This window comes from Kitasatospora sp. NPDC002965, assembly GCF_040611255.1.
In the GTDB taxonomy this organism is placed as follows: domain Bacteria; phylum Actinomycetota; class Actinomycetes; order Streptomycetales; family Streptomycetaceae; genus Kitasatospora.
On sequence record NZ_JBEXNT010000062.1, the window covers coordinates 1 to 52,342 of the forward strand.

The window sequence follows — 52,342 nt, forward strand, 5'->3', positions numbered from 1 at the left end:
CGAGCGCGGCCGCTAGCTCAATCCGGTAGAGCACAAGCCTCTTACCTCCGCCGTCGTCGGCCGCCGGGCCGGCACGATCTCGGGCACCCCCTGTTTCACGTGAAACAGGACCGGGCCCCGGCCGTTCGTCGCTCTCGGGCCTCAGCCGCGCCGGTGCCGTCCGCCGCCGGCCTGGACGGCCTCGTCGTCCTCGGCCGCGGCGCCGCCGGCCTTCTTCTTCCGGCGCTCGCGCACGATCTCGATGAGGATCGGCGAGACGGAGAGCAGCACGATCAGCAGCACCGCCGGGATCAGGTACTTGTCGATCACCGGGGCGAGCGCGTCGCCGAAGAAGTAGCCGATCAGCAGCATCGACTCGGTCCAGAGCACGCCGCCGATGACGTTCCAGAGGAAGAAGGTCTTCGCCGGCATCTCCAGGGTGCCCGCGACGGGGTTCAGGAAGGTCCGGACGATCGGCATGAAGCGGGCGAGCACGACGGCCTTGCCCGGCCCGAACTTGTTGAAGTACTCCTCGGCCTTCAGCACGTACTCGCGGCGGAAGATCTTCGACTCGGGCTTGTCGAACATCTTCGGCCCGACCTTCACCCCGATCTGGTGCCCGAGCTGGGCGCCGACGATGGCGGCGATCGGGGCCCCGATCAGGAGAGTCGCGATCGGCAGCCGGGTGCCTTCGCCGAGGACCGACGAAGCGGCGTCCGAGGCGGCGACACCCGCGATGATGAGCAGCGAGTCACCCGGGAAGAAGAACCCGACCAGGAGGCCGGTCTCCGCGAAGATGATCGCGATCAGCCCGATGGCACCGAGGGACGAGATCAGTGATTTGGCGTCGAGCAGATTGACGGCCAGCTGGTTGTAGTCCACGGGCGCAGAATAGCGGGCTTGTCTTTACCAAAGCTTCGCGCCCGGGGCTGAGCGGGCCCTCATCCCTTCGTCGCATGCCGCTCCGCGCCCGCCGCACACCCCTGCGGGACACCCCGGCGGGGGTGTCCCGCAGCTCCCCGGGGCCTCCCCGGGGAGCGCCCGGGGAAGCCCGCCGTCCCGACTGGCGGGCCACATGGTGGAGCCGGTGGGCGTTCTGGGAAGATGGCACGGGCGCCCGGTCCGCGGTGGCACCACCCTCATGGCCGACCCGCGGCGGTTGCCTCGAACCTTGGTACCGGCAGGCCGCACCGCAGAGCCGCGCATCGGCCCTGGTACCCCGGAGTCGTCACCAGGCGTACACAGCGTCGGACAGCACCGTCCGTACGCCGCAAAACCCGACAGGAGCGGATTCGCATGCCCATCGCAACTCCCGAGGTCTACAACGAGATGCTGGACCGGGCCAAGGCGGGAAAGTTCGCCTACCCGGCGATCAACGTGACCTCGTCGCAGACCCTGCACGCCGCGCTGCGCGGCTTCGCCGAGGCCGAGAGTGACGGCATCATCCAGATCTCGACCGGTGGTGCGGAGTTCCTGGGCGGCCAGCACAACAAGGACATGGTGACCGGCGCCGTCGCGCTCGCCGAGTTCGCGCACATCGTCGCCGCCAAGTACGACATCACCGTCGCGCTGCACACCGACCACTGCCCGAAGGACAAGCTGGACGGCTACGTCCGGCCGCTGCTGGCGGTCTCCGCCGAGCGCGTGGCCCAGGGCCGGAACCCGCTCTTCCAGTCGCACATGTGGGACGGCTCGGCCGAGACCCTGGCCGACAACCTGGCGATCGCCCAGGAGCTGCTCGCCCAGGCCGCCGCCGCCAAGATCATCCTTGAGGTCGAGATCACCCCGACCGGCGGCGAGGAGGACGGCGTCACCCACGAGATCAACGACGAGCTGTACACCACCGTCAACGACGCCGTCCGCACCGCCGAGGCGCTGGGCCTGGGCGAGAAGGGCCGCTACCTGCTGGCGGCCTCGTTCGGCAACGTGCACGGCGTCTACAAGCCGGGCAACGTGGTGCTGAAGCCGGAGCTGCTGCGCGAGCTGCAGGACGCGATCGGCAAGCAGTACGGCAAGAACGACCCGTTCGACTTCGTCTTCCACGGCGGCTCCGGCTCGACCACCGAGGAGATCGCCACCGCGCTGGAGAACGGTGTCGTGAAGATGAACCTGGACACCGACACCCAGTACGCCTTCACCCGCCCGGTCGTGGACCACGTGTTCCGCAACTACGACGGTGTCCTGAAGGTCGACGGCGAGGTCGGCAAGAAGAACACCTACGACCCCCGCACCTGGGGCAAGCTCGCCGAGGCGGGCATGGCCGCCCGCGTGCTGGAGGCCGCCAAGCAGCTGCGCTCGGCCGGCAACCGCCTGAAGTAGGGTCCCGCCCGACGGCAGGGTCTGCGGTCATGCCCCCCAGTGGTTCACTGGGGGGCATGACCATTCACAAGGACCTCCTCGGGGGTCCGCCTCCGACCCACCTGCCCGCCGAGCCCGCTCCGCTGGAGCTGCTGGCCGGCGGCGCCTCCCCGGCCGAGGTCGCGGCGAAGTACCCGACCTCCTCCCTCGCCTGGGCCCAGCTCGCCGACGACGCCTACGCCGCCGGCCGCACCGTCGAGTCCTACGCGTACGCCCGTACCGGCTACCACCGCGGGCTGGACGCGCTGCGCCGGGCCGGCTGGAAGGGCCACGGCCCGGTGCCGTGGGAGCACGAGCCGAACCGCGGCTTCCTGCGGGCGCTGCACGCGCTCGGGCGGGCCGCCGGCGCGATCGAGGAGAAGGAGGAGGCGGAGCGCTGCCTGCAGTTCCTCCGGGACAGCTCGCCGACCGCCGCCGCCACGCTCGGCTGACGACACCTGACGCGCCGGACGACCGCCCCTGCTGCCCGGACGGGCAGCAGGGGCGGTTTCGTCCGCTCCGCCCACCCGGAACGTGGACACCCGTCGGTCCACCGTGTCAGGGTGGGCGGGCGAGGGGGCGCATCGGTTCGAGGTTCAGCGGCCCCACGGGTCGACAGGAAGCTCCACCGTGCCAGCAGCCAGCCCCGCCCCCCGCGGCGACCGCCCCCGTGGTTCCGGCACGAACGGTGCCCGTCGGGCCCGCGCCCGTACCTCCGGGCCCGGCACCGCACGGCGTGGCACGGCTCCCCGCCCCCGGTCCTCCTCGCGCCGCCGCAGCAGGCCCCGCCGCCGGCTCGGGCCCGGCATGGTCGCGGCCCTGGTGGCCGCGGTGGCGATACTCGGCGGCACGCTGTTCGTCCTGAAGCGCCCCGACGCCCTGCCCGGCGCCGACCGGACCGCCCAGGGCCGGGTGGCCCCGGCCGACGGCAACGCCCCCGCCCCGACCCCTCCGGCGGCCCCGGCAGCCGCCCCCGTCGCGCCCACCCCGACGCCGACGCCCACCCCGACGCCGACCGCCGCACCCACACCCACACCGGAACCGACCACCCCGGACCCCGGCTTCAAGGGCACGGGCACGTTCACCGTCGCCCAGGGCTCCGCCGCCCCGGTCGGCAAGGGCACCGTCCGCCGCTACCGGGTCGAGGTCGAGGACGGCATCGGCATCGATCCGCCGGCCGCCGCCGCACAGGTCCAGGCGATCCTCGCCGACAAGCGCGGCTGGACCAACGACCGCAGGAACGGCTTCCAACTGGTGTCCGGCGGCGCCTACGACTTCACCGTGAAGATCGCCTCACCCGCCACCGTCGACAGGATCTGCGGCGCCGCCGGACTGGACACCCGCGGCGAGGTGAACTGCAACGTCGGCAACCAGGTGCTGGTCAACGTCAAGCGCTGGACGATCGGGTCCCCCCAGTTCAGCGGCCCGATCGACGAGTACCGGGCACTGATCGTCAACCACGAGGTCGGCCACCGGATCGGCCACGGCCACGAGACCTGCCCGGGCCAGGGAAAGCCCGCGCCGGCCATGATGCAGCAGATCTACGGCCTCAAGGGCTGCGTGCCCAACGCCTGGCCGTACAGCCCCGAGGGCACCTACCTGGGCGGTCCCGCAGTCTCCTGAACCTGCCTGGAACGGGACGGAGTTGAGACACGTTCGGCGTACGGCCGGAACGGCTCCGGCCGTAGGCTGGCGCCATGATCAGCGCAACCGCCCCGACCGACGACCGCCTCGCGACCGCCCGTTCCGCGGCTGCGCGCCCCGCCCCCTCCCGCCACCGGCTGCTCGCCCTCGCGGGCACCGCCGGACTCCTGCTCGGCACGGCCGCCTGCGGCTCCGACGGCGGCGGCACCGGCGCGGCCGGCGCGGGCCGGCTCTCCTACGACCAGGCCCGGTCGACCGCCCAGGACCTGTCGGAGTCCGGCCCCTGCCCGTTCGGCCTGGACCTCGCGGCGGCCCTCAAGGGGGCCGGGGTGGACCTCCCGGTCACCGCCGGGGCCAAGGGGCACCCGACGGCCGAGACCGAGGTCGAGGCGGAGGTCCCGGCCCAGCCCTGGCCCTCCGGGGCCACCCCGCCCGCGGGGATACCCTCGATCCCGGCCACGCCCGCAAGGGCATGGGTGACCTGCCACTTCACGGCCGGCGCCACTCCGGTCCGGGTCGACCTGCTGGCCCTCGCGGAGCACGGCCCGGCGATCAGCCTGATGCTCCCGCACATCCAGCGGTTCGGGAACCTCGGTGTGGACCAGCTCCAGGACTTCGCCGACCGGCAGCCCACCACCGGCCAGACCGAGGTCACCCCGGGCGGGGGTCTGGTGGGTGTCTCCCGACCGGCCGTCCGCGGCAAGGGGGACCTCGCGCTGACCCTCACCCAGACCACCGGCGAGGCCCCGACCGAGCCCGCCCTGACCGGCGAACCGCTGCGCAGGGTCACCGAACGGCTCGCCGCGCAACTGCGTCCCTGACCGACCGTCGACCGGCTCCGCCCACCACCCGGCCGCCGCCGCCCGACCGCAGGCCGGCTACCGCGGGCCGGCGACCGCGGGCCGGCGGGCTCAGCCCAGGACCGGCAGGTGACCGCGCAGGTCGCTGCGCTCGCCGCCGGCCGACACCGCGGCGGCCTCCACCGCGTCCGCCCAGCCGGTCCGGCCGGTGGCCAGCCGGATCCAGGTGAGCGGATCGGTCTCGACCACGTTCGGCGGGGTGCCCCGGGTGTGCCGCGGCCCCTCGACGGCCTGCACCACCGCGTACGGCGGGATCCGCAGCTCGACGGCACCGCCGGGTGCCTGGTCGGCGAAGGCGTCGGCCAGCAGCCGGGTGACGGCGGCGACCGCCTGCCGGGCGTGCGGGAAGTCCGCCCGGCCGAGCGCGTCGGCCAGGTCGTCGGCGTGCACGACCGTCTCGACCAGCCGGGTCACCAGCATGTCGGTGAGCGTCATCGAGCCGAGCCGGATCTCGAACCGCCGGCCCGGGATCCGGGTGTCCTCCCCGTCCAGTGCGTCGACGAGCCCGTCCGCGGCCCGCGCGAAGGCCTCCGCCACCGAGGCCGGCTCACCGCCGAACTCGCCCGCGGCCTTCTCCCGCGCCTGCCCGTCGAGCAGCGGCGCGACCGTGCCGACCCGGGCGACCCACGCCAGCAGGTCCAGCGGCGGCCGGCCCTCCAGCGGGTCGCCGAGGTGCGCGGGTACCCAGTCGATCTGGACGGCGAGGTGCGCGACCAGCTCGCGCACCCGCCACTCCCCCAGCCGGGTGGGCCGGGCGAGCAGCTCCGCCGCGTCCGGGCGGGCGCAGAACTCCCGGACGGCGTCGCGCAGCGCGACGGTCTGCTCGGCCAGCGCGGCGCTGACCTTGGAGTGCTGGTACGTACGGGACTTGGCAGGCATGCGCCCCAACATACGCCGAGGGGCGGACGGTTCCGCAGAACCGTCCGCCCCTCAGCACAGCCCGGTCAGGCGAGCAGAGCCTCGATGACGCCGGTGTGGACGTCCTTCAGCTCGGCCAGCGAGACGGTGAACAGGCCCTGCACGTCCAGCACGTCGCCGTCGACCACGCCGACCCGGGTGGCCGGCAGACCGCGCGCGGTGCACATGTCGTTGAACCGGAGCTCCTCGCTGCGCGGCACCGCGACGACCGCACGGCCGGCCGACTCGGAGAACAGGAACACGAACGGGTCCTGGCCCTCGGGCACGATGATCCGCGCGCCGTGGCCGCCCTTGAGGCAGCTCTCCACCAGGGCCTGGCCGAGGCCGCCGTCGGAGAGGTCGTGCGCGGCGTCGATCATGCCGTCGCGCGAGGCGGCGATCAGGATGTCGCCGAGCAGGCGCTCGCGCTCCAGGTCGACCTTGGGCGGCAGACCGCCCAGGTGGTCGTGGACCGCCTGCGACCAGGCCGAGCCGCCCAGCTCGTCCTCGGTGTCGCCGAGCAGGTAGAGCAGCTGCCCCTCCTCGGCGAAGGCCACCGGGGTGCGGCGGGTGACGTCGTCGATGACACCGAGCACCGCGACCACGGGGGTCGGGTGGATGGCGACCTCGCCGGTCTGGTTGTAGAGCGAGACGTTGCCGCCGGTGACCGGGGTGCCGAGCGTCAGGCAGGCGTCGGCCAGGCCGCGGGTGGCCTCGGCGAACTGCCACATCACGTCCGGGTCCTCGGGGGAGCCGAAGTTGAGGCAGTCGGAGACCGCGAGCGGCTTGGCGCCGCCGGCCGCGACGTTGCGGTACGCCTCGGCGAGGGCCAGCTGGGCACCGGTGTACGGGTCCAGCTTGGTGTAGCGGCCGTTGCCGTCGGTGGCGACCGAGACGCCGAGGTTGGTCTCCTCGTCGATCCGGATCATGCCCGAGTCCTCGCCGACCGAGAGCACGGTGTTGCCGAGCACGTAGCGGTCGTACTGGTCGGTGATCCAGGACTTGGAGGCCTGGTTCGGGTGACCGGCGAGCTTGAGCAGGTCGGCCTTGAGGCCCTCGCCGGTGGTCGGGCGGGCCAGCCGCTCGGCGGTCGGGGCGTCGGCCTGCAGCGCGTCCTGCCAGCTCGGGCGGGCGTAGGGGCGCTCGTAGGTCGGGCCCTCGTGGGCGACGGTGCGCGGCGGCACGTCGACGACCAGGTCACCGTGCCAGAAGATCTCCAGGCGCTCGCCCTCGGTCACCTCACCGATGACGGTGGCGATGACGTCCCACTTCTCGCAGATCTCCAGGAAGCGGTCGACCTTGTCGGGCTCGACGATGGCGCACATGCGCTCCTGCGACTCGCTCATGAGGATCTCCTCGGGCGAGAGCGTGTGGTCGCGCAGCGGCACGGTGTCGAGCTCGATCCGCATGCCGCCGGAGCCGGCCGAGGCCAACTCGCTGGTGGCGCAGGACAGGCCGGCGCCGCCGAGGTCCTGGATGCCCTTGACGAGCTTCTCCCGGAAGATCTCCAGGGTGCACTCGATGAGGAGCTTCTCCTGGAACGGGTCGCCGACCTGGACGGCCGGGCGCTTGGCCGGGCCGGTGGCGTCGAAGGTCTCGGAGGCGAGCACCGAGACACCGCCGATGCCGTCGCCGCCGGTCCGGGCCCCGTACAGGATGACCTTGTTGCCGGCGCCGGTGGCCTGCGCGAGGTGGATGTCCTCGTGCTTCATGACGCCCACGCACAGGGCGTTGACCAGCGGGTTGCCCTGGTAGCAGGAGTCGAAGACGACCTCGCCGCCGATGTTCGGCAGGCCCAGGCAGTTGCCGTAGCCGCCGATGCCCGCGACGATCCCCGGCAGCACGCGCCGGGTGTCCGGGTGGTCGGCCGCGCCGAACCGCAGCGGGTCCATCACGGCGACCGGGCGGGCGCCCATCGCCAGGATGTCGCGGACGATGCCGCCGATGCCGGTGGCCGCGCCCTGGTAGGGCTCGATGTACGACGGGTGGTTGTGCGACTCGACCTTGAAGGTGACCGCGTAACCCTGGCCGACGTCGACCACACCGGCGTTCTCGCCGATGCCGACGAGCATCGCGTCGGTCTCCGGCTTCTTCTCGCCGAACTGCTTCAGGTGGACCTTGGAGCTCTTGTACGAACAGTGCTCGGACCACATGACCGAGTACATGGCGAGTTCCGCGCCGGTCGGACGGCGGCCGAGAATCTCCCGGATCCGCGCGTACTCGTCCTTCTTGAGGCCGAGTTCGGCCCAGGGCTGGCCGGCGTCCGGGGTCTGCTCGGCGTTCTTGACGGTGTCGAGGCTCATCAGGCGTTCACCAGCTGCTTCAGGACGGAAGTGAAGAAGCCCAGGCCCTCGGTGGTGGGACCGGTGAGCGGCTCCACGGCGTGCTCGGGGTGCGGCATCAGGCCGACGACATTGCCGGCGGCGTTGGTGATGCCCGCGATGTCGCGGTACGAACCGTTGGGGTTGACGTCCAGGTAACGGGCGACCACACGGCCCTCCGCCTCCAGTTCGTCGAGGACGCGCTCGTCGGCGACGAAGCGGCCCTCACCGTTCTTCAGCGGCACGACGATTTCCTGGCCGACCGCGTAATCCCGGGTCCAGGCAGTGCCGTTGTTCTCGATCCGCAGCTTCTGGTCGCGGCAGATGAAGTGCAGCGAGTCGTTGCGGGTGAGGGCGCCCGGCAGCAGGTGCGATTCACAGAGCACCTGGAAGCCGTTGCAGATACCGAGAACCGGCATTCCCAGCTTCGCCTGCTCGATGACGGTGTCCATCACCGGCGAGAAGCGGGAGATGGCGCCGCAGCGCAGATAGTCGCCGTAACTGAATCCGCCCGGCAGGACGACCGCGTCGACCTGGTGGAGATCCTTGTCACGGTGCCAGAGGGCGACCGGCTCGGCGCCGGCCAGGCGGACCGCACGACGGGCGTCGCGATCGTCGAGCGAGCCGGGGAAAGTGACGACGCCGACGCGGGTGGTCACTTCGCCTCCTCCTCGACGCGGACGGTGAAGTCCTCGATCACGGTGTTGGCGAGAAAGGTCTCGGCGGCTTCGCGGATACGGGCGAGCACGGCGTCGTCGACCGGGCCCTCCAGCTCCAGCTCGAAGCGCTTGCCCTGGCGGACGTCGGCGATCCCGGTGAATCCGAGACGGGGCAGCGCACGCTGCACCGCCTGTCCCTGGGGGTCGAGGATCTCCGGCTTGAGCATGACGTCGACTACGACGCGTGCCACTGGCACTCCCGGTGGTGTCTTCGTGAGGCGGGGGAACTCCAGACTACCGGGGGTTTCGGGCGGGATTGCTGGCCGGGCGGCGCGACGCGCGTAGACCCGAGACCCTTACGTCACAAGGGCTCCGGACGCCGGGCGCCCCCCGCACACCGTCCCATTTCGCCGGATTCCCGGACCCCAGCGAGAACACCCGAAGAGCACCCGAATACCGCCACTCCGGGACAGATCCCCCAACCGCGTGCCCGGGTATCCGACGCGGCGGCGAAGACACGTGAATATCCGGAAAAGAAAGCCGGACTCTTCGATTTCTCCCCGCTTCGGGTGCAGAATAGGGCCACCTGCCGCGGCAAGTGCTGCGTATCCGGCATGCCATCGGGCCTGCCCGTATGCGCTTGCGCGAGGGGTGCACATCAGGCCCCGGAGCGCACCCGCGCCCGGTCGGCCGAATTGCCCGAGAGGATTGACACCCATGGCTCAGCGTGTAGTTGTCACGCTCTCCGACGACCTGGACGGCGGCGCAGCCGCGGAAACCGTCCACTTCGGCGTCGACGGGAAGTCGTACGAGATCGATTTGTCCGTGGACAACGCGGAAAAGCTGCGGGAGGCCCTCGCTCCGTTCGTCGCGGCCGGCCGCCGCCAGAGCCGCACCGGGAAGTCCTTCCGGCGCACCGCGCTCACCCCGGACCCCGCCGCCGTGCGCGCCTGGGCCCAGTCCCGCGGCATGGAGCTGCCCGCCCGTGGCCGCATCCCCAAGCACGTCTACGAGGCGTTCGCCGAGGCGAACTGACCACCGCGGTACCCGGTCGTCCCGCCCAAACCCAAAGGGTGGGGCGACCACCCCGACGGATGCTGTAGAGTATTCCTCGTCGCCGCAACGGAGAGATCCGAAGAGGCGGAAGGTGCCCCACCAGGTACCGTGCGGACGTGGCTCAGTTGGTAGAGCATCACCTTGCCAAGGTGAGGGTCGCGAGTTCGAATCTCGTCGTCCGCTCGCAGTGCGCGAGCACAGCACAACTTCATATCTTTATCCTGCGGACGTGGCTCAGTTGGTAGAGCATCACCTTGCCAAGGTGAGGGTCGCGAGTTCGAATCTCGTCGTCCGCTCCATGACGAAGGGTCCTCTCGGTCGAGAGGGCCCTTCGGCGTTTTCCGGCATTCGCCGGCGCCCGCCCGCAGTACCCGGGCCCACCGACCGGTGACATATGTCATGGCCGACCCGTGGATCCGCACCCCGTTCCCGTGAAGCCGCGCACTGTCCGCGGTGCCCCGGCGACGGGAGGCTTGGGACATGGAAACCAGCCAGCCCCTCCACGGCGACCACGTGATCGAGGTCACCGACCTGCACCGTCACTACGGCACCGGCACCACCCGCTACCACGCGGTCCGCGGCGTCGACCTGACCGTCGGCCGCGGCGAGCTGTTCGCCCTGCTGGGCACCAACGGGGCCGGCAAGACCTCCACCATGGAGCTGATCGAGGGCCTCACCGCCCCGAGCGAGGGACGGGTCCGCGTCCTCGGCCACGACCCGTACGGCGAGCGCAGCGCCGTCCGGCCGCGCATCGGCATCATGCTCCAGGAGGGCGGTTTCCCCGGCGAGCTCACCGTCGCCGAGACCGGCCGTGCGTGGGCCGGGATGACCAGCAACGCCCGTCCGCTCGACGAGGCACTGGGCCTGGTCGACCTCACCCACCGCCGCAACGTCCGGGTCAAGCAGCTCTCCGGCGGCGAGCGCCGCCGGCTCGACCTGGCGATGGCCCTGCTCGGCCGGCCCGAGGTGCTCTTCCTGGACGAGCCGAGCACCGGCCTCGACCCGGAGGCCCGCGTCGCCGTCTGGCGGCTGGTCCGCGAGCTGCGCGCCCAGGGCACCACGGTGCTGCTCACCACGCACTACCTGGAGGAGGCCGAGGAGCTCGCCGACCGGCTGGCCATCATGCACGGCGGCCAGGTCGTCACCACCGGCACGGTGGCCGAGGTGATCGCCGGTCGGCCGTCCCGGATCTCCTTCGAGCTCCCCGAGTTCACCGGCACCTCGCTGCCGCCGCTGGCCGGCGCCACGGTGACCGCCGACGGCCGGAAGATCACCGTCCAGACCCCGCGGCTCCAGGCCACCCTCACCGACCTGCTCGGCTGGGCCGCCCACCACGGCGTCGAACTCGGCGCGCTCGACGCCCGCAGCGCCTCCCTGGAGGAGGCCTTCCTGGCCATCGCCTCCGAGGCCGCCGACCGGCCCCCGGCCGAGACCCCCGCCGCTCCCACCGCCCGCCGCCGCCTGATCGGACTCGCCCGATGACCACCGCCACCGCCTCCGCCACCACCGCCGGTCCCCGGAGCACCACCGCCCGTCGGCTGCTGGCCCTCGGCCGGGCCGAGGGCATCCTGCTGCTGCGCAACCGGACCGCCCTGTTCACCGCCCTGCTGCTGCCGCTGCTGCTCATCGGCGGGCTGAAGAGCGTGCTCGACCAGCAGGCCGAGACCACCCCCGGCCTCGACGTCGACTCCCTGCTGGTCAACGGCGCCGTCGGGATGGTGCTGGCCTTCGTCGTCTACTACAACCTGACCGCCGCCTACGTGGCCCGCCGCGGCGAGCTGGTGCTCAAGCGGCTGCGCACCGGCGAGGCCCGGGACATCGAGATCCTGGCCGGCACCGCCGTCCCCTCCGTGGCCCTGGCCCTGCTGATGTGCGCCGTGATCGGCATCGCGGGGGCCTCGGTCCTGAACCTGACCGCGCCGGTCAACCCGCTGCTGCTGATCGTCGGCCTGGTCATGGCCGTCGGCACCCTGATGGCCCTGGCCGCCGTCTCCAGCGCCTTCACCAGGACCGTCGAGAGCGCCGGCATCACCACCATGCCGGTCCTGCTGATCTCCCAGTTCGGCTCCGGCCTGTTCTACCCGCTGGAGGTCATGCCGGACCGGCTCGCCGACTTCTGCCGCCTGCTGCCCACCACCCCGGCGTTCCAGCTGATCCGGGTCGGCTGGTTCGGCACCGACGGCTCGGCCGACGCCACCGGCTTCGCCGGCACCTGGTCCACCGCCGCGCCGCACCTGGTCACCGGCGCCGTCTGGCTGGCCCTCGCGGCCTGGGGCGCCGTCCGGTACTTCCGCTGGGAGCCGCGCCGCTGAACGGCCCGGACCGGGAACCGGTGGCCCGCACCCCGCTGCACCTCTGATAGGAAGGCAGCAGCACGATCATGGCCGGACGGGGAGCGGAGCAGATGGGTGTCGTGAATCCGGTGCGCAGGTGGCGAGGCTTCAGCAAGCCCCAGCGCTCCGAGCTCTACCTCCGCTGGTCGCTCTACCTGATGGCGCTCGCCCCGCTGCCGGCCGCCCTGCTGAGCAGCACCTCCGCCCCGGAGACCCGGCACTACCCGGCCTCCGTCCGGGTCAGCCTGGTCGTGGGCCTCGCCCTGGTCCTGGTCACCCTGCGCGCCTACCGCACCTCGCTGGACCACTACCTGAAGCGGCCCGCGGACCACCCCCGCTGGCTCCTGATCACCGGAGCCGTCGCGGTGGCCGGCTCCTGGGCGGTCATGCTGATCGGCCCCCGGACCGGCGACGGCCCGGACGGCGCGCCGTTCACCGCCTCGATCGTGATCGCCATGCTCTTCTCCTCCTTCGGTCCGGCCGCCGTGGGGCTGGCACCGCGCACGGCGGCCCTCGCCGGACTCGGGGCGCTGCTGGCCGTCGCCCCCGCGATCGTGCTGGCCGGCGTGGACCTCGCGACCACCTGCGGGATGCTGGTGTTCACCGCGTCCGCCATGACCTTCATGGGCTGCAGCTGCCGCAGCTTCGCCTGGCTCCAGTCGGTGGTCTGGGAGCTGGACTCGGCCCGCGAGGCCCAGGCGCAGCTGGCCGTCGCCGAGGAGCGCCTGCGGTTCTCCCGCGACCTGCACGACGTGATGGGCCGCAACCTCACCACCATCGCGCTCAAGAGCGAGCTGGCCTTCCAACTGGCCCGGCGCGGCCGGCCGGAGGCCGCCGACCAGATGGCCGAGGTGCAGCGGATCGCCCAGGAGTCCCAGCGCGAGGTCCGGGACGTGATCCGCGGCTACCGCACGGCGGACCTGCACGCGGAGGCGATCGGCGCCCGCGCGGTGCTCCGCTCGGCCGACGTGGCCTGCGAGATCGACCTCGGCGAGCACGCCCACGAGCTGCCGGCCCCGGTCCAGTCGGTGCTCGGCTGGGTGATCCGCGAGGCCACCACCAACGTGCTGCGGCACAGCGAGGCGGCCCGCTGCTCGATCCGGCTCCGCCGGGAGGACGACCGGGCGTTGCTGGAGCTGGAGAATGACGGGGTGCCGGCCGTCCCGCTGCCCTCCCAGGGCGGCGGAACCGGGCTGGGCGGCCTGCGCGAGCGGCTCGCCGTCCACGACGGCGAGCTGACCCTGCCGGTCGCCGCGCCGGGCAGCTTCCGGCTGCTCGCCAGCGTCCCGATCTGAACCGCTCCACCGGAAGGCACCCCGATGACCGACTCCGCGCCCGTCCGCGTCCTGCTCGCCGACGACGAGCACCTGATCCGGGGCGCGCTGGCCGCGCTGCTCGCGCTGGAGGAGGACATCGTGGTGGTCGCCCAGGCCGCCTCGGGCCCGGAGGCCCTGGCGATGGCCGAGGCGCACCGGCCGGACGTCGCGGTGCTGGACCTGCAGATGCCCGGGCTGGACGGCATCGAGGTGGCGACCCGGCTGCGCGCACTGCTGCCGGACTGCCGCTGCATGATCGTCACCGGCCACGGCCGGCCGGGCTACCTGAAGCGCGCGCTGGAGGTCGGGATCCGGGGCTTCCTGCCGAAGACCGTCTCGGCGGCCGACCTGGCCGGGATCATCCGCACCGTGCGGGCCGGCGGCCGGTACGTGGACCCGGAGCTGGCGGCGGACGCGATCGCCGCCGGGGAGACCCCGCTGACGCCGCGCGAGACGGACGTCCTGGAGCTGGCCGCCGACGGCACCTCGATCGCGGAGATCGCCGCGCGCGCGTCGCTCTCCCAGGGCACCGTCCGCAACTACCTCTCCTCGGCGGCCGCCAAGCTGGGCGCGGAGAACCGCCACGCGGCGGTGCGGATCGCCCGCGAGCACGGCTGGATCTGAGCCGGAACCGGCCCGCCCCGCCCTGCCCGCCCCGCCCTGCCCTGCCCGCGGACGCCGCCGGGTCCGCCCGGGCGGGCGGACCCGGACGGACCCGGACGGTGTCCTCAGACCCAGCTGAGGCCGGTCAGCCGCTCGTAGGCCTCGACGTACTTGGCGCTGACCCGCTCGACGACCTCGGCGGGCAGCTGCGGCGGCGGCTGCTCGCCCTTCCGGTCCCAGCCGGAGGCCGGGGAGGTCAGCCAGTCGCGGACGATCTGCTTGTCGAAGGAGGGCTGGGCGTGGCCCGGCTCCCACTGGTCGACCGGCCAGAACCGCGAGGAGTCCGGGGTGAGGACCTCGTCGCCGATCACCAGCTCGCCGTCCAGCAGGCCGAACTCGAACTTGGTGTCGGCCAGGATGATGCCGCGGTCGCGCGCGATGTCCCGGGCCCGGGAGTAGACGGCCAGGGTGGTCTGCCGCAGCTGCACCGCCAGGTCCGCGCCGATCCGGCGGGCGGTCTCCTCGTACGGGACGTTCTCGTCGTGCTCGCCGACCTCGGCCTTGAGCGCCGGGGTGTAGATCGGGGCGGGCAGCTCGGAGCCGTCCTCCAGGCCCTCGGGCAGGGCGATGCCGCAGACGGTGCGGGAGTCGCGGTACTCCTCCAGGCCGGAGCCGGCCAGGTAGCCGCGGGCGACGCACTCGACCGGGATCATGTCGAGGCTGCGGCAGACCAGCGTGCGGCCCTTCCAGTCGGCGGGGGCGCCGGCCGGGACCTCGGTGGAGATCACGTGGTTGGGCACCAGGTCGGCGATCCGGTCGAACCACCACAGCGAGAGCTGGGTCAGGATGCGGCCCTTGTCCGGGATCTCGTTGGGCAGCACCCAGTCGTAGGCCGAGGTGCGGTCGCTGGCGACCATCACCAGCTCGCCGGACTCGGTCCGGTAGAGGTCGCGCACCTTGCCGGTGTGCAGGTGGACCAGGCCGGGCACCTGGACCGGCTCGGGCTTGGTGACAAATCCGCTCAAGGTCGTCTCAGTCCTCAGGGGTCGTTCGCGGGCGTGGGGCGCGAAAGGGGAGGTCACTGGGGTCGAGTCTGTCATGGCTCCCACCCGGACCCCGGAGGGGTCGGCCGCTCAGCCGTTCTTGCAGAGGTGGTCGAGCAGGTTGGCGGTGGCCCGCTGGATCCGCTCGTCGGTGAGGCCCGGGCGGTCCAGCGCGGGCGACCAGGCGAAGGTCCCGGAGGCGAAGACGTACGCGCCGCTGGGCGCCCGGTAGAGCGAGGTCTCCTGGTAGCGGGTGCGGCCGGCCAGGTCCCGGTACGGGGAGTGCGAGAGCAGCACCCGGTCGGTGTGGGCGGGCAGCGCGACCTTCGGGTAGTACCGGTCGGCCTCGCCGGCCACCAGACCGGGCAGCTCGTCGCCCTCCTGGACGCCGGTGCCCTCCCAGAGCCAGTGGCCGGTGTGCCGGGCGACCATCGGGACGGGCGCGGCGACCCGGCCGGAGTACTGCAGGCCGAGCAGGTGCTGCTCGGGTTCGCCGGCGTCGCGCCAGAGCGCGCTGGCGGCGCCGGGGGCACCGGTGGCGGGGCTGCCCGGCTGGACCTTCTGGCGCTTGCGGCAGTTGAGCAGCCGGTTGGGCTCGCCGGAGGGCGCGGCGCTCAGCTCGACCCGCCAGTACATGGTGTTGGCGGACAGGAAGACCAGCGAGGTGCCGCCGTCCCGGGCCCGTTCGGCGGCCCGGCGCATCGGCTCGGACCAGTACTCGTCGTGGCCGGGGAAGACCAGCGCCTTGTGCCGGGCGGGGTCGACCAGCCCCGCGTGCAGGTCGGTGGCGGTGGCGTAGGAGAGGTCGTAGCCGTACCGCTCGGCCCAGCGGATGAAGTCGTAGGCGTGGCCGACGTGCAGCGGCAGTCCGGCGGTTGCGTGCGGGCGGTCGAAGGAGACGGTGACGGCCGCCTCGGGCTCGCCGACCAGCCGGCCGCCGCCGTCCCAGGCGTGGTAGAGGCTGGCACCGCTGCGGCCGTCCTCGGGAAAGAGGTTGTACGCCTGCCAGGTCACGTCGGGGACCACCAGCAGCAGCTCGGCGGCGCGCGCCTGGTCCTCGAAGTCCCGGACGGTGAAGGGGATGTGGCTGCGGTGCAGCATGTCGGCGGTGGTCAGCACGGCGACGTAGGCACCGGGCCTCCAGTGGGCCGGGATCTGCAGCCGCCAGGTGTGCCACCAGTGGTGGCAGGAGACGGTCCTCCCGGCGACCAGCGGGGCGGGCTGGACCATGCCGGCGATCAGCGGGCTGGACGTCATGTGGTGGGCGCCGTCGCCGGCGTAGTGGCCGATCCGGTAGACGTCGACGGTGAACTCGCGCGGCGGGTTGACGGTGACCCGGAAGTCCACGGAGCCGCCGGGGCGGACCACGCCGGCCGAGGCGAAGCCCTTGATCTGCTGCTCCTCGTCGTTGGAGCTGAGCGGGGTGCCGACCGGCGGCTTGCCCCGGAGGCCGGCGGATAGCCGCCGCTGTCCGGGGGCGTCCACCGAGACGTACCAGGGGACGGCGCCCTCGGCGCCCGCGAGGTACTGGTCCGGGCTGCGCAGCCAGGGCAACGGGCCCTGGCCGAAGGGATCGGAGACGCTGTGCGCGTGCGTCCCGGACTCCCAGCGGCGGTTGAGTTCGGTCCCCACGCGCGCCCCTCCCAGGTGCACCTACGCGGTTGGCATGTGCCTCCCGGATGTGCGTGCGGTCTAATACACCACACAGTGCTGGCGCTGCGTCACCCTACGGTAGCAACTAGTGGTGACGAATCTCCCGGCCCGGGCCCCGGAGGGCCTCCGGCCTGCGAAGACCCGGGGCGGCCGGCCGTTCCGGGGGCGCACATTCCGGGAGCACGCGCCCCCGGGTGCCGGTCGTCAGAGCCGGACGGGCTTCTCCAGCCGGACGCCGGCGGCGTCCAGCCAGGCTCGCAGCGGGCCGTCCTGGCCCTGCTCGACGGCCTGCGCGACCGGCTCGGCGAGGTCGGTGCGGCGGACCCCGCCGAGCTGCAGGACCGGGCCGTCCAGCCAGTCCAGGCCGGGAACGGCCCCGGCGGTGTCCACGGAGGCGCAGCAGACCATCGCCGTGACGTGGTCGACCAGCACGTCCCGCCCGGAGCGGACCGGTTCGAGCAGCGGCGCGGGTGCGGTGGTACGGGCCAGCTGGGCGGTGAGCGCGGCGGCCAGCCGCTCGCCGTCGCCCTCCGCGAGCCGGACCAGCAGGCGGGTCAGCGTCGGGGCGCCGGGGCGGGCCTGCGGGGCGAGCCGGTCCAGCGCGGACTGCAGCTCCGCGGCCCGGGCGCGCCAGCCGGCGTCCACCACCTCGACCGGGTAGTCGGCCCACTCCAGCTCGCGCCAGGCGCCGGAGGCGGGCCGGCCGAAGAACAGCTCGGCGGCGAGCCGGGAGACCGCCGCGTCCACCACGCCGGGCTCCTCCAGGAGGTCGCAGGCGGGGCGGTCGCCGAGCCGGCTGCTGTAGCCGTCGGCCAGCCGGTCGCGCCGGGACAGCTCGGTCAGTGCGGCGACCACACCCGCGTTCAGGTGCGCGGGGTGGCGGCCCAGCCGCCAGGCGGGCAGCGCGACCCGGGTGAGCAGCCGGTCCCAGCCCGCGTAGGCGAGGCCGACCTGCTCCTGGGCGGCGATCCGCAGGCCGTAGTCGACTTCGCGGGCCTGCTCGGACGCCCAGCCGGCGACGGCGCGCTCCAGTTCGGCGGCGTGCCCGCGACAGGCGCCGAGCAGCCGTCGGGTGATCCGGTCGGTGAGCCCGGCCGGGCCCCGGCGGGCGGGCCGCGGGCCTTCGGGCGGGGCGCAGACCAGACCGGAGGCCGGGGCGGCGTCCAGGCTGGCGTCCAGGGCGCGCAGGAAGCGGCGTGCCGCGGCGATCTCCGGGTCGGCGGCGGCCGCGGTGCCGGCCACCACCGGGGCGAGGAGGGCGCGCAGCTCGCCGGCCCGCATCCACCAGAGGAACGGCGAACCGATCACCAGGACCGGCGCGGGCTGCTCGTGGTCGGCCCGGCGGGACCGGCGGGCCGGGCGGGGCGGCGGGACGTCCTCCAGCCAGCTGTCGCAGTCCGGGGTGAGCGCGATGGCGGAGGGCGCGGGGACCTCCAGGCGGTCGGCCAGCTCGTCGATCAGCCGGTACAGCTCGGGGGCCTGTCCCCGGGCGATCGGGACGGCCGGGGTCTGCGGCGGCACGGCCCGGCGGTACGTCCGGGCGGCCAGCCCGGCCACCAGCAGGGTGAGCGCGGCGACCGCGCAGAGCACCCAGCGGGCGGCGTCCCAGCCGGCGGCGTCCGGGGAACCGGGGGCGCCGAGCCGGCCGGTGAACCGGCCTGCGAGCAGCACCGCCGCAGCGGCGGCGGGCAGCGCGGCGGCGGCCAGGGCGAGACCCCGGATCCGCAGGACCGCCTGGGCATGAGCGCGCGCGGTGTCGACAACGGCCATACGGTGCGGCACCCCCTTCGGAGCCCTCGGGCACCCGGTGACGGGGGTCCGAGCCGACTCGAACGATCAGTTCCGACCGGGGGACGGTGACGTCCGGTCCCCGGTAGTGCATGCTGCGTGGCGCTTCTGACATTCTCGACGCCCGTGTCCGGGTGGGTGTTCCGGATCGCCCCGGTTTCCACTCGTCCCGGTGACGCCGTCCGAATTCCGGACGACCGCACCCGGGCGCCGTACGAAGCGGCCCGGGCGTCCGACCCGGCCGGACGCCGTCCAGCATCCCCCCGCAGGACCGCCGCTACCCGGCGGCGGCCGGGAACGGCGCGGCCCGGGGCGCTGCGATCCAGCGCACCATAAGGCCGGGCGCCCGGCTGCGTCAGCCGGATGCGGCCGCTGTCACTCGATGGGCTGGATTCCGGCCGCCGAACGGTGCGGCGGCCCCGGATCCGCTCCGGCCCCTCCCGCCCCCGAAACGCCGGTCCGCGCTGCGGCCATGGGGGTTGTCCCGCCGCCCCGCCGGCCCAGCCGTCCCGCTCCGCCGGCCGACGGGCCGGGGACGTCGGGCCCGGGTCGGCGGGCGGGGCGGCCGGCCGGGAACGGCCCGGGCCCCCGGCGATCGCTCGCCGGGGGCCCGGGGGTGCCTGAGGGGGGAGCCGTCAGCCCGCCGCCTTCAGCGCGATGTCGGTCCGGTGCTGGCCGCCCTTGAGGGAGATCCGGTCGAGCGCCCGGTACGCCCGGTCCCGCGCCTCGGCGAGGCCGGTCCCGGTGGCGGTGACCGACAGGACCCGGCCGCCGGCGCTGAGCACCCGGCCGTCCTCGTCCAGCTTCGTCCCCGCGTGCAGCACGTACGCGGTGCCGTCGGCGGCCTCCGCCTCGGCCAGACCCTCGATCGGGTCACCGGTGCGCGGCGCCGCCGGGTAGCCCTCGGAGGCGATCACCACGGTGACCGCGGCGCCCTCGTCCCAGCGCAGCGGCTCCAGCTGGTCGAGCGTGCCGGTGGCCGAGGCGTGCAGGACGCCCGCCAGCGGGGTCCGCAGCCGGGCCAGCACGACCTGGGTCTCCGGGTCGCCGAAGCGGGCGTTGAACTCGATCACCCGGGTGCCGCGCGAGGTCAGCGCCAGGCCGGCGTAGAGCAGGCCGGAGAACGGGGTGCCCCGGCGGTGCAGCTCGTCCACGGTCGGCTGCAGGACGGTCTCCAAGACCTCCTCCACCAGGCCCTCGGGGGCCCACGGCAGCGGCGAGTAGGCGCCCATGCCGCCGGTGTTCGGGCCCTCGTCGCCGTCCAGCGCGCGCTTGAAGTCCTGGGCCGGCTGGAGCGGGAGCACGGTGGTGCCGTCGGTGATCGCGAAGAGCGAGACCTCGGGGCCGTCCAGGTACTCCTCGATGACCACCCGATCGCAGGCGGTGGCGTGGGCCAGCGCCGCCTCGCGGTCGGCGGTGACCACGACGCCCTTGCCGGCGGCCAGGCCGTCGTCCTTGACCACGTAGGGCGGGCCGAAGGCGTCCAGCGCCTCGGCCGCCTCCTCGGCGGTGGTGCAGACGTAGGAGCGGGCGGTGGGCACGCCGGCGCCGGCCATCACGTCCTTGGCGAAGGCCTTGGACCCCTCCAGCAGGGCGGCCTCCCCGGACGGGCCGAAGACGGGGATGCCGGCCGCGCGCACGGCGTCGGAGACGCCCGCGACCAGCGGGGCCTCCGGGCCGACCACGACCAGGTCGGAGCCGAGCTGCCGGGCGAGCGCCGCGACCTGCGCGCCGTCCAGCTGGTCGACCGGGTGGACCGTCGCCACCTGCGCGATCCCGGCGTTGCCCGGGGCACAGTGCAGCTCGGTCACGGCGGGATCTTGGGACAGAGAGCGGCACAGGGCGTGTTCGCGGGCGCCGCCGCCGATGACGAGGACCTTCACGCTGCGCAAGGGTAGCCGGTGGCCGGTTCGGGCCGCTCTCCGGTCCCGTCGGAAGCCACGAACGGAGGGCTCCGGTACACGCACGGCCCCGGAGGATCGTCCGATCCCGGCGCCGGACGGTAGGCGCGCAGTGCCCGGGTCAGGACAGCGGGTCACCGGGGCCTCGCTCGGACGGGTGAAATCTCGCCGACCGCCGCAACCCTCCCACCTCGGGATCCGGTGGTCGAATCCGATAACGATCATTGGCGAAGCGGCCACACGGTCAGCCATTTGGCGGTAAGAAGTGCTGTTGGACCACTACCGGCCGCAGCCGGTACCGCCGCCCCGGGGCATCCGCGTCCGCCCCGGACCCGGCACGTGTCCGACGGTTCGACCGGTGTTTCACGGGCCGTCAGGCCGATGTCACGTCAGTCGGCGCACAGTCAGACCCAGCAGTCCGCCCGCCACAGGGAGCCCCACAGGTGAGCCAGCCGGAAATGCAGCCCGAGGAGAGTGCCTGGGGCAAGGAGATCGGCGAGGAGGACCCGCCGGCCGCGACCGTCGCGCGCCCTGCCTCCACCCGCCGCCGGTCCGATCTGAGCACCCGCCAGTTCCCCCTCGGGGACTGGGGCGAGCCCGCCGAGCGGCTGGAGGAGCTCTACCGCTGGTCGGAGGAGCGCGCCGTCGAGGCGATCGAGTGGTACCGGCGGGACCGGGTCTGGAAGCGCCGCTGGGCCCGGCTTCTGCGGTTCGGCACGGCCGGCTTCGCGATCGGCGGGGTGACCGCCCCGCTGGTCGACCTGACCGGGGCGGTGGCGAACGGCACCAGCTGGGGCTACGTCGGGCTGGCCCTCGCCGCCGCCTGCCACGGCGTGGACCGGGTGTTCGGCCTCACCTCCGGCTGGATGCGGGACGTCTCCACCGGGCAGGCGCTGCAACGCCGTCTGGAGGCCTTCCAGTTCGACTGGGCGTCGGAGTGCGTGCGGGAGGTGCTCGGTCCCACGGAGGGCACCGCGGGCGAGGCCGCCGAGCGGTGCCTCGGGGTGCTGCGGCGGTTCTGCGAGGACATCTCGGACATGGTCCGCACCGAGACCTCGGAGTGGATGCTGGAGTTCCGCGCCGGGATGACCCAGCTGCCCACCCAGGCCCCCGGGAGCTGGGGCGGTCGCACCGAGCCGGGCATCGGCGCCCAGGTGCGGGTGCTGCCGCCGCCGGGCACCCGGCCGACCATGCCGCGCCAGCGGCCGCCGGAGGGGCCGCTGCGCTAGCGGAGGCCGTACGGGCGGTTCCCGGGCGCCGCGCCGTGCGGCGCGTGAGCCCTGGGCGGCGTGAGGCGTGGGCAGCGCGGGCGGCGGGTGCCGAGCCGCCCCGTCAGGCGAAGACGATCATCGAGCCCTGGTGCAGGCTGCGGGTCGCCGCCGCGTACAGGCCCGCCCAGGCGTGCCGCTCCCGGGCGAACGGGTGCAGGTCGTCCAGCGGCGGGCCGAACGGCTGCTCCAGCCCGGTCGGGCCGAGCGGCCGGGTCGGGGCCGGCGGGTCGAACGGGTCGATGCCCAGCGCCGGGGCGACGGCCTGCAGCTCGCGCAGCAGCCCGTGGCTGGAGCCGAGCGGGCCGCCCGAGGCGAGCAGGGCCTCGTCCACCAGCGGAACGGCGAACTCGATCGGCACGTACGCGCCGGCGTGGTCGAAGTGCCAGACCAGGTGCGACTGCTCGGCGCTGCTCTCGAACATCTCCAGCAACTGCTCGTAGTCGCCGCCGAGCTCGTCGACCGGCGTGATGTCCAGACCGGTCAGTCCCAGCAGGTAGGCCCGGCGCAGGAAGTGCAGCGAGTCGTAGTCGAAGGCGGCTATCGGCTCGACCGCCCCGCTGAGACCCGGTACGTAGTGGTACACCGGCACCTCGGGCAGGCCGTACGAGGCCAGCACCTGGTTGTAGAGCGCGAGGTCGTCCCGGAAGGGATTGTCGGGGCTGTGGCTCAGCACGTCCACCAGCGGGACGAGCCAGAGGTCGCAGGCCATGGGACGGCTCTTCCTCTCCGGGCATCGGGGGCCGGCCGCGCGGGGCGGCGGACGGCGAACGGGCGGGTCGGCGCCCGGGGCAGTCGGTCCGAGGACCGGCCGGGGCGGACGACCGCCCACCCTACCGGCCCGGCGCGCGATGCGGATCGGGCCGCCCCTCCGGCAGTTGGCCGGGCTGCGGTTCGGGCAGCCGGCGGCCGAACCGCCCGTACGGGACGGAGCGGGGCTGCGGCACCAGACCGAGGCCCAGGCCCAGTTCACGGCCCAGTTCACGGCCCAGCTCGTGCTCCCGGCCGCGGGCGCCGGCCGGCCGGACCGGCCCGGGGTCCCGGCCCGCCCCGCCCGGTCCGAGTTCGGCGTCGGCGCGCGCCGCCCCGCCCGGGACGGCCCCGCCCGGGACCGCCGCGCCGTCGGACGGGCCCTCCACCGGCGCGGCGATCCCCGGAGCGTCCGGCACACCCGCTCCGGCACCGCCCGGCGGGGCGTCCCCGGCGGCCGTCGGGCCCGGGCCGGTGCCCGGCCGGGCGGTACCGCCCGGCGGGACGGCCGCCCGCTCCGGCACCGGCCGACCGGCCAGCAGCGCCAGCACCCCCACCGACTCCACCGACTGCCCGGACAGCTCGGCCAGCAGCCGGACGGTGAAGAGGTTGTACTCGCAGACGATCCGGTGGACGCCCGCGAGGTCCCGGGCCTCGATCGCGTCCACCAGCTCGACGTGGCTGTCCCAGCAGACCCCGGACAGCTCGGGCATCGCCCGCAGGTGCGGCGCGGCGAACATCCAGGACTGCACCCGCAGCCAGTCCAGGTAGTCGGCGATCCGGCGGTTGCCGAGCAGCCCGGCGACCTCCTGCCAGAACCGGCGGTCGCACCCCACCATCACGTCGAGGTTCCCGGCGCGGGCCGCCCGCACCGCCGCGTCCGCACGGCGGCGCAACGAGGGCAGCCGGCTCTCGTCCGTCGGTCCGGGACGCGCGGCCAGCTGCCGGAAGTAGCTGTCGGTGATCAGCACCCGGGACTCGAAGATCTCCAGGAAGTCCTCCCAGCCGAACTCGGGCACCGTGAAGCCCCGGTGGTGCTCGGCCCGGAGCAGCCCCTGCGCGGACAGGTCGACCAGCGCCTCCCTGGCCGGGGTCGCCGAGACCCCGTACAGCTCGGCGATCTCCTTGACGGTGAAGTTGCGACCGGCCGCCAGGCGGCCGGCCATCATCTCCTCGCGCAGCGCGCCGGCGATCTGTTCGCGCAGGCTGTTCCGGTGGATCACGGGGCGGGTGTCGCCTGGGCCGGTGCCGAACATGCGCGCGACCTCCTCGGCGGGCTGGACGGCCTGACGGGGACAGACCGGCGGTAGAACGGCTGGTAACACGACGAAGGCTCATCTTCTCAATAAGGACACCGACGTGTACAAGCCCCCCATACGCCCCGGGCGCGCCCCGCGCGCTCCTCCGCCGCCGCTACCTCTGCACGGGCGCCGGAATGCCCAGCAGACGGTCCCGGTGCACCGGGAACTCGGCCCGCGCCCTGGCCACCTCCGCCGGATCGAACTCCACGGTCAGCACCTCCTCCCCGGACCCCGCCTCGGCCAGCACCCGGCCCCACGGGTCCACCACGATGCTGTGGCCCGCCTGCTCCACCCCGCCGTGCGTGCCCGCCGTGTTGCAGGCCAGGACGTACGCCTGCTCCTCCACCGCGCGGGCCCGGTTCAGCAGCGTCCAGTGCTCCCGCCGCCGCTCCGGCCACGCCGCCGGAATCACCAGCAGCTGCGCACCCGCGTCCAGCAGGGCCCGGAACAGCTCCGGGAACCGCAGGTCGTAGCAGGTCGCCAGGCCCAGCGTGCCGACATCCGTCGTGGCCGTGACGATCTCCTGGCCGGCGCCCATCGCCACCGCCTCCCCGCTGTCGAAACCGAAGCGGTGGATCTTGCGGTAGGTGTGCACCAGCTCGCCGTCCGGGGCGAAGAGCAGCGAGGTGTTGTAGATCGGCCCGTCCGGATCGCGCTCGACGATCGAACCGGCGTGCAGCCAGACACCGGCCGCCTTCGCGGCCGCCGCCATCGCGTCCGAGGTCGGCCCGTCCAGGGCCTCCGCGCCGTCCGACCAGAGGTCGTGGGCGAAACCGCCGAGCGGCCACAGCTCCGGCAGGACGACCAGATCGGCCCCCTGTTGCGCCCGGACCAGCGCGGCCGCGCGGGCCCGCCGCTCGGCGGGCGGCTCGGCGTCGGATACCCCGAGTTGGATCAATGAAGCGCGCACAGTACCACCGTCCACGGCAAGAGTCCTACGATCGTCACCCGAAAGCGCTGCCCTGCTATCACCCGGCAGCGTAACGTGCGGTTAGCGTGTGTGCCCGGAAGCCGGACCTTTCCCGGCCGACCCCGAACCCGGGGCACGCGTGGCAAGGCAGCTGACGGAGGGCCGGAGATTCCCGTGACGGACAACCAGACCGTGCAGGCTTACACCGAGGCGTGGACGCAGGCCATCGAGGCGATATCCGAGCTGGTGACGCCACTGCCGGAGAACTCCTGGAACCGGGCCACCGAATGCCCCGGCTGGTCCGTCCGGGACGTCGTCTCGCACGTCATCGCCGTCGAGTCCGAACTGCTCGGTGACCCCCGCCCGATCCACTCGCTGCCCCGCGACCTCCGCCACGTCGCCAGCGACTACGCCCGCTACATCGAGCTGCCGGTCGACAAGCGCCGCTGCCACACCGCGCTGGAGATGACCAGCGAGCTGGAGTACACGATCATCCGCCGCTCCCGCGCGCTGCGGAACGCCAAGCAGACCCCCACCGAACCGGTCCGCCGGCCGGGCGGCCCGCACGGCCGCGACGTGCCGTACCACGAGCTGCTGCGCCTGCGGGCCTTCGACGTGTGGGTGCACCAGCAGGACCTCCGCCGCGCCCTCGGGCTGCCCGGCGACCTCGACTCCCCGGCCGCGCTGATCGCCCGCGACGTCCTGCTGGAGGCGCTGCCGAAGGCGGTCGCCCACCAGGCCGGCGCCCCGGCCGGCACCGCCCTGGTCGTCGACGTCACCGGACGCGTCGAGTTCCTGCGCACCGTCCGGGTCGACTCCGCCGGCCGCGGCACCGTCGACGAGTCCATCAGCCTCGCGCCCGACGTGCAGCTCACCCTCGACTGGGAGACCTACGTCCGCCTCGCCTGCGGCCGGGGCCGCCCCGGCCCGGTCGCCGTCGAGGGCGACAAGGAGCTCGCCGACCGCGTCCTCACCAACTTCGCCGTCACCCCGTAGCCCTCCGTGCGGCCCGGTAGGCGTCAGAAATTCTGAGGGCTACGAGGTTTCCGCAGGTGAGAGACCCTACGGCGTCGCCGGTGCCAGCTTCCGGCGGAGCCGGAGGATCATCAGCGTGCCCACCGCGAGGGGGACGTACTGCCAGCAGAACGCCCAGCGGAAGGCGGTCGCGGAGTAGGTGTCGGCGCCGGCGGGGCTGAGGGTGTCGAGCAGGACGCCGATGCCGAGGAGCGTGATCATCGTGCCGATGAAGCCGCCCATGTTGACGATGCCGGAGGCCGTCCCGAGGCGTTCGACGGGGTTGCGGGCGCGGGCGTAGTCGAGGCCGACCAGGGAGGCCGGGCCGTTGCTGCCCATCACCAGGATGACCGCGACCAGCAGCCAGAGCGGCGGGTGGCCGCCGGGCCAGGCCAGGACGGCGGCCCAGAGCGCGGCGGTGGCGCCGATGGCGGTGAACACGATCGGCATCCGGGCGCGGGCGGTGCGGGAGAGCAGCCGGCCGAAGAGGAAGCCGAAGCTCATGTTGGCGAGCACCAGCAGGGTGAGCAGCCCGCCGGCCTCGGTGCGGGACATGCCCTGCGCCTCGACCAGGTAGGGCAGGCCCCAGAGCAGGCCGAAGGCGTTGCCGGGGAACTGGGTGGTGAAGTGCACCCAGAGCCCGAGCCGGGTGCCCGGCTCCCGCCAGGCCTCCCGCACCTGCCCCCCGACGCCGGGCCGGGACCCGGACAGCCCGCCGGGCCCGGCGGGCCCGACAGCTACGGTGCCCGGCGCCTCCCGGAGGAACAGCGCGACCAGGGCGAACACCCCGATGCCGAGCAGGGCGATGGCGGTGAAGGTGGGCGTCCAGCCCTCGCTGTGCAGGGCCTGGGCGAGGACCACGGTGGTGACGAGGTTGCCGCCCATCCCGGCGAGGCCGGTCAGCTGCGCGACGAACGGGTTCCTGGCCGCCGGGAACCAGCGGGCGGCGATCCGCAGCACGCTGATGAAGGTCATGGCGTCGCCGCAGCCCAGCACCGCCCGGGAGGCGAGCGCGGGGGCGAACGCGTCGGAGAAGGCGAAGGCGAGCTGCCCGGTGCTGAGCAGCAGGATGCCGAGCAGCAGGACCCGGCGCGGTCCGAACCGGTCGACCAGCAGCCCGACGGGTATCTGCATGGCCGCGTAGACCAGGACCTGGAGGATCGAGAACGTGGAGAGCGCGGAGGCGCCGATGCCGAAGCGGTCGGCGGCGTCGAGTCCGGCCACGCCGAGGCTGGTGCGGTGGATGACGGCGAGGACGTAGACGCTGACGCCGATGGACCAGGCCAGCCAGGCGGCCCGCCCGCCCGGCGGGTGGGCCACGACCGGGGGCGCGGACACCGCGGCGGTGGCACCGGGAGCGACGGCCGGCAGGGGGCGGGCTGGACGGGCTGGCTCCACGGTCATAGTGCGCCCAGCGTAGTCATCCCATCATTGGACGCCCAGACCGGGGTGACCGAGGACGGACACCGGCCGTCCCGATCCGGCCACTCCCGGTCCTGCCCGCCCTGCCCCTGCCCCTCGCCCCCTTTCCGCCCGTCCCGCGCCCCCTACCCCACCACCGTCCAGGAGACCGACCGCGTCATGTACCGGTCCCGGAAGGCCTCGTCGCGGACCCAGTCGGTGGTGTCCCGGACCGTGGCGGTGACGGTGGCGCTGTGCCCGGGCGCGAGCCCCAGCAGCGCGGTGTCGAGCCAGCTGCGGTCCGCCGCCTGCGGCTCCACCGGGACGCCGTCCACCGTCCAGTCGACCCGCAGCTGCCGGGCGCCGGCCAGCGGCAGCGGCCGGGCCTCCAGCCGGGGCCGGCCGGTGACCTCACCGGGGGGCGGGACCGGGGTGTCGGTCGGCCGGACCCGCCGGTAGATCTCCTCGATGATCGCCTCCCGCGACGGCAGGTTGTACGCGCCGCCGAGGGTTCGCATCACCGAGTCCGGGGTGGGCCGGTAGACGCCGTTGGCGCTGCGGTACGCCCCGATCGTCCCGGCGCCGTCCGGGGACTCCGCGCCGAGCCAGCGCCACCACTTGACCTGCTTGCGGCGCATCTCGTCGGCGTTCTCGACGGCGAGGTTGGGGTAGTCGGCGTCGTCCGGCGCGCTGTCGTACTCGTCGCCGAGGTCGCCGACGGTGTGCCCTATCTCGTGCTGGATGATCCGGCCCGCGTCCGGGCTGCCGCCGGCCAGGGTGGTCACCCCGGTCCCGCCGGCACCGCCGTACTCCCCGGAGTTGGCGAGGGCGATCAGGTACTGCGGGCCGTCGCCCCGGCCGGCGAAGCGGGCCGTCTCGTCCTCGTCGGCGCAGAGCAGCCGGGCGGTGCCCTCGCACCAGAAGTGCATGCCGAGCGGGGTGGCCGCCTGGCGTCCGCGACTCTCGGTCTCGGCGATGCCCGAGACCGGGGACACCACCTCGACACGCCTTATGTTGAAGAACCCCTGGTAGCTGCGGAACGGCTCGATCTCCATCAGGGCGTGCCAGGCCCGGTCCGCCTGCTCGCGGAACAGCTCCTGCTCGGCCTCGGTGTACCCGTCGCCGAGCAGGACGAGGGTGATCCGGTTGGCCGGGTCGCCGGTCCGCCGTATGTCGACGGTCGGCGCGGTGCCGGCGACGCGCACGTCGGCCCGGAGCGCGGCGTGCGGCGGCACCGCCCGGTCGGCGGGGGCGCCGGGACCGATCACCCCGAACGGTGACGGGCCGGCCAGTTCGAGCGCGGCCGGGAGTACGGCGGTGGACACCAGCACGAGCGCGGCCAGACTCCGGACGAGCCGGCCAGGGTTGCCAGGCGGCATACGGGTGCGTCCTCGACGTTCCGGTCACCCGGTGTCGCCCGGGTGGTGGACGCGAAGACGTACCCGGCCCGGTGTGTCGGCCTCACCGGTCGGCGGAAATGTCACCGACCTGGCCGAACGACAGGCACCTCACCAGTCATACCTATGAGTCCTGTCAGGTGGATGATCACCCTGGGCCGTGACCTCAGCGGCCCCGGTCCCGCCGGGCCTCCAGCACCAGGTGGGTGACGAGGCCGAACAGCAGGCCCCAGAAGGCCGCGCCGATGCCGAACAGGCTCATCCCGGAGGCGGTCGCCAGGAAGGTCACCACCGCCGCGTCCCGGCCGCGCTCCTCGGCGACCGCCGCGGCCAGGCTGCCCTGCAGCGAGGCCAGCAGCGCCACCCCGGCGATCACCGCGATCAGTTCCTTCGGCAGTCCGGTGAACAGGCTCACCAGGACCCCTCCGAAACTGCCCACCACCAGGTAGAGCAGGCCCGCCGACATCCCGGCCACATAACGACGGCGCGGGTCGGGGTGGCTCTCCGGGCCGGCGCAGATGGCGGCGGTGATCGCGGCCAGGTTGACGCCGGGCGAGCCGAACGGCGCCAGCAGGACGGAGACCCCGCCCGTCGCTCCGATCAGCAGCCGGTCGTCCGGCCGGTAGCCGAAGGCCCGCATCACGCCGAGGCCGGGCGCGTTCTGCGAGGCCAGCGCGACGATCGTGAGGGGCAGCGCCAGACCCACCATGGCCGGCCCGGTGAACGCGGGCACGGTGAACACCGGCCGGGTCGGCCCGCCGGATCCGAGGTCCAGCGGCAGACCGACGGTGACGGCCGCCAGCACCCCGCCGACCAGCAACGCGGCCGGCACGGCGTACCGGGGGGCCGTCCGCCTGGCGAGCAGGAAGGCCGCGAAGCTGCCGAGCACCAGGACGGGCGCCCCCTTCACCGCGCCGAAGATCCCGGCGCCGAAGGAGAAGAGGATGCCCGCCAGCATCGCGTTGACGATCCCGGCCGGGACGGCGGCGATCAGCCGGCCGAACAGCCCGGTGACCCCGAACAGCGCCACCACCACCCCGCTCACCAGGAAGGCGCCGATCGCCTCCCGGTAGGGGTAGTCGCCGAGGCTGGTCACCAGCAGGGCGGCGCCGGGGGTGGACCAGGCGGTGATCACCGGCGTCCTGGTCCACCAGCTGAGCAGCAGGCAGGTCAGCCCGCTGCCGACCGCGACCGCCCAGATCCAGGAGGCGGTCTGCGCCTGGTCCAGCCGCCCGGCGGCGGCCGCCGCGAGCACCACGACCAGCGGACCGGAGAACGACACCACGATGCACACCAGTCCGGCCAGCAGCGCCGGGACGGAGGCGTCCCGCCGCAGCGAGCGGCGTTCCTCGGGGTGGTCGGTAGGACCCTCGGCCGCACGGGTTATCAGCTCCTCTGCCATCCCGGCAGTATCGCGGAGCAGCCCCCTCCGCGGGCGGTTCGAGGATTCCCGGAAAAACTTCCGAACCCACCTGCAACCCCCGGCGGGGACGGACGTCTATACGGATGAAGGCACGGAGAGCGAGACCGGCGAGGGCCGGGGGGCGCTACCGCTCGCGAGCAGCGGACGCCGGTCACCTTCACCTCACACACCCGCACCACCATGACCCTGGGGAGACACGTCATGAGCAAGTCCGTTATGCCCGCATTCGCGAAGAACATCCGCCCGCTCTCCGGCCGCCGCCTCGCCACCGTCGCCGCCACCGCCGTCCTCGTCGGCTCCGTCCAGCTCATGACCGCCGACACCTCCTGGGCCTGCGGGGACGACCGGATCGGCGGCCCGCACCCGGCCACCGGCACCGAGCACCACGCCCCCGGAACCCTGGTCTCCCCGGACGCCGCCCTCACCTCCGCCAAGTCCTCGGTCGTCGCGGACGGCGGCTGGAACGAGGTCTCCCTGAAGGTCACCAACAGGACCGGCACCGAGGCCCACGGGATGGAGCCCCAGTTCGCCATCTACACGCCGGGTGAGCGCGCGGCGGTGCGTTCGAAGGATGTCCGGATCCAGTTCCTGGACTACACCGGCGCGTGGAAGAACGTCCCGGCGACCGAAGGCTGCTACCGCATCATCGACGCCGGCGACGCCCAGCGCCAGAGGATGTCCGACAACACGTCGGTCACCTTCAAGTTCCGCTTCTCCCTCGCCCCGACCACCCCCGAGGACGTCACCACGATCAACCTGCTGGCCTCGGTCGGCCGCGCCGGCGCGGGCGCCCCGGGTGCGACCGACCTGAAGGCGGTCAAGGTGACGCGGCCCCAGGGCACGGGCGCCGCCCAGCCCACCGCGAAGCCCTCCGCCACGACCAAGCCCGCCGCCCCGAAGCCCGCCGCCAAGCCGACCGGCACCGCCAAGCCCGCTCCCGCCGAGCCGGTCGCCGCGCAGACTCCGGCCGCCTCCCCCGGCACCGCGGCCACCGAGGCCCCCGCGGCCACGCCCACCGCCGCACCGGCCACCACCGCGCCCGCCGGTACCCCGGAGCTCGCCCAGACCGGCGCCGGCACCCCGAACGGCCTCCTCGCCGCCCTCGCCGGCACCCTCGCCACCGCCGGCGCAGCCGTCCTGGTCGCCGTGCGCCGCCTGCGCGGCGCCCGCCACTGAACCAGGGCGGTAGCGGCCGACGCACGGGGTAGACGAAGGGCCCTGCCTCCGCACGGCGGTGCGGAGGCAGGGCCCTTTCGGCAGCCGGGGCTCAGCCCCAGGTGATCAGACGCTTCGGGTACTCCAGGATGCCCGCCACGTCGGCCAGCACCCGCGAGCCCAGCTCCCCGTCCACCAGGCGGTGGTCGAAGGAGAGCGCCAGTGTGGTCACCTGTCGCGGGACCACCTTGCCCTTGTGCACCCACGGCAGGTCCCGGACCGCGCCGAAGGCCAGGATCGCGGCCTCGCCCGGGTTGAGGATCGGGGTGCCGGTGTCGACGCCGAAGACGCCGACGTTGGTGATGGTGACCGTGCCGCCCTGCATGTCGTTCGGCGAGGTCTTGCCCTGGCGGGCGGTGTCGATCAGCTCCCCGAGCGACACCGCCAGGCCCCCGAGGGTCTTGCCGCCCGCGTCCTTGATGTTGGGGACGATCAGGCCGCGCGGGGTGGCCGCGGCGATGCCGAGGTTCACCTGACCCTTGATGACGATCTCCTGGGCCGCCTCGTCCCACTGGGCGTTGATCTCCGGGTGGCGCTTGATCGCGGTGAGCAGCGCCTTGGCGACCAGCAGCAGCGGGCTGACCCGGACGTCCCGGCCCAGCTCGCCGCTCTCCTTGAGCCGGCGGACGAACTTCATCGTGCGGGTGACGTCGACCTGGACGAACTCGGTGACGTGCGGGGCGGTGAAGGCCGAGGCCACCATCGCCTGCGCGATCGCCTTGCGGACGCCCTTGATCGGCACCCGGACGTCGCCCGCGGCCGGAACGGCCACCTGGGCGGCGACCGCCGGCTCGGCGGCCGGGGCCGGGGCCTCGACCGCGGCGGGCACCGGAGCGGTGGACGCTGCCGCGTGGGCGTGCAGGTCCTCGCGGGTGACGACGCCGTCGGGGCCGGTCGGGGTGACGGCCCGCAGGTCGATCCCGAGGTCCTTGGCGAGCTTGCGCACCGGCGGCTTGGCCAGCGGGCGGTCACCGGTGACGGCGGCGGGCGCCACCGCCGGTGCGGGCACCGCCGCGGGAGCGGGAGCCACGACGGGGGCCGGGGCCACGACCGGGGCCGGAACCGGAGCCACGACCGGGGCCGGGGCCACCGGGGCCGAGGTGGAGGCGGTCGCCACCACGGTCGTGCGGCGGGCCCGGCGCTGGGCGACACCGGTCCGCGGGCCGTAGCCGACCAGCACCTCGCGCCGCTCGGGCTCGACCTCGGCGGCCGGGGCCGGGGCCGGCGGAGCCGCCGGGGCCGCGACGGCGGGGGCGGGAGCCCCTGCCTCGCCGGCCACCGCGACCGAGATGATCACGGCGCCGACGTCGACCGTCGCGCCCTCCGGGAAGAACAGCTGCTCGACGACCCCGTTGAACGGGATCGGCAGCTCCACGGCGGCCTTGGCGGTCTCCACCTCGCAGACGATCTGGCCGTCCGTCACGGTGTCACCGGGCTTGACGTGCCAGCTGAGGATCTCGGCCTCGGTGAGGCCCTCGCCCACGTCGGGCATCTTGAACTCGCGGAGCGAGCGAACTTCGGTGGTCATCTTCGCTCCCCGCTCAGTAGGCGAACGCGCGGTCGACGGCGTCGAGCACGCGGTCCAGGTCGGGCAGGAACGCCTCCTCGACCCGGGACGGCGGATAGGGCGCGTGGTAGCCGCCGACCCGCAGGATCGGCGCCTCCAGGTGGTAGAAGCAGCGCTCGGTGAGGCGGGCGGCCAGCTCGGCGCCCATGCCCAGAAAGACCGGCGCCTCGTGCACCACGATGCCGCGGCCGGTGCGCTTGACCGACTCCTCCAGGGCGGCGAAGTCCACCGGGGAGAGCGAACGCAGGTCGACGACCTCCAGCCGGCGGCCGTCCTCCTCGGCGGCCGCGGCGGCCTCCAGGCAGACCTTGACCATCGGGCCGTAGGCGATCAGCGTGGCGTCGGTGCCGGGGCGGACGATCCGGGCGTCGTGCAGCCCCAGGTCGGCGGCGTCGCCGATCTCGCCCTTGTCCCAGTAGCGGCGCTTGGGCTCCAGGAAGATCACCGGGTCGTCCGACTCGATGGCCTGGCGCAGCATCCAGTGCGCGTCGTGCGCGTTGGAGGGGGCGACCACGCGCAGACCGGCGGTGTGCGCGAAGTAGGCCTCGTGCGACTCGCTGTGGTGCTCGACCGCGCCGATGCCGCCCGCGAACGGGATGCGGACGGTGACCGGCATCTTCACGTGACCGAGCGCGCGGGCGTGCATCTTCGCCAGCTGGGAGACGATCTGGTCGAAGGCCGGGTAGACGAAGCCGTCGAACTGGATCTCCACCACCGGGCGGTAGCCGCGCAGGGCCAGGCCGATCGCGGTGCCGACGATGCCGGACTCGGCGAGCGGCGTGTCGATCACCCGGTCCTCGCCGAAGTCCTTCTGCAGGCCGTCGGTGATCCGGAAGACGCCACCGAGCTTGCCGATGTCCTCGCCCATCAGGACGGTCTTCGGGTCGTTCTCCAGCGACTTCCGCAGCGCGTCGTTGAGCGCCTTGGCGATGCTGAGCTGACCGGCCATCAGAGGTTCTCCCCCGCCTCGAAGGAGGCCGCGTACTCGACGTACCCGGCCCGTTCCTCATCGACCAGCGTGTGCGGCTCGGCGTAGACGTGGTCGAAGATCAGGGTCGGGTCCGGGTCCGGCATGCCGCGCACGCCCTCGCGCACCCGCAGCCCCAGCTGCTCGCTCTCGGCGTCGATCGAGGCGAAGAACTCCTCGTCGGCCAGGCCCTCCTTCTCCAGGAGGACCTTGAGCCGGCTGATCGGGTCCTTGGCCTTCCAGGCCTCGGTCTCCTCGGCGAGCCGGTAGCGGGTGGGGTCGTCGGAGGTGGTGTGCGCACCCATCCGGTAGGTGAAGGCCTCGATCAGGACGGGGCCGTTGCCGCTGCGCGCGTGCTCCAGCGCCCAGCGGGTGACGGCCAGGCACGCCAGCACGTCGTTGCCGTCGACCCGGACGCCCGGGAAGCCGAAGCCGGAGGCGCGGCGGTACAGCGGGATCTTGGTCTGGGTGGTGGTGGGCTCGGAGATCGCCCACTGGTTGTTCTGGCAGAAGAACACCACGGGCGCGTTGTAGACCGAGGCGAAGGTGAAGGCCTCGTTGACGTCGCCCTGGCTGGAGGCACCGTCGCCGAAGTACGCGATGACCGCGTCGTCGGAGCCGTCCTTGGTGATGCCCATCGCGTAGCCGGTGGCGTGCAGGGTCTGCGCGCCGATCACGATGGTGTAGAGGTGGAAGTTCTTCTCGTTCGGGTCCCAGCCGCCGTGGTTCACGCCGCGGAACATGCCGAGCAGGTTCAGCGGGTCCACGTCACGGCACCAGGCGACACCGTGCTCGCGGTAGGTCGGGAAGGCGTAGTCGCCGGGGCGCAGCGCGCGCCCGGAGCCGACCTGGGCGGCCTCCTGGCCGAGCAGCGAGGCCCAGAGGCCCAGCTCCCCCTGTCGCTGCAGGGAGGTCGCCTCGGCGTCGAACCGGCGCACCAGCACCAGGTCACGGTAGAGGGCGCGAAGCTCGTCGGGCTCCACCGTGAGCGGGTAGTCCGGGTGCTCGACCCGCTCGCCTTCCGGGGTGAGCAGTTGCACGAGCTCCGGCTGGGCGTCCGTACCCGTGGCGCGGAGGGTGTCAGGGACGCCGGGGGCCGCCTTCTTGCGGGCCCTCGCCGTGCTTTTGACGGTCACGTTCACTCCTCGGTCTGTCCGGCCGCCCGGGGTCGCCGGTGACCGGTCCGGTCACCGCCTCGCGGGGCGCGCGTGGGTGTGCGCACCTACTGCGGGGCAGGTGGTGATCCTCTTCCGACGTCGCCCTCACGAGAACGTTACCCAGCGTCCGCCCCGGGCGCGTCTGCGCTAGGACGTCCTAGTTGTTGGATGCCGACAACTACGGGTGTGGCGCAGCTCTCAATTCGGTCGCCATCAGGACACCTGCGCACGTTATCCGGGCGGGAGCTCCCGCGTAAGGGGGTTACCGGCATCGCTTTCTCCCGCTCTGGCCGGATCGCGCCCCCGCCCTGGTGCGGGCGATAGGTCTTTCGTAGGGTGATATGGGAGGCTTTGCGCGTGACTGATATTGGACAAATCAGGGTATTCCTGCTCGACGACCACGAAGTGGTCCGGCGGGGAGTCCACGAACTCCTCTCGGTCGAGGACGACATCGAGGTGGTCGGCGAGGCCGGCACCGCCGCCGAGGCGCTCACCAGGATCCCGGCCGTCCACCCCGACGTCGCGGTGCTCGACGTCCGCCTGCCGGACGGCAACGGCGTCGAGGTCTGCCGGGAGATCCGCTCCCGGCTGCCGGAGATCAAGTGCCTGATGCTGACCTCCTTCTCCGACGACGAGGCGCTGTTCGACTCGATCATGGCGGGTGCCTCCGGTTACGTGCTGAAGGCGATCCGCGGCACCGACCTGATCACCGCCGTGCGGGACGTCGCCGCCGGGAAGTCGCTGCTCGACCCGGTGGCCACCAGCCGGGTGCTCGCCCGGCTGCGCGACGGCGGCGAGAAGGAGGACGAACGACTGTCCCAGCTCACCAAGCAGGAGCGCCGCATCCTCGACCTGATCGGCGAAGGGATGACCAATCGTCAGATCGGGAACGAGTTGCACCTCGCCGAAAAGACGGTGAAGAACTACGTCTCCAGTCTGCTCGCCAAGATGGGGATGGAGCGACGGACCCAGGCGGCCGCCTTCGTGGCACGGCACCAGGCGGACCACCAGCACTGACTCGCGAGCTGCACACATCTGACGCCCTGTCAAGGGCCCCCGCCGGGGGGCCCTAACCTCTGGCTGTGACTTTCAGCCAGACCCTTGCCTGTGCACCAGCCCGTCCCGACCTCACGGCCCCCCCGATAGGAACGCTCAGCCCGCCCGTCCCGCACGCCGCCCTCGCCGAGATCCTCCGCCGCTACCGGGTGGGCCGCCTGCTCACCGCCGAACCCGTCGCCGAAGGCCTGCTGAACCGGGGCTACCGCGTCACCACCGAAGCCGGCACCTACTTCCTGAAGTGCTACGTCGACGCCGCGACCGCCGGGCGCGAGGCCGTCGCCGGCCACCACCGCGCGATGGCCGCGCTCTCCGCCCTGGGGCTGCCCGTCGCTCCCCCGCTCGCCCTCGCCGAACGGACCGGCACCGTCGCCGCCTTCGGCGGCCGGCTGTTCGCCCTCTTCCCCTGGGTGGACGGCCGGCACCGGCACGGTACGGACCTCTCCCTGCCGCAGTGCGACGACCTCGGCACGCTGCTCGGCCGACTGCACGGCGCCCTCGACGACGTCTGCGCCCCCGTCGCCCAGCCCTCCGGCTACCGGAGCGCCGACGCGCGCGACAGCTCCGTACTCGCCCGTGAACTGCGCTCGCACGCCCGCGAGCACCGCCCGTTCGACGACCTGGACGCCCTGGTCGAACGGCGTCTCTCCGAGCGGCTGGAGCTGCTCGCCGACCACGCGCACCGGCGTCCCGCCCCGCAGACCGCCCCGCCCACCGGCTGGACCCACGGCGACTTCCACGGGCTCAACCTGCTGCACGACGGCAGCCGGATCTCGGCAGTCCTGGACTGGGACAAGCTCGGGCCCCAGCCGCGCGCCGAGGAGGCCGTGCGCGCGGCCACCCTGGTCTTCAACGACCGGGCCACGGGGGTGCTGGACCTCGTCCGCGTCCGGCACTACTCGCAGTCGTACCGGGCCACCGGGGCCGCCACCGCCGAACACCTGGCCGCCGCCGTGCACCGGGTCTGGTGGGAGCGGCTGAACGACTTCTGGATGCTCCAGTGGCGCTACCAGCGGGCCGACCACCGGGCCGACCCGCTCTACCCCGCCTCGGCGGGCCAGTTGGCGTGGTGGTGCCAGGAGTACGAGCAGGTCCTGGACGCCTTCGCCAACTGACCCCTCGGGTCAGCCCGCGGTCGCCGGCGGGGAGACCGGCGGCTTCGGCGAGGTGTTGCCCCCGGGCGGTGCCGTCGTCGCCGGCGGCGGCTGGGTCGCCGTCGACGTCGCCGGCGGCGCGGTCGTCGCACCGCCGCCCGCGGTGGTCGGGGCGGTGGTGGGCGGCGCGGTCGGCGTCCCGGTCGCCGGCGGAGCCGTCGTCGCGGGCTTGCTGCCGGTCGTGCTCGGGGTCGACGACATGGTGTGCTTGCCGCCCGAGGTGGCAGGCGGCTGGCTCTGGTTGCCGCCGTTGCCGCCGTTCCCGTTGCCGGTGTCGGTCGGCTGCTGCGGGCGCCGGGTGTTCTGGGTGGTCGGGGCCGTGGTCACGGCACCGCCCGTGGTGGGCGTGGTGGCCTCCGGCGCCGTCGACACCACACCGGGCGGCGGGGTGGTCGGCTGGATCTTCCCGCCGGAGCCTTCGTCGTTGCCACTGAGCGCCAGGGCGATCCCGGCGCCGGACGCGACGATCACCGCCACGATGCCGGCCACCCAGCGCCACGGCCCGCGGCCCCCCCGGTCGCGTCCGTGGCCGCCGCCGCCGGAGCCGTCGCCGCCGTCACCGCCGCCGTACGGTCCGCCGGCCGCCGGGTAGGGCGAGGACGGGGTGTGCGGGCCGCCCGGCACCTGGTACGGCAGCATCGCCGTCGGGTCCCCCGGGACGCCGGCCCCGAGCACCGCGGTCTCGTCCGCGCCGGGCATCGGCATGCCGCCGTAGCCCTGACCGGCCGCGGCCAGGCCGGAGGCCGCGGAACCGGCCGCCCAGGCACCCGTGCCGCCCTGCAGTTCGCGCAACGCGTGTTCGAGGTGGGCGCGGAACTCGTCGGCGTCCTGGAAGCGGTCGTCCGGGTTCTTCGCGAGCGAGCGCAGCACCAGCGGGTCGAGCGCCGCCGGTACGCGCGGGTTGGCCTGCGAGGGCGGCACCGGCATGTCCTGGACGTGCTGGTAGACCACCGAGAGCGGCGTGTCGCCGGTGAACGGCGGGCGCAGGGTCAGCAGCTCGTAGAGCATGCAGCCGGCCGCGTACAGGTCGGAGCGGTGGTCGACCGGCTTGCCGAGCGCCTGCTCGGGCGAGAGGTACTGCGGGGTGCCCATGACCATGCCGGTCTGGGTCATGGTGGAGGCGGTCCCGGTCAGCGCGCGGGCGATGCCGAAGTCCATCACCTTGACCGCGCCGGTGGTCGTGATGATGACGTTGGCCGGCTTGATGTCCCGGTGCACGATGCCGTGCCGGTGGCTGTAGGCGAGCGCCTCCAGCACCCCGGCGATGATCAGCAGCGCCTGGTCGACCGGCGGCTCCGACTCGTCCACCAGCAGCTCGCGGACGGTCCGGCCCTCGACCAGCTCCATCACGATGTACGGCGTCGACTCCTCGCCGACGTACTCCTCGCCGGTGTCGTACACCGCGACGATCGCGTGGTGGTTGAGCGCCGCGACGGCGTGCGCCTCCCGGGTGAAGCGGAGCCGGGCGATCTCGTCCTGGGCCAGCTCGCCGCGGAGCAGCTTGACCGCGACGGTCCGGCCGAGCCGGACGTCCTGGGCGGCGAGCACCTCGGCCATGCCGCCCCGGCCGAGCCGGTGGGTCAGCCGGTAACGGCCGTCGCCGACCGTGCCCAGCGGGGCGGCGGTGCCACGGCCCGGCGTCTGCGGGCCGCCGAACGGCGGGAGCGCGGTGGTTGCGGCGTCGCTACCGGTTCCGGGCGTCCTCGGGGCACCACCGGCCGAACCGGTCGCCCAGGCGCCCTCGTCGTCGTCCGGCTGCTGCGTCTGTGCCATCGCTCCTCGCCCCGGGCCTTCGCTCGGATCGCGGTGCCCTGTCGCCTCGTTTGCCCGAACGCTACCGCCTCCGGCCTGCCCCCGTGGCACGCCCGATCCGGACGGAATGCGTCAGAGCAGGCCATTCCGGTCGGCCGGACCGTCCAGGTGGAGCACGGTGGCCGTCCGCTCCGAGACCCGCGAGGTCGACCCGCCGGCGGTCTCGTTCTTGGCTCGGTTGACCACGATCGCAATGATGATGACGGCCAGCACGATCACGCCGACGATGATGCCGACGATCACCAGGGCCGTGGAGCAGCCACCGCTGTTCGACGCGGGGGCCGGCTGGAACGGCGCCGGCATCGGCTGCGGCGGCGGGGTGTGCGCCTGCGGGAAGTGCGGCGGCGGCGTCTGGAACGCCGGCGGCGGGGTCTGGTAGGCCTGCGGCTGCGGCGGCGGGGTGTGCGCCTGCTGCGGGAAGTGCGGCGGCGGGGTCTGGAACGCCGGCGGCGGGGTCTGGTAGGCCGGCGGCCGGTGGAACGGCTGCGGCGTCTGCGGCGTCTGCGGGGCCTGCGGGACGGACGGGACCGGCGGGGCGGCGTGCACCGAACGCGGACCGTCGGTGATCACCAGCGGGGAGCTGGCCGCCAGGGGGCTGCCGCCGCCCTTGGCCACCGCGATCAGCCGCTCGGCCTCGTCCCGCATCGCCGCCGCGCTCGCGAACCGGTGCGCCGGGTCCTTCCGCAGCGCCGTGGCGACGAACTCGTCGACCGCCGGGTCGAGCGCCCGGTTGAGCGTGGACGGCGCCGGCGGCTCCTCCTGGACGTGCTTGTAGGCGATCGAGAAGGCCGAGTCGCCGTCGAAGACCAGCTGGCCGGTGATCATCTCGAAGAGCATCACGCCGACCGAGTACAGGTCGGAGCGCGCGTCCACCGGCTTGCCCAGCGCCTGCTCGGGCGAGAGGTACTGCGGCGTGCCGACCACCATGCCGGTCTGGGTCATCGAGGTGACCCCGCTCTCCAGCGCGCGGGCGATGCCGAAGTCCATGACCTTGACGACGCCCTTGCGGTCGAACATGACGTTGCCGGGCTTGATGTCACGGTGCACCAGGCCCTGGTCGTGCGAGGCCTCCAGCGCGTTCAGCACGCCGACGGTGACCCGCAGCGCCTCCTCGACGGGCATCGCGCCGTGCTGGGCGACCGCCTCGTTGATCGCGTCCCGCAGGCCCTTGCCGTCGACCAGCTGCATCACGATGTACGGCGTGGTGGAGCCGTCGGGGGCCACGTCCTCGCCGGTGTCGTAGACCCGGACGATGTTCTCGTGCTCCAGACGGGCCACGGCCTGCGCCTCACGGCGGAACCGCTCCTTGAACGACGCGTCCCGGCCGAGCTCGGCGTGCATGCTCTTCAGCGCCACCGGCCGCTTCAGGACGTTGTCGTACGCGAGGTGCACGGAGGCCATGCCGCCCTCGCCCAGCACCCGCTGCAGCACGTACCGGCCGTTGCCCAGGGAGTAGCCCTCGACCTCCGCGTTGCCGTGCTCGCTCATGGTCCTCTGCTCCCCCTCGTCGCGGCAGTGCCGCCGCGACCGTGACGTTCGGTCTCGTCCGTGCGTGTCCGGGCCCGGCCCGACGGCCTGCCCGACCCCTGTCGCGGCGCTCGCCCGGCCTGCGACAGGGGCCCAGGGTATCGGCTCGCGGCGCCGGTGATCGGCTCAGGGCCGACACTGTGTCCGGTCCGCGACCCGGTACCGGTCGGTAGTGCGTTCGACACCGGGTCGTCGTGGTACGCCCGATGCCGTGACGGCCGCCGCGGTGCGGCGGCGCGCCGTCCTGCGGTGTCCCGCCGGGCCTACAGGTACGGGCCGGAACGGATGCCGCGGCCCTCGCCCGGGTCGTCGCCCTCCGGCTCGCCGCCGTGCAGACCGGGCGGCAGTGCCCGCCGCATCTGCTCCAGCTGCGCCCGCGCCGCCATCTGCTGCGCGAACAGGGCGGTCTGGATGCCGTGGAACAGGCCCTCCAGCCACCCCACCAGCTGCGCCTGCGCGATCCGCAGCTCGGCCTCGGTCGGGATCGAGTCCTCGGTGAACGGCAGCGAGAGCCGCTCCAGCTCCGCGACCAGCTCGGGCGCCAGGCCGAGCTCCAGCTCCTTGATCGAACTGGCGTGGATGTCCTTCAGCCGGGCCCGGCTGGCCTCGTCGAGGGGAGCCGCCCGGACCTCCTCCAGCAGCTGCTTGATCATGCTGCCGATCCGCATCACCTTGGCCGGCTGCTCGACCATCTCGGTCACCGGCAGTTCACGCGGGCCGTCACCGTCGTCGTTCCCCGGCGAACCGGGGAACCCGTGGCCCACCGGCAGGCCGTCCGGTCCGACGATCAGCACCTTCTGGCCGTCCTGCGACTGCCCGCCCATGCCCTGGTAGAGCTCCTGCGACGAGCGCTCGTTCATCGGATTCGTCATGAATCACATTCTCCCTCACTGGGGTTGGTCGGGTGGAGGCCCCCGACCGCACCGCCCCGGACCGGCATCGGCCGCCGCACGCGTACCGCCGCCTGCCCGGACACGACGCTACGCCCCCCGGGCGGGCCGCCGGTATCCGTACGGATACTCAGTTCACCCGGGGCCGGGGCACGCCCGCCACCGCGGGTGCCGGCCGACCTCCCCGGCCCGGCCGCCGCGCTGTCGCCGCCCGGCCGCCGGTCCCGTCCGACGGCCGCCGCTCAGCTCCTGCGCAGCCGGAGGCCGATCAGCCCCAGGCCGCAGCCGATCAGGCCGAGGCCGGCGCCGAGCGGCAGCTGGAGGGTGGAGGCGTCGTGCCAGCGGGCGGGCAGCACGACCGGGGCCGCCACGGCCTGCGCGTCGGGCCGGCCGAGCGCCACCACCGCGCTCCCCGTGGTGTCGGCGGAGTCGGTCTGCCCCCCGGCACCGGCGGGGTCCGCCCCGGGGGCGGCGGTCGCGGAAGGCTGCTCCGGCGGCTGCTCGACGGAGTGCTCCCGGCCGCGCTCCGGCGCGGACCGCACACGTTCGGGCGCCGAGCCCGGGCGGTGCCGGAACCACTTCTGGTCCCGATCGGCCCGGAGCCCGCCGGCGCCGGGCCGGGGGTGAGCGCTCTGGACCCGCGGCGGCGTGACGGCGGTCGGGGTCGCCGCGGTGGCGACGGCGGTCGCCGAGACGGCCGGGACGGGAGACGTGACCGGCGGCGTGTCCGGCGCGGCCGGCGCGGCCGAGGGCTCCGGGGCGGGAACGGGCCCCGGCGCGGCCGGCCCCGTGGCGGCGGGTCGCGGGGTGGCCGGCTCCGAGGTCGCCGGCCCGGTGGCGGCGGGCCCGGAGACCGGGGACGGCGAGGCGGCGGGCCCGGTGGCGGCTCCACCGGACGGCCCGGACGGCCCGGACGGCCCCGCCGGGGCCGGGGAGGGCGAACCGGAACGCACCGCCCCGCCCGAGGGCAGCGCCGCGCCCGGCTCCGCCGACACGCCCGCCGCGGCAGGTTCGTCCGCCGCGGCAGGTTCGTCCGCCGCGGCAGGTTCGTCCGCCGCGGGGGGTTCGTCCGCCCCGGCGGTCCCGGACAGCGTGCCGGACCCGGTCGAGGGGGGCGGGGCGAGGGAGGCGGGCCGGACGGCGGCGCCGGGCCCGACCGGGGCGGCGACCGCCACCGGGACCGTCAGCGGCACCGCGAGACCGAGCACCGCCACCACCAGCAGGCGCCGCGAGCACCGCTCGGCGCGCCGGGCGAGGACACGCCCGGCGCGGCGGGAACGGCGGTGCGACAACGCTGCGGGCAGCGGCCCGAGGAACGCGTACGAAGGTGCGGCCACGATCGAGGTCCTTCCGCGACGGCCGACCGCGCAGGGCGGGTCGGCGGCGGGACAGCTCCCGAACAGCCTCACACAATCCGACATTCAGGGCATTTCGAACCACCCTGGGCCGTTCACCCCCCGGCTCCCGCCCGCCCTCGGACCCGGCCCCGTCAGGCCCGCAGCACCACCTTGCCGACCTGCTCGCCGGCCTCCAGTGCCCGGTGCGCGGCGGCCGCGTCGGCCAGCGGCACCACCCGGTCGATCACCGGCTTCACCACGCCCGACTCCACCAGCGGCCAGACGTGCTCGCGCACCGCCGCCACGATCGCCGCCTTCTCGGCGAGCGGCCGGCCGCGCAGGTTGGTGGCGATCACCGCGCCGCGCTTGCGCAGCAGGGTGTTCAGGTTGAGCTCGCCCTGCACGCCGCCCTGCAGCCCGATGATCACCAGCCGCCCGTTGACCGCCAGCGCGTCCACGTTCCGCTGCAGGTACCGGGCGCCCATGATGTCCAGGATCACGTCCGCCCCGGCCCCGTCGGTGGCCTCCCGCAGCACCTCGACGAAGTCCTGCTCCCGGTAGTCGATCAGGACGTCGGCGCCCAGCTCCGCGCACCGGGCGAGCTTCCCGGCGCTGCCCGCCGTCACCGCCACCCGGGCGCCGACCGCCTTGGCCAGCTGGATCGCCATCGTCCCGATGCCGCTGGCGCCGCCGTGCACCAGCACGGTCTCGCCCGGACGCAGGTTGGCGGTGAGGAACACGTTGGACCAGACGGTGCAGGCGACCTCCGGCAGCGCGGCGGCCTCCTCCGGGGTCAGCCCCTTCGGTACCGGCAGCAGCTGCCCGACCGGGACCGCCACCCGCTCCGCGTACCCGCCGCCGACCAGCAGCGCGCAGACCTCGTCGCCGACCGCCCAGCCGGCCACCCCGGGGCCCAGGGCGGTGATCCGGCCCGCGCACTCCAGACCGGGGTAGGGCGAGCTGCCGGGCGGCGGGTTGTAGAGGCCCTGCCGCTGGAGCAGGTCGGCGCGGTTGACGGCGGTCGCCGCCACCTCGACCAGGACCTCGCCCTCACCGGGCACCGGATCCGGCACCTCGGCCCAGACCAGCGCCTCGGGCCCACCGGGTTCAGGAATCGTCATCGCATGCATGATCCCGACGCTACTCCGCGGCACCCCGGTCGGGACCGCTCCCGGCGCCCACCCGACCGGATCCGGCCGGGACCGGTCGCGTCAGCCCGCCAGATCCGGCAGCACCACGGCGCCCGGCAGCCCGGCCAGCACCCGGCCCGGCAGGATCAGCTTGCCCCGCCGCCGCCCGCTGCCCACCAGCACGTACGGCGTCGCGGCCACCGCCTCGTCGACCAGCAGCGGCCAGTCCGCGGGCAGACCGACCGGGGTGATGCCGCCGTACTCCATGCCGCTCGCGGCGACGGCCGTGTCCATCGGCGCGAAAGACGCCTTGCGGGCCTCCAGGTGCCGGCGGACGGCGCGGTTGACGTCCACCCGGGTGGTCGCCAGTGCCAGGCAGGCGGCCAGGGTCGTCCCGCCGCCGCGCTTGGCGGCGACCACCACGCAGTTCGCCGAGGCCTCCGGCGGCACGCCGTAGGTCTCGCAGAAGACGGCGGTGTCGGCCTTCTCCGGGTCGGTGTCCACGTACAGCACGGACCGGGCGGCCTCCCGGTCGTCCCAGCTCTTGAGGGCGTCCGCCACCGGCCCGGCCAGCTGGTCGACCACGTCCAGCGCGGGTCCGAAGGCGTCGAAGGTGCCGAAGGGGAGCTGCGGTTGATCGGTCATGGTGCCCGACCCTACGGGCAACCGGATCACTTGATGACGATCACCCGGTCGGTCAGCTGCAGCGTCTGCGCCTCCTGCTCGGTGTAGTTGATCACCCGGCGGCCGCGGACCACCGCCACCACCAGGTCCTCGCACTCCCGCGGGCTGTGCCCGGCCTCGGCCCGGGTGACCGGGCGCTCGATCACGTCCAGGCCGTTGCCGTAGGTCAGCAGGTCCTCCATGACCTCGCCGGCGTGCGGGCTGAGCATCGACATGCCGAGCAGCCGGCCGGCCGAACTGGAGCTGGTGACCACGACGTCCGCGCCGCTCTGCCGGAGCAGCGGGGCGTTCTCGTCCTCGCGGACGGCGGCGACGATGGTGGCCGCCCTGGTGAGCTGGCGTGCCGTCAGGGTGACCAGTGCGGCGGTGTCGTCCCGCTCCGGCGCGACCACCACCCGGGCGGCGGTGGGCAGTCCGGCACGGATCAGGGTGTCGGTCCGGGTGGCGTCGCCGACCACGCCGACCAGGCCGTGCTGGGCGGCCTGGTCGACCACCTTGCGCTGCGGGTCGACCACCACGATCTCGTCCTTGCGCACTCCCTGGCCGAGCAGCGTGTCGACGGCGCTGCGGCCCTTGGTGCCGTAGCCGATCACGACGGTGTGCTCGCGCACGGTGGACCTCCAGCGGTTCAACCGCCACTGTTGACGGGTGCGTTCGGTGAGCACCTCAAGGGTGGTGCCGACCAGGATGATCAGGAAGACCACCCGGAGCGGCGTGATCACGAAGATATTGGTGAGGCGGGCACCCTCGCTGTACGGGGTGATGTCGCCGTACCCGGTGGTGGAGAGCGTCACGGTGGCGTAGTACGCCGCGTCGAGGAAGCTCAGCCCGCCGCCGGCGTTGTCGTTGTAGCCGTCGCGGTCCAGCCAGACGACCAACGTGGTGGCCAGCAGCACGGCGAGCGCGATCAGCAGCCGGACGCCGACCTGCCGGACGGCGGGCGCCGACCGCCGGGCCGGCAGCACGATCCCGGCGTCCGCCCAGGGCTCGGTCCCGGGGGTGAGCGGGCCGGGGAACCGCTCGCGCCTGCGTCGGGTGTTCACGGGGCCTCCACCAGTTCGATCAGGTCGCCGGCCGCCGCGCCGCCGGGCGGCACCACCGCCAGTGCGTCGGCCCGGGCCAGACCCCGGAGCATCGCCGGTCCGTCGTACCGGAGCTGGACGATCCCTCGGTCGGTGCGCAGGACCGGGAGCAGCCGGGTGTCCGCCGGGTGCCCGGGCAGGTCGTCGACGGCCGCCGCCCGGACCGGGCGGGCGGTGGAGCGGCCGGCCAGCCCGTGCAGCAGCGGCAGTGCGAGCGTGACCGCCCCCGCCACGGCGGCCAGCGGATTGCCGGGCAGGCCCACCAGGTGGCGACCGCCGGGCAGTTCGGCGAGCAGCATCGGATGGCCGGGGCGCACGGTGACCCCGTCCACCAGCAGCCGGGCGCCGACCTCGGCGAGCGCCCGGTGCAGGTAGTCCACCGGTCCGGCGGCCGTGCCGCCGGTGGTGACCACCACGTCGGCGGTGGAGTGCCGCAGGGCGTCCCGCAGTAGACCGAAGTCGTCCCGGACGGCGCGCGGTTCGCCGGTCGTGGCCCCGGCGGCGCACAGCCACGGCGGCAGCAGCGGGCCGAGCGCGTCCCGGACCAGGCCGGGCCGGGGCAGGCCGGAGCCGAGCAGTTCGTCGCCCAGGACCAGCAGTTCGACCACCGGGCGGCGGCGGACGGTCAGCAGGTCGTGGCCGCAGGCGGCCGCCAGGCCCAGCACGGCCGGACCGACCGGGGTGCCGGCCGGGAGCAGCGGCTCGCCGAGCCGGCACTCCTGGCCGCGCGGGCGGACGTCCTGGCCGGTGGTCAGCGAGCCGGGCGTGCGGTCGTACAGCAACGGGCCGGCCGGCTCGCCGTGCTCCCGGCGGAGTACGGCGGTGGCGCCGGGCGGCAGTTGGGCGCCGGTGGCGATCTCCACGGCGGCGCCGTCGGCGAGCGCCCCGGTGGCCGGCCGGCCGGCCAGCTGCCGGCCGGCCACCCGCCAGGGGCCGGGGCCGGCGACCGCCCAGCCGTCCATGGCCGAGGTGTCGAAGGCGGGCAGGTCCGTGAGCGCGGCGAGCGGCTCGGCGAGGGTGTGGCCGAGCGCCTCGGCCAGCGGCAGGCGCAGCGGCGGCAGCGGCGTCCGGCCGGCCCGGCGGGCGGTGTCCCTGGCCCGCGCCCAGCTCGTCGGTCGGGCAGGGGCGGGCGGCTGGTCGAGCACGGCGAGCTCCTCCACCGTGCTCACGTCCGCCCCGGCTCGGCGTCCGCCGCCCACCGCTCGGCGAGTGCGGCGGTCCGCCGGGCCGCCTCGGCGACGGCCTCGGGGCCGCCGCCCTGCCGGGCGGCCGCGTAGCCGATCAGAAAGGCGGTCAGCGGCGCGGCGGGCCGGGCCACCCCGTGGGCGACCACCCGGGCCAGGTCGAGCAGTCCGTGGACGTCGACGTCCAGGTCGATGTCCAGCTCGGCCCGGACCTCGGCGATCCAGTCATCCAGCGTGCGCTCCATGCGCCCATGCTGCCCGATCGGTGGTTTCCCCGGCATGTTTGCCCGGTGAGCGGCGCGCGTCGTTTCGCTCACGCCCAGGCGCCGGCGCACGTGAGCGGGCCGGGGGCGGGCCGGGCGGCGGGCTAGGCGGTGGGTCCGGTGGTGGGTCCGGTGGTGTCGCGTTCGCGGGCCCGGGCCAGGTCCTCCCAGGTGTCGCAGTCGTACGTGACGTCGTCGGTGTCGGCCAGCCGGAGGGTGCGCAGCCCGCCGGTCAGGCGGCGCAGCGGCAGCCCCGCGGGGTCTCCGGCGGCGGCCAGCGCGGCCCGCAGGGCGGCGGCGCGGTAGGCGGCGGCCAGCGGCTGGTCACGTCCGCCGGCGTCGACCAGGACGGCCGCCTCGGTGTCCGGCGCGGCGGCGTCGAGGGCGGCGGCCAGCCGGTGGACGGTCCGCTCGTCGAGGAACGGCAGGTCGGCGGCGAACAGCAGCACCAGGTCGGCGGTCACCTCGGCCAGGCCGGCGGCCACGGCGGCCACCGGCCCGCCGCCGGGCGGCCGTTCACGGGTCCACCGGACGCCGGGGCGGGCGGTGGGCCGGGCCGGGCCGACCACGACGGTGGTGCGGGCTCCGGCGCAGGCCGCGAGCACCCGGTCCAGCAGGGTGGCCTCACCCACGGTCAGGCCGGGCTTGTCCGCCCCGCCGAGCCGCCGGGCGGCGCCGCCGGCCGGGACGATCACGTCGTACGGGGTCATGCCGCCAGTATCCGCCGGACGGGTCAGGACCCGTCCGACCCGGCCCCCGGCTCCTTCGCGGGCCCGTCCGGCCCGGCGGCGGTCTCCCCCGGCGCGTCCGGCGCCGCGGACTCCTCCGGGCCACCCGGCGCCGCGGACTCCTCCGCAGGTTCCGCCGGCCCTGCCGCCCGCGCCGTGTTGGCGGCGGCGCTCAGCTCCAGCACCGCCGGGAGGGTCAGCTCCCCGTACCGCTCGTTCACCGCCGCGGCCAGCGCCTCCGGGTCGTCCGGGTGCTCGGCCAGCAGACGGTCGAAGTCCTGGAGGTACTCGCCGGTGAAGGCGAGCACCCGGGCCGCCTCGTCGCCCTGCTCCGGCGCCCGGTGCCCGGCGATCACCCGCTCGACCCCGAGGTCGGCGATCCGGCCGAGGTTGCGGGTCCACGCGGTGCGCTGCTCGGGCGTGGTGTCGGCGGTCCAGACGTGGGTGCCGTTGTAGACGAAGTCCCCGGCGATCACGGTGCGGATGCTCGGCACGTGGACCACCGTGGAGCCGTCGCAGTCGCCCTGGCCGAGCAGCAGCACCGGGATCACCTGCCGGTCGAGCATCAGCGGCTGGGGCAGCAGCGGGGCCGGCACCAGCGGGTGGTCCGGGATGTCGTCCCCGAAGACCGGCTTCCACTGGGCGACCTTGGCGGCGGCGGTGCGCAGGATGCCGTCCACCACCGGCGGAGCGGCCAGCAGCTGTGCCTCGGGGAAGAGCCGGAGCACCTCCTCGGCACCGAAGTAGTGGTCCGGGTGGTGGTGGGTGACCACGATGGCGAGCAGCCGGCGGCCCTTGCCGGCGACCCACTCGGCCAGCTCGCGGCCGGCGCTGCGGGTCAGCTGGGCGTCGACCAGGATCGCGGTGCGCTCGCCGAGGATCAGCGTGGAGGTGGCGAAGAAGGCCGACTCGGGGCCGGTGAAGACGGCGGTCTCCAGCGGTCGGACCGGCGGTTCGGCGGCGGCTCCGTCGGCCGCGTCCACCGGGGCCGCCGCGTCCACCGGGGCGGCGTTCTCCTCGGGCGAGGACGACGTCACTGGCTGCTCCCTCTGGTCTGCGGTCCTGTTCGGCGGTCCGGTCTGCGGTCCGGTCTGCGGTCCGGTCGGCCGGTTGCCCGGTCGGCCCGGTCGGCCGGTTGCCCGGCGGTCCCGCGCCTCGGACCCGGCGGGGGCCGGGCCGCGGTCCGGCCTGCGGTACGGCCGGGCGGGTGGCGGGTCGGACGGCCGTCGTCCGGGTCCCCGCGCCCTACAGCATGGGAGTACGGCGCGCCGAAAGCGCGGAAGGCGCGCCCGACGGGGCACGCCTTCCCACTCGCGGTTCCGGGGCCGGCCCGGAACCCGGCCGCTCCGGCCGGCTCAGGCCTTCCGGCCGGTCAGCCGGGCCACCCGGTCGGCGACACCCCAGGAGGTGACCCTCCAGAGCGCCTCGACCACGATGTGCCGGCTCATCTTGGACGCGCCCAGCTCCCGCTCGACGAAGGTGATCGGCACCTCGGCCACCTTGAAGCCGGCCTTCACCGTCCGCCACGCCAGGTCGACCTGGAAGCAGTACCCGGCGGAGGCGACCTCGTCCATGCCCAGGCCCAGCAGGGTCTCCTTGCGGAACGCCCGGTAGCCGCCGGTGACGTCCCGGATCGGCACGCCGAGCATGAGCCGCGAGTAGGTCGAGCCGCCGCGGGAGAGCAGCAGGCGGGACTTCGGCCAGTTCACCACCCGGCCGCCCGGCACCCAGCGCGAGCCCAGCACCAGGTCGGCGCCGCGCAGCGCGGTCAGCAGCCGGTCCAGCTCCTCGGGGCGGTGCGAGCCGTCGGCGTCCATCTCGACCAGCACGTCGTAGCCCTGGTCGATGCCCCAGCGGAAGCCCGCCAGGTAGGCGGCGCCCAGGCCCTCCTTGCCCTTGCGGTGCAGGACGTGGACGTGCGGGTCCTCGGTGGCCAGCTTGTCGGCCAGCTCACCGGTGCCGTCCGGGCTGTTGTCGTCGGCGACCAGGACGTGGACCTCGGGAACGGCGGCGCGGACCCTGCCGACGATCGACTCGACGTTCTCCGCCTCGTTGAAGGTCGGGATGATCACCAGCACCCTGCCGAGATCAGCAAAACTCTGCTGGTTGACGGTCACGTACTAACCTCTCGGCCGGTGGCGGGAAGTGCCAGTCACCGTTGCCCGCACTCATCAGAAGACGCGGTCCCCGGCGGCTTCCCGCCGACCTGGAGACCACTGTGGAAAACACTGGGTCCTGGCATCCTACTACCGCGTCATCGGACTGCCCCGCCGCCCGAGGCACTCCCGGTCGGTACCGGCCGTTTCCCCCGGGGACGGGCCGGTCGGCTAGGGTCGATGCCCGGCCTTTGCCCGGATCGCCCGCCCGTCCGGGGACCGCCGCCCGGCGGCAGGGACCCGTCAGCCACTGCAGCAAAGGAGCAGGACCGCGCCCATGGACAAGCTCGTCAACACCGTCCGCCCGTACGCCTGGGGATCGGTCACCGCACTCCCCGAGCTGCTCGGACAGGAGCCGACCGGCGAACCGCAGGCCGAGCTCTGGATGGGCGCCCACCCCGGCGACCCCTCCCGGGCCGACCGGGGCGACGGGCCGCGCCGGCTGGACGAGCTGATCGCCGCCGACCCGGAGCGCGAGCTGGGCGCCGCCTCGGTGGCCAGGTTCGGGCCCACGCTGCCGTTCCTGCTCAAGGTGCTCGCGCCCGGCATCCCGATCTCCATCCAGGCCCACCCCTCGCTCGACCAGGCGCGGGCCGGGTACGCCGCCGAGAACGCCCGGGGCATCCCGCTGGACGCCCCGCACCGGAACTACCGCGACGACAACCACAAGCCCGAACTCATCTGCGCGCTCGGTGACTTCGACGGCCTCTGCGGCTTCCGCCGGCCCGCCGGGGCGGCCGCGCTGCTGGCCGGGCTGCGGGTGCCCGCGCTGGAGCCGCTGATCGCCCTGCTGGGGGCCGGCGACGAGGCCGAGGCGCTCAGCCGTGCCCTGGCCGCCGCCCTCGACCTGGACGGTCCGGCCGCCGGGGCCGCGGTCCGGGACACCGCCGAGGCGGTCGACAAGGCCGCCGCCGAGGACCCGGACGGCCCGTACGCCCCGTACACCCGGATCACCCGCGACTTCCCGGGGGACCGCGGGCTGATCGCCGGCCTGCTGCTCAACCACGTCCGGCTCCGGGCCGGTCAGGCGCTCTACCTCGGCGCCGGTGTGCCGCACGCCTACCTGCACGGCGTCTGCGTGGAACTGCAGGCCAACTCGGACAACGTGCTGCGGGCCGGGCTCACCCCCAAGCACATCGACGTGCCGGAGCTGCTCGAAGTGGTGGAGTTCGCCGCCTGCTCGCCGGCGCCGCTGCTGCCGGTACCGGTCGACGGGACGCCCGGCGAGGAGCTCTACCCCGTGCCGATCGACGAGTTCCGGCTCTCCCGGTTCGCCCTGGACGGCCGTGACCGGGAGGTGGACGGCCGGGCCCCGCAGATCCTGCTCTGCACCGCCGGGACCGCCCGGCTGACCGCCGCCGACGGCACCGCTCTGGACCTCGCCCGCGGCGAGTCCGCCTTCCTGCCGGCCACCGGCACCACCACCCGCCTCACCGGCACCGGCGCCACCGTCTTCCGCGCGACCGTCACGCTCTGACGCCGACGGGCCCAGGCGGCGTCCGCCCCGGCCCGCCCCGGCCCGTCCTGGTCCGGCCGGGTCCGGCCCTCCCCCCGTGCGACGGCTCCGGCCGTCAGTCCCGGGTCATGTCGACGAAGCGGGAGTAGTGGCCCTGGAAGGCCACGGTGATGGTGGCGGTGGGGCCGTTTCGGTGCTTGGCGACGATCAGGTCGGCCTCGCCCGCCCGCGGTGACTCCTTCTCGTAGGCGTCCTCGCGGTGGAGCAGGATGACCATGTCGGCGTCCTGCTCGATCGAGCCGGACTCACGCAGGTCGGAGACCATCGGCCGCTTGTCGGTGCGCTGCTCGGGGCCACGGTTCAGCTGGGAGAGCGCGATCACCGGCACCTCCAGCTCCTTGGCCAGCAGCTTCAGGTTTCGAGACATGTCGGAGACCTCCTGCTGGCGGTTCTCGGCCCGGCGGGAGCCGCCGGACTGCATCAGCTGGAGGTAGTCGATGACGACGAGCTTGATGTCGTTGCGCTGCTTGAGCCGGCGGCACTTCGCGCGGATCTCCATCATCGACAGGTTCGGCGAGTCGTCGATGAAGAGCGGCGCCTCGCTGACGTCCGGCATCCGGCGGGCGACCCTGGTCCAGTCGTCGTCGGTCATGGACCCGGAGCGCATGTGGTGCAGCGCCACCCGGGCCTCCGCGGAGAGCAGGCGCATGGCGATCTCGTTGCGGCCCATTTCGAGCGAGAAGATCACGCTCGGCAGCTTGTGCTGGATCGAGCAGGCCCGGGCGAAGTCCAGCGCCAGGGTGGACTTTCCCATGGCGGGACGCGCCGCGATGACGATCATCTGACCGGGGTGCAGGCCGTTGGTCAGGGCGTCGAAGTCGGCGAAGCCGGTCGGGACGCCGGACATCTGGCCGTTGCGGGAGCCGATCGACTCGATCTCGTCGAGGGCGCCCTCCATGATGTCGGCGAGCGGTGCGTAGTCCTCGTTGGTGCGCTGCTCGGTGACGGCGTAGATCTCCGCCTGGGCCGCGTTGACGATCTCGTCGACGTCGCCCTCGGCGGCGTAGCCCATGCCGGCGATCCGGGTACCGGCCTCGACCAGCCGGCGCAGCACCGCGCGCTC

The 52,342-nt window shown here is 74.2% G+C and carries 44 protein-coding genes, 2 tRNA genes and 2 pseudogenes; 17 read left to right on the forward strand and 31 right to left on the reverse strand.

Annotated elements, in window-relative coordinates; all coding sequences use genetic code 11:
- Positions 1-141: 141 nt before the first annotated feature.
- Complete coding sequence (locus ABZY91_RS23090) at positions 142-861, reverse strand: VTT domain-containing protein (protein WP_329948350.1); 720 nt, start codon at positions 859-861, stop codon at positions 142-144.
- A gap of 414 nt (positions 862-1,275) precedes the next feature.
- Here ABZY91_RS23090 and fbaA point away from each other — a divergent pair, with 414 nt between their 5' ends.
- From fbaA to ABZY91_RS23110, 4 genes are all read left to right on the forward strand, one after another.
- A complete protein-coding gene (fbaA, locus tag ABZY91_RS23095) occupies positions 1,276-2,298 on the forward strand; it encodes a class II fructose-bisphosphate aldolase (RefSeq protein ID WP_329884871.1) in 1,023 nt (340 codons plus the stop codon).
- A 56-nt stretch (positions 2,299-2,354) separates the two neighbouring features.
- Positions 2,355-2,768: a DUF3151 domain-containing protein gene (locus ABZY91_RS23100; RefSeq protein WP_329884870.1), complete on the forward strand. Its 414-nt coding sequence runs from the start codon at positions 2,355-2,357 to the stop codon at positions 2,766-2,768.
- A gap of 355 nt (positions 2,769-3,123) precedes the next feature.
- The gene (locus ABZY91_RS23105; protein WP_355404939.1) at positions 3,124-3,939 is read left to right on the forward strand and encodes a DUF3152 domain-containing protein; all 816 of its coding nucleotides are present in this window, start codon (positions 3,124-3,126) and stop codon (positions 3,937-3,939) included.
- 74 nt (positions 3,940-4,013) lie between these two features.
- The gene (locus tag ABZY91_RS23110; RefSeq protein WP_355404941.1) at positions 4,014-4,781 is read left to right on the forward strand and encodes a hypothetical protein; all 768 of its coding nucleotides are present in this window, start codon (positions 4,014-4,016) and stop codon (positions 4,779-4,781) included.
- A 90-nt stretch (positions 4,782-4,871) separates the two neighbouring features.
- On the opposite strand, the gene ABZY91_RS23115 is transcribed toward ABZY91_RS23110, so the two are convergent.
- The 4 genes from ABZY91_RS23115 to purS all read right to left on the reverse strand — a co-directional run bounded on the left by ABZY91_RS23115 (position 4,872) and on the right by purS (position 8,948).
- A complete protein-coding gene (locus ABZY91_RS23115) occupies positions 4,872-5,699 on the reverse strand; it encodes a sterol carrier family protein (protein WP_329948353.1) in 828 nt (275 codons plus the stop codon).
- A gap of 65 nt (positions 5,700-5,764) precedes the next feature.
- The gene (gene purL / locus ABZY91_RS23120; protein ID WP_329884866.1) at positions 5,765-8,020 is read right to left on the reverse strand and encodes a phosphoribosylformylglycinamidine synthase subunit PurL; all 2,256 of its coding nucleotides are present in this window, start codon (positions 8,018-8,020) and stop codon (positions 5,765-5,767) included.
- Positions 8,020-8,697: a phosphoribosylformylglycinamidine synthase subunit PurQ gene (purQ, locus tag ABZY91_RS23125; RefSeq protein WP_329884865.1), complete on the reverse strand. Its 678-nt coding sequence runs from the start codon at positions 8,695-8,697 to the stop codon at positions 8,020-8,022. The genes purL and purQ overlap by 1 nt, the downstream gene beginning before the upstream one ends.
- Entirely contained in the window at positions 8,694-8,948 is a 255-nt protein-coding gene (purS, locus tag ABZY91_RS23130; RefSeq protein ID WP_329884864.1) for a phosphoribosylformylglycinamidine synthase subunit PurS, read from the reverse strand. The genes purQ and purS overlap by 4 nt, the downstream gene beginning before the upstream one ends.
- 466 nt (positions 8,949-9,414) lie before the next feature.
- On the opposite strand from purS, the gene ABZY91_RS23135 reads away from it, so the two are divergent.
- From ABZY91_RS23135 to ABZY91_RS23165, 7 genes are all read left to right on the forward strand, one after another.
- The gene (locus ABZY91_RS23135; RefSeq protein WP_030304494.1) at positions 9,415-9,732 is read left to right on the forward strand and encodes an Lsr2 family protein; all 318 of its coding nucleotides are present in this window, start codon (positions 9,415-9,417) and stop codon (positions 9,730-9,732) included.
- 131 nt (positions 9,733-9,863) lie between these two features.
- Positions 9,864-9,936 (forward strand) — tRNA-Gly (locus ABZY91_RS23140).
- Positions 9,937-9,976: 40 nt separating this feature from the next.
- A tRNA-Gly gene (locus ABZY91_RS23145) sits at positions 9,977-10,052 on the forward strand.
- 181 nt (positions 10,053-10,233) lie between these two features.
- The gene (locus tag ABZY91_RS23150; RefSeq protein ID WP_355404944.1) at positions 10,234-11,235 is read left to right on the forward strand and encodes an ABC transporter ATP-binding protein; all 1,002 of its coding nucleotides are present in this window, start codon (positions 10,234-10,236) and stop codon (positions 11,233-11,235) included.
- On the forward strand, positions 11,232-12,065 hold the full coding sequence (locus ABZY91_RS23155) for an ABC transporter permease (RefSeq protein WP_329948356.1): 834 nt from the start codon (positions 11,232-11,234) through the stop codon (positions 12,063-12,065). Before ABZY91_RS23150 ends, ABZY91_RS23155 begins: the two co-directional genes overlap by 4 nt.
- Positions 12,066-12,157: 92 nt before the next feature.
- Positions 12,158-13,381 carry a histidine kinase gene (locus ABZY91_RS23160; protein ID WP_355404946.1) on the forward strand — a complete coding sequence of 408 codons (1,224 nt, stop codon included), beginning with the start codon at positions 12,158-12,160 and terminating at the stop codon, positions 13,379-13,381.
- Positions 13,382-13,405: 24 nt separating this feature from the next.
- Entirely contained in the window at positions 13,406-14,026 is a 621-nt protein-coding gene (locus ABZY91_RS23165; protein WP_355404948.1) for a response regulator transcription factor, read from the forward strand.
- Positions 14,027-14,130: 104 nt separating this feature from the next.
- Here ABZY91_RS23165 and ABZY91_RS23170 read toward each other — a convergent pair whose 3' ends face one another.
- From ABZY91_RS23170 to purD, 4 genes are all read right to left on the reverse strand, one after another.
- A complete protein-coding gene (locus tag ABZY91_RS23170; protein WP_329948358.1) occupies positions 14,131-15,030 on the reverse strand; it encodes a phosphoribosylaminoimidazolesuccinocarboxamide synthase in 900 nt (299 codons plus the stop codon).
- 108 nt (positions 15,031-15,138) lie between these two features.
- Positions 15,139-16,680, reverse strand: a complete 1,542-nt coding sequence (locus tag ABZY91_RS23175) for a N,N-dimethylformamidase beta subunit family domain-containing protein (protein WP_329884858.1) — start codon at positions 16,678-16,680, stop codon at positions 15,139-15,141.
- A gap of 225 nt (positions 16,681-16,905) precedes the next feature.
- Entirely contained in the window at positions 16,906-18,471 is a 1,566-nt protein-coding gene (locus ABZY91_RS23180; RefSeq protein WP_355404951.1) for a hypothetical protein, read from the reverse strand.
- 653 nt (positions 18,472-19,124) lie between these two features.
- Positions 19,125-20,372 carry a phosphoribosylamine--glycine ligase gene (purD, locus tag ABZY91_RS23185; RefSeq protein ID WP_355404953.1) on the reverse strand — a complete coding sequence of 416 codons (1,248 nt, stop codon included), beginning with the start codon at positions 20,370-20,372 and terminating at the stop codon, positions 19,125-19,127.
- A gap of 461 nt (positions 20,373-20,833) precedes the next feature.
- Here purD and ABZY91_RS23190 point away from each other — a divergent pair, with 461 nt between their 5' ends.
- Complete coding sequence (locus tag ABZY91_RS23190) at positions 20,834-21,619, forward strand: SLATT domain-containing protein (protein WP_329884855.1); 786 nt, start codon at positions 20,834-20,836, stop codon at positions 21,617-21,619.
- Positions 21,620-21,722: 103 nt separating this feature from the next.
- Here the strand turns inward: ABZY91_RS23190 and ABZY91_RS23195 are convergent, their stop codons facing one another.
- The 3 genes from ABZY91_RS23195 to ABZY91_RS23205 all read right to left on the reverse strand — a co-directional run bounded on the left by ABZY91_RS23195 (position 21,723) and on the right by ABZY91_RS23205 (position 24,619).
- Entirely contained in the window at positions 21,723-22,370 is a 648-nt protein-coding gene (locus tag ABZY91_RS23195) for a hypothetical protein (protein ID WP_329884854.1), read from the reverse strand.
- Between the two features lie 121 nt (positions 22,371-22,491).
- Positions 22,492-23,664, reverse strand: a complete 1,173-nt coding sequence (locus tag ABZY91_RS23200) for a GntR family transcriptional regulator (RefSeq protein ID WP_355404955.1) — start codon at positions 23,662-23,664, stop codon at positions 22,492-22,494.
- Between the two features lie 157 nt (positions 23,665-23,821).
- A complete protein-coding gene (locus ABZY91_RS23205; RefSeq protein ID WP_355404957.1) occupies positions 23,822-24,619 on the reverse strand; it encodes a carbon-nitrogen family hydrolase in 798 nt (265 codons plus the stop codon).
- A 174-nt stretch (positions 24,620-24,793) separates the two neighbouring features.
- Between ABZY91_RS23205 and ABZY91_RS23210 the strand changes: the two genes are divergently transcribed.
- Positions 24,794-25,615 (forward strand): maleylpyruvate isomerase family mycothiol-dependent enzyme, encoded by an 822-nt coding sequence (locus ABZY91_RS23210; protein ID WP_329884851.1) that lies wholly within the window; start codon positions 24,794-24,796, stop codon positions 25,613-25,615.
- A 66-nt stretch (positions 25,616-25,681) separates the two neighbouring features.
- Here ABZY91_RS23210 and ABZY91_RS23215 read toward each other — a convergent pair whose 3' ends face one another.
- The 3 genes from ABZY91_RS23215 to ABZY91_RS23225 all read right to left on the reverse strand — a co-directional run bounded on the left by ABZY91_RS23215 (position 25,682) and on the right by ABZY91_RS23225 (position 29,833).
- Positions 25,682-27,037: an MFS transporter gene (locus ABZY91_RS23215; RefSeq protein WP_355404959.1), complete on the reverse strand. Its 1,356-nt coding sequence runs from the start codon at positions 27,035-27,037 to the stop codon at positions 25,682-25,684.
- Between the two features lie 143 nt (positions 27,038-27,180).
- Positions 27,181-28,413, reverse strand: a complete 1,233-nt coding sequence (locus tag ABZY91_RS23220; protein ID WP_329884849.1) for a M64 family metallopeptidase — start codon at positions 28,411-28,413, stop codon at positions 27,181-27,183.
- A 184-nt stretch (positions 28,414-28,597) separates the two neighbouring features.
- Positions 28,598-29,833 carry a benzoate/H(+) symporter BenE family transporter gene (locus ABZY91_RS23225; protein WP_355404961.1) on the reverse strand — a complete coding sequence of 412 codons (1,236 nt, stop codon included), beginning with the start codon at positions 29,831-29,833 and terminating at the stop codon, positions 28,598-28,600.
- A 222-nt stretch (positions 29,834-30,055) separates the two neighbouring features.
- On the opposite strand from ABZY91_RS23225, the gene ABZY91_RS23230 reads away from it, so the two are divergent.
- Positions 30,056-31,030: a hypothetical protein gene (locus ABZY91_RS23230; protein ID WP_355404963.1), complete on the forward strand. Its 975-nt coding sequence runs from the start codon at positions 30,056-30,058 to the stop codon at positions 31,028-31,030.
- A gap of 91 nt (positions 31,031-31,121) precedes the next feature.
- On the opposite strand, the gene ABZY91_RS23235 is transcribed toward ABZY91_RS23230, so the two are convergent.
- Genes ABZY91_RS23235 through pdhA form a run of 3 tightly spaced genes read right to left on the reverse strand, consistent with a single transcriptional unit; the run spans position 31,122 to position 34,745 of the window.
- Positions 31,122-32,597, reverse strand: coding sequence for a dihydrolipoamide acetyltransferase family protein (locus ABZY91_RS23235; RefSeq protein ID WP_355404965.1), 1,476 nt, complete (start codon positions 32,595-32,597; stop codon positions 31,122-31,124).
- A gap of 13 nt (positions 32,598-32,610) precedes the next feature.
- Positions 32,611-33,588, reverse strand: a complete 978-nt coding sequence (locus tag ABZY91_RS23240; protein ID WP_329885006.1) for an alpha-ketoacid dehydrogenase subunit beta — start codon at positions 33,586-33,588, stop codon at positions 32,611-32,613.
- Positions 33,585-34,745 carry a pyruvate dehydrogenase (acetyl-transferring) E1 component subunit alpha gene (pdhA, locus tag ABZY91_RS23245; protein WP_329884845.1) on the reverse strand — a complete coding sequence of 387 codons (1,161 nt, stop codon included), beginning with the start codon at positions 34,743-34,745 and terminating at the stop codon, positions 33,585-33,587. The genes ABZY91_RS23240 and pdhA overlap by 4 nt, the downstream gene beginning before the upstream one ends.
- 372 nt (positions 34,746-35,117) lie before the next feature.
- Between pdhA and ABZY91_RS23250 the strand changes: the two genes are divergently transcribed.
- A complete protein-coding gene (locus ABZY91_RS23250) occupies positions 35,118-35,777 on the forward strand; it encodes a response regulator transcription factor (RefSeq protein WP_329884844.1) in 660 nt (219 codons plus the stop codon).
- Between the two features lie 65 nt (positions 35,778-35,842).
- On the forward strand, positions 35,843-36,931 hold the full coding sequence (locus ABZY91_RS23255; protein WP_329884843.1) for a phosphotransferase: 1,089 nt from the start codon (positions 35,843-35,845) through the stop codon (positions 36,929-36,931).
- Between the two features lie 9 nt (positions 36,932-36,940).
- On the opposite strand, the gene ABZY91_RS23260 is transcribed toward ABZY91_RS23255, so the two are convergent.
- From ABZY91_RS23260 to ABZY91_RS23315, 12 genes and pseudogenes are all read right to left on the reverse strand, one after another.
- The gene (locus ABZY91_RS23260; protein ID WP_329884842.1) at positions 36,941-38,743 is read right to left on the reverse strand and encodes a protein kinase; all 1,803 of its coding nucleotides are present in this window, start codon (positions 38,741-38,743) and stop codon (positions 36,941-36,943) included.
- A 111-nt stretch (positions 38,744-38,854) separates the two neighbouring features.
- Positions 38,855-40,270, reverse strand: coding sequence for a protein kinase (locus ABZY91_RS23265; protein ID WP_355404968.1), 1,416 nt, complete (start codon positions 40,268-40,270; stop codon positions 38,855-38,857).
- Positions 40,271-40,572: 302 nt separating this feature from the next.
- Positions 40,573-41,133, reverse strand: coding sequence for a bacterial proteasome activator family protein (locus ABZY91_RS23270; protein ID WP_329885005.1), 561 nt, complete (start codon positions 41,131-41,133; stop codon positions 40,573-40,575).
- 308 nt (positions 41,134-41,441) lie between these two features.
- Entirely contained in the window at positions 41,442-42,536 is a 1,095-nt protein-coding gene (locus ABZY91_RS23275; RefSeq protein ID WP_355404970.1) for a hypothetical protein, read from the reverse strand.
- Positions 42,537-42,688: 152 nt separating this feature from the next.
- Entirely contained in the window at positions 42,689-43,666 is a 978-nt protein-coding gene (locus ABZY91_RS23280; protein WP_329884839.1) for an NAD(P)H-quinone oxidoreductase, read from the reverse strand.
- 81 nt (positions 43,667-43,747) lie between these two features.
- A complete protein-coding gene (locus ABZY91_RS23285; RefSeq protein ID WP_355404972.1) occupies positions 43,748-44,311 on the reverse strand; it encodes a YbaK/EbsC family protein in 564 nt (187 codons plus the stop codon).
- A gap of 26 nt (positions 44,312-44,337) precedes the next feature.
- Entirely contained in the window at positions 44,338-45,318 is a 981-nt protein-coding gene (locus ABZY91_RS23290) for a potassium channel family protein (protein WP_329885004.1), read from the reverse strand.
- Between the two features lie 71 nt (positions 45,319-45,389).
- Positions 45,390-46,601 (reverse strand): molybdopterin molybdotransferase MoeA, encoded by a 1,212-nt coding sequence (locus ABZY91_RS23295; RefSeq protein WP_355404974.1) that lies wholly within the window; start codon positions 46,599-46,601, stop codon positions 45,390-45,392.
- Positions 46,598-46,879: pseudogene (locus ABZY91_RS23300) on the reverse strand (DUF6457 domain-containing protein); the annotation flags it as partial. The gene ABZY91_RS23295 and the pseudogene ABZY91_RS23300, both read right to left, overlap by 4 nt.
- 140 nt (positions 46,880-47,019) lie before the next feature.
- Positions 47,020-47,589: pseudogene (locus ABZY91_RS23305) on the reverse strand (NTP transferase domain-containing protein); the annotation flags it as partial.
- A 23-nt stretch (positions 47,590-47,612) separates the two neighbouring features.
- On the reverse strand, positions 47,613-48,644 hold the full coding sequence (locus tag ABZY91_RS23310; protein WP_355404975.1) for an MBL fold metallo-hydrolase: 1,032 nt from the start codon (positions 48,642-48,644) through the stop codon (positions 47,613-47,615).
- A 318-nt stretch (positions 48,645-48,962) separates the two neighbouring features.
- Positions 48,963-49,724, reverse strand: a complete 762-nt coding sequence (locus ABZY91_RS23315; protein WP_355404977.1) for a polyprenol monophosphomannose synthase — start codon at positions 49,722-49,724, stop codon at positions 48,963-48,965.
- Positions 49,725-50,040: 316 nt separating this feature from the next.
- Between ABZY91_RS23315 and manA the strand changes: the two genes are divergently transcribed.
- Positions 50,041-51,240, forward strand: coding sequence for a mannose-6-phosphate isomerase, class I (gene manA, locus ABZY91_RS23320; protein WP_329948374.1), 1,200 nt, complete (start codon positions 50,041-50,043; stop codon positions 51,238-51,240).
- A 94-nt stretch (positions 51,241-51,334) separates the two neighbouring features.
- Here the strand turns inward: manA and dnaB are convergent.
- Positions 51,335-52,342: replicative DNA helicase (dnaB, locus tag ABZY91_RS23325; RefSeq protein WP_355404979.1), on the reverse strand; the 1,008-nt coding region annotated here is incomplete at its 5' end.

What these genes read in the sequence shown, in the direction of transcription:
- fbaA (WP_329884871.1), top strand. Translation starts at nt 1,276, where the DNA reads ATGCCCATCGCAACTCCCGAGGTCTACAACGAGATGCTGGACCGGGCC.
- ABZY91_RS23100 (WP_329884870.1), top strand. Translation starts at nt 2,355, where the DNA reads ATGACCATTCACAAGGACCTCCTCGGGGGTCCGCCTCCGACCCACCTG.
- ABZY91_RS23105 (WP_355404939.1), top strand. Translation starts at nt 3,124, where the DNA reads ATGGTCGCGGCCCTGGTGGCCGCGGTGGCGATACTCGGCGGCACGCTG.
- ABZY91_RS23110 (WP_355404941.1), top strand. Translation starts at nt 4,014, where the DNA reads ATGATCAGCGCAACCGCCCCGACCGACGACCGCCTCGCGACCGCCCGT.
- ABZY91_RS23115 (WP_329948353.1), bottom strand. Translation starts at nt 5,699, where the DNA reads ATGCCTGCCAAGTCCCGTACGTACCAGCACTCCAAGGTCAGCGCCGCG.
- purL (WP_329884866.1), bottom strand. Translation starts at nt 8,020, where the DNA reads ATGAGCCTCGACACCGTCAAGAACGCCGAGCAGACCCCGGACGCCGGC.
- ABZY91_RS23135 (WP_030304494.1), top strand. Translation starts at nt 9,415, where the DNA reads ATGGCTCAGCGTGTAGTTGTCACGCTCTCCGACGACCTGGACGGCGGC.
- ABZY91_RS23150 (WP_355404944.1), top strand. Translation starts at nt 10,234, where the DNA reads ATGGAAACCAGCCAGCCCCTCCACGGCGACCACGTGATCGAGGTCACC.
- ABZY91_RS23155 (WP_329948356.1), top strand. Translation starts at nt 11,232, where the DNA reads ATGACCACCGCCACCGCCTCCGCCACCACCGCCGGTCCCCGGAGCACC.
- ABZY91_RS23160 (WP_355404946.1), top strand. Translation starts at nt 12,158, where the DNA reads ATGGGTGTCGTGAATCCGGTGCGCAGGTGGCGAGGCTTCAGCAAGCCC.
- ABZY91_RS23165 (WP_355404948.1), top strand. Translation starts at nt 13,406, where the DNA reads ATGACCGACTCCGCGCCCGTCCGCGTCCTGCTCGCCGACGACGAGCAC.
- ABZY91_RS23180 (WP_355404951.1), bottom strand. Translation starts at nt 18,471, where the DNA reads ATGGCCGTTGTCGACACCGCGCGCGCTCATGCCCAGGCGGTCCTGCGG.
- ABZY91_RS23195 (WP_329884854.1), bottom strand. Translation starts at nt 22,370, where the DNA reads ATGGCCTGCGACCTCTGGCTCGTCCCGCTGGTGGACGTGCTGAGCCAC.
- ABZY91_RS23200 (WP_355404955.1), bottom strand. Translation starts at nt 23,664, where the DNA reads ATGTTCGGCACCGGCCCAGGCGACACCCGCCCCGTGATCCACCGGAAC.
- ABZY91_RS23215 (WP_355404959.1), bottom strand. Translation starts at nt 27,037, where the DNA reads ATGACCGTGGAGCCAGCCCGTCCAGCCCGCCCCCTGCCGGCCGTCGCT.
- ABZY91_RS23220 (WP_329884849.1), bottom strand. Translation starts at nt 28,413, where the DNA reads ATGCCGCCTGGCAACCCTGGCCGGCTCGTCCGGAGTCTGGCCGCGCTC.
- ABZY91_RS23225 (WP_355404961.1), bottom strand. Translation starts at nt 29,833, where the DNA reads ATGGCAGAGGAGCTGATAACCCGTGCGGCCGAGGGTCCTACCGACCAC.
- ABZY91_RS23230 (WP_355404963.1), top strand. Translation starts at nt 30,056, where the DNA reads ATGAGCAAGTCCGTTATGCCCGCATTCGCGAAGAACATCCGCCCGCTC.
- ABZY91_RS23235 (WP_355404965.1), bottom strand. Translation starts at nt 32,597, where the DNA reads ATGACCACCGAAGTTCGCTCGCTCCGCGAGTTCAAGATGCCCGACGTG.
- ABZY91_RS23260 (WP_329884842.1), bottom strand. Translation starts at nt 38,743, where the DNA reads ATGGCACAGACGCAGCAGCCGGACGACGACGAGGGCGCCTGGGCGACC.
- ABZY91_RS23265 (WP_355404968.1), bottom strand. Translation starts at nt 40,270, where the DNA reads ATGAGCGAGCACGGCAACGCGGAGGTCGAGGGCTACTCCCTGGGCAAC.
- ABZY91_RS23270 (WP_329885005.1), bottom strand. Translation starts at nt 41,133, where the DNA reads ATGGGCGGGCAGTCGCAGGACGGCCAGAAGGTGCTGATCGTCGGACCG.
- ABZY91_RS23280 (WP_329884839.1), bottom strand. Translation starts at nt 43,666, where the DNA reads ATGCATGCGATGACGATTCCTGAACCCGGTGGGCCCGAGGCGCTGGTC.
- ABZY91_RS23285 (WP_355404972.1), bottom strand. Translation starts at nt 44,311, where the DNA reads ATGACCGATCAACCGCAGCTCCCCTTCGGCACCTTCGACGCCTTCGGA.
- manA (WP_329948374.1), top strand. Translation starts at nt 50,041, where the DNA reads ATGGACAAGCTCGTCAACACCGTCCGCCCGTACGCCTGGGGATCGGTC.